Annotated in this window: 52 protein-coding genes, 1 pseudogene, 1 riboswitch and 1 other annotated feature (1 of these 55 only partly in view); of the genes and pseudogenes, 12 read left to right on the top strand and 41 right to left on the bottom strand. The window is 31.0% G+C overall.

What is annotated here, in order from left to right; genetic code table 11:
- Positions 1 to 86 carry the 5' portion of a hypothetical protein gene (locus V7Q02_RS02790; RefSeq protein WP_333859439.1) on the bottom strand. 43 nt of this gene lie to the left of the window's left edge, so 86 of the gene's 129 nt are visible here — the first part of the coding sequence; the start codon lies at positions 84 to 86; its stop codon lies off the left edge, out of view.
- A gap of 78 nt (positions 87 to 164) precedes the next feature.
- Here V7Q02_RS02790 and V7Q02_RS02785 point away from each other — a divergent pair, with 78 nt between their 5' ends.
- Positions 165 to 578 (top strand): transposase, encoded by a 414-nt coding sequence (locus tag V7Q02_RS02785; protein WP_333859438.1) that lies wholly within the window; start codon positions 165 to 167, stop codon positions 576 to 578.
- A 15-nt stretch (positions 579 to 593) separates the two neighbouring features.
- Here V7Q02_RS02785 and V7Q02_RS02780 read toward each other — a convergent pair.
- Together V7Q02_RS02780 and V7Q02_RS02775 are read right to left on the bottom strand one after the other, a co-directional pair.
- Positions 594 to 812: pseudogene (locus V7Q02_RS02780) on the bottom strand (transposase); the annotation flags it as partial.
- Between the two features lie 356 nt (positions 813 to 1,168).
- Entirely contained in the window at positions 1,169 to 2,113 is a 945-nt protein-coding gene (locus tag V7Q02_RS02775; RefSeq protein ID WP_333859437.1) for a sugar-binding transcriptional regulator, read from the bottom strand.
- A 114-nt stretch (positions 2,114 to 2,227) separates the two neighbouring features.
- Here V7Q02_RS02775 and trpB point away from each other — a divergent pair, with 114 nt between their 5' ends.
- Together trpB and trpA are read left to right on the top strand one after the other, a co-directional pair.
- Positions 2,228 to 3,409 carry a tryptophan synthase subunit beta gene (gene trpB / locus V7Q02_RS02770; protein WP_333859436.1) on the top strand — a complete coding sequence of 394 codons (1,182 nt, stop codon included), beginning with the start codon at positions 2,228 to 2,230 and terminating at the stop codon, positions 3,407 to 3,409.
- On the top strand, positions 3,410 to 4,201 hold the full coding sequence (gene trpA / locus V7Q02_RS02765; protein ID WP_333859435.1) for a tryptophan synthase subunit alpha: 792 nt from the start codon (positions 3,410 to 3,412) through the stop codon (positions 4,199 to 4,201). It begins immediately after the preceding gene.
- Between the two features lie 1,019 nt (positions 4,202 to 5,220).
- Here trpA and V7Q02_RS02760 read toward each other — a convergent pair.
- A complete protein-coding gene (locus V7Q02_RS02760) occupies positions 5,221 to 5,640 on the bottom strand; it encodes an ABC transporter transmembrane domain-containing protein (RefSeq protein ID WP_333859434.1) in 420 nt (139 codons plus the stop codon).
- 286 nt (positions 5,641 to 5,926) lie between these two features.
- Between V7Q02_RS02760 and V7Q02_RS02755 the strand changes: the two genes are divergently transcribed.
- Positions 5,927 to 6,544, top strand: a complete 618-nt coding sequence (locus V7Q02_RS02755) for an acetate uptake transporter (RefSeq protein ID WP_333859433.1) — start codon at positions 5,927 to 5,929, stop codon at positions 6,542 to 6,544.
- A gap of 49 nt (positions 6,545 to 6,593) precedes the next feature.
- On the opposite strand, the gene V7Q02_RS02750 is transcribed toward V7Q02_RS02755, so the two are convergent.
- Positions 6,594 to 7,754, bottom strand: coding sequence for a DUF4317 family protein (locus V7Q02_RS02750; protein ID WP_333859432.1), 1,161 nt, complete (start codon positions 7,752 to 7,754; stop codon positions 6,594 to 6,596).
- 277 nt (positions 7,755 to 8,031) lie between these two features.
- On the opposite strand from V7Q02_RS02750, the gene V7Q02_RS02745 reads away from it, so the two are divergent.
- Both V7Q02_RS02745 and V7Q02_RS02740 read left to right on the top strand, forming a co-directional pair.
- Positions 8,032 to 9,324: an FxLYD domain-containing protein gene (locus V7Q02_RS02745; protein WP_333859431.1), complete on the top strand. Its 1,293-nt coding sequence runs from the start codon at positions 8,032 to 8,034 to the stop codon at positions 9,322 to 9,324.
- Between the two features lie 9 nt (positions 9,325 to 9,333).
- Positions 9,334 to 10,482 (top strand): S1C family serine protease, encoded by a 1,149-nt coding sequence (locus V7Q02_RS02740; RefSeq protein ID WP_333859430.1) that lies wholly within the window; start codon positions 9,334 to 9,336, stop codon positions 10,480 to 10,482.
- Positions 10,483 to 10,519: 37 nt separating this feature from the next.
- Here V7Q02_RS02740 and thiI read toward each other — a convergent pair whose 3' ends face one another.
- Positions 10,520 to 11,665 (bottom strand): tRNA uracil 4-sulfurtransferase ThiI, encoded by a 1,146-nt coding sequence (thiI, locus tag V7Q02_RS02735; RefSeq protein ID WP_333859429.1) that lies wholly within the window; start codon positions 11,663 to 11,665, stop codon positions 10,520 to 10,522.
- Positions 11,662 to 12,798, bottom strand: a complete 1,137-nt coding sequence (locus V7Q02_RS02730) for a cysteine desulfurase family protein (protein ID WP_333859428.1) — start codon at positions 12,796 to 12,798, stop codon at positions 11,662 to 11,664. The genes thiI and V7Q02_RS02730 overlap by 4 nt, the downstream gene beginning before the upstream one ends.
- 176 nt (positions 12,799 to 12,974) lie before the next feature.
- Between V7Q02_RS02730 and V7Q02_RS02725 the strand changes: the two genes are divergently transcribed.
- Together V7Q02_RS02725 and V7Q02_RS02720 are read left to right on the top strand one after the other, a co-directional pair.
- Positions 12,975 to 13,715 (top strand): polysaccharide deacetylase family protein, encoded by a 741-nt coding sequence (locus V7Q02_RS02725; protein ID WP_333859427.1) that lies wholly within the window; start codon positions 12,975 to 12,977, stop codon positions 13,713 to 13,715.
- A gap of 248 nt (positions 13,716 to 13,963) precedes the next feature.
- On the top strand, positions 13,964 to 14,284 hold the full coding sequence (locus V7Q02_RS02720; RefSeq protein WP_333859426.1) for a hypothetical protein: 321 nt from the start codon (positions 13,964 to 13,966) through the stop codon (positions 14,282 to 14,284).
- A 117-nt stretch (positions 14,285 to 14,401) separates the two neighbouring features.
- On the opposite strand, the gene V7Q02_RS02715 is transcribed toward V7Q02_RS02720, so the two are convergent.
- The 9 genes from V7Q02_RS02715 to V7Q02_RS02675 form a co-directional block, all read right to left on the bottom strand.
- Complete coding sequence (locus tag V7Q02_RS02715) at positions 14,402 to 16,309, bottom strand: EAL domain-containing protein (protein WP_333859425.1); 1,908 nt, start codon at positions 16,307 to 16,309, stop codon at positions 14,402 to 14,404.
- 177 nt (positions 16,310 to 16,486) lie between these two features.
- Complete coding sequence (gene rpsA, locus V7Q02_RS02710; protein ID WP_333859424.1) at positions 16,487 to 17,422, bottom strand: 30S ribosomal protein S1; 936 nt, start codon at positions 17,420 to 17,422, stop codon at positions 16,487 to 16,489.
- 267 nt (positions 17,423 to 17,689) lie between these two features.
- On the bottom strand, positions 17,690 to 18,649 hold the full coding sequence (locus V7Q02_RS02705; protein ID WP_333859423.1) for a P1 family peptidase: 960 nt from the start codon (positions 18,647 to 18,649) through the stop codon (positions 17,690 to 17,692).
- A gap of 87 nt (positions 18,650 to 18,736) precedes the next feature.
- The gene (locus V7Q02_RS02700; RefSeq protein ID WP_333859422.1) at positions 18,737 to 19,330 is read right to left on the bottom strand and encodes an ECF transporter S component; all 594 of its coding nucleotides are present in this window, start codon (positions 19,328 to 19,330) and stop codon (positions 18,737 to 18,739) included.
- 304 nt (positions 19,331 to 19,634) lie between these two features.
- Positions 19,635 to 21,152 (bottom strand): hypothetical protein, encoded by a 1,518-nt coding sequence (locus V7Q02_RS02695; RefSeq protein WP_333859421.1) that lies wholly within the window; start codon positions 21,150 to 21,152, stop codon positions 19,635 to 19,637.
- A 258-nt stretch (positions 21,153 to 21,410) separates the two neighbouring features.
- On the bottom strand, positions 21,411 to 21,926 hold the full coding sequence (locus tag V7Q02_RS02690; RefSeq protein ID WP_333859420.1) for a tryptophan transporter: 516 nt from the start codon (positions 21,924 to 21,926) through the stop codon (positions 21,411 to 21,413).
- A gap of 147 nt (positions 21,927 to 22,073) precedes the next feature.
- Positions 22,074 to 22,320, bottom strand: a binding site (T-box leader).
- 75 nt (positions 22,321 to 22,395) lie between these two features.
- Complete coding sequence (locus tag V7Q02_RS02685; protein WP_333859419.1) at positions 22,396 to 22,830, bottom strand: CBS domain-containing protein; 435 nt, start codon at positions 22,828 to 22,830, stop codon at positions 22,396 to 22,398.
- 181 nt (positions 22,831 to 23,011) lie between these two features.
- On the bottom strand, positions 23,012 to 23,191 hold the full coding sequence (locus V7Q02_RS02680; protein ID WP_333859417.1) for a hypothetical protein: 180 nt from the start codon (positions 23,189 to 23,191) through the stop codon (positions 23,012 to 23,014).
- A gap of 435 nt (positions 23,192 to 23,626) precedes the next feature.
- On the bottom strand, positions 23,627 to 24,022 hold the full coding sequence (locus V7Q02_RS02675; protein WP_333859416.1) for an HNH endonuclease: 396 nt from the start codon (positions 24,020 to 24,022) through the stop codon (positions 23,627 to 23,629).
- A 352-nt stretch (positions 24,023 to 24,374) separates the two neighbouring features.
- Here V7Q02_RS02675 and cls point away from each other — a divergent pair, with 352 nt between their 5' ends.
- Positions 24,375 to 25,805 carry a cardiolipin synthase gene (cls, locus tag V7Q02_RS02670; RefSeq protein WP_333859415.1) on the top strand — a complete coding sequence of 477 codons (1,431 nt, stop codon included), beginning with the start codon at positions 24,375 to 24,377 and terminating at the stop codon, positions 25,803 to 25,805.
- Between the two features lie 76 nt (positions 25,806 to 25,881).
- Here the strand turns inward: cls and V7Q02_RS02665 are convergent, their stop codons facing one another.
- The 17 genes from V7Q02_RS02665 to V7Q02_RS02585 all read right to left on the bottom strand — a co-directional run bounded on the left by V7Q02_RS02665 (position 25,882) and on the right by V7Q02_RS02585 (position 43,035).
- The gene (locus V7Q02_RS02665) at positions 25,882 to 27,882 is read right to left on the bottom strand and encodes a fructose-1,6-bisphosphatase (protein WP_333859414.1); all 2,001 of its coding nucleotides are present in this window, start codon (positions 27,880 to 27,882) and stop codon (positions 25,882 to 25,884) included.
- Positions 27,883 to 28,023: 141 nt separating this feature from the next.
- Complete coding sequence (locus V7Q02_RS02660) at positions 28,024 to 29,550, bottom strand: phosphomannomutase/phosphoglucomutase (protein WP_333859413.1); 1,527 nt, start codon at positions 29,548 to 29,550, stop codon at positions 28,024 to 28,026.
- 103 nt (positions 29,551 to 29,653) lie between these two features.
- On the bottom strand, positions 29,654 to 29,887 hold the full coding sequence (locus V7Q02_RS02655; protein ID WP_333859412.1) for a heavy-metal-associated domain-containing protein: 234 nt from the start codon (positions 29,885 to 29,887) through the stop codon (positions 29,654 to 29,656).
- Between the two features lie 69 nt (positions 29,888 to 29,956).
- Positions 29,957 to 32,197, bottom strand: a complete 2,241-nt coding sequence (locus V7Q02_RS02650) for a heavy metal translocating P-type ATPase (protein ID WP_333859411.1) — start codon at positions 32,195 to 32,197, stop codon at positions 29,957 to 29,959.
- 12 nt (positions 32,198 to 32,209) lie between these two features.
- Positions 32,210 to 32,482, bottom strand: a complete 273-nt coding sequence (locus V7Q02_RS02645) for a metal-sensing transcriptional repressor (RefSeq protein WP_333859410.1) — start codon at positions 32,480 to 32,482, stop codon at positions 32,210 to 32,212.
- A 149-nt stretch (positions 32,483 to 32,631) separates the two neighbouring features.
- The gene (locus tag V7Q02_RS02640; protein ID WP_333859409.1) at positions 32,632 to 33,390 is read right to left on the bottom strand and encodes a YncE family protein; all 759 of its coding nucleotides are present in this window, start codon (positions 33,388 to 33,390) and stop codon (positions 32,632 to 32,634) included.
- Positions 33,391 to 33,478: 88 nt separating this feature from the next.
- The gene (locus V7Q02_RS02635; protein ID WP_333859408.1) at positions 33,479 to 34,141 is read right to left on the bottom strand and encodes a L,D-transpeptidase family protein; all 663 of its coding nucleotides are present in this window, start codon (positions 34,139 to 34,141) and stop codon (positions 33,479 to 33,481) included.
- A gap of 29 nt (positions 34,142 to 34,170) precedes the next feature.
- Positions 34,171 to 34,602, bottom strand: coding sequence for a hypothetical protein (locus tag V7Q02_RS02630; RefSeq protein WP_333859407.1), 432 nt, complete (start codon positions 34,600 to 34,602; stop codon positions 34,171 to 34,173).
- Between the two features lie 146 nt (positions 34,603 to 34,748).
- On the bottom strand, positions 34,749 to 35,258 hold the full coding sequence (locus V7Q02_RS02625; protein WP_333859453.1) for a shikimate kinase: 510 nt from the start codon (positions 35,256 to 35,258) through the stop codon (positions 34,749 to 34,751).
- 51 nt (positions 35,259 to 35,309) lie between these two features.
- Entirely contained in the window at positions 35,310 to 36,119 is an 810-nt protein-coding gene (aroE, locus tag V7Q02_RS02620; RefSeq protein ID WP_333859406.1) for a shikimate dehydrogenase, read from the bottom strand.
- A gap of 30 nt (positions 36,120 to 36,149) precedes the next feature.
- Complete coding sequence (locus V7Q02_RS02615; RefSeq protein WP_333859405.1) at positions 36,150 to 37,292, bottom strand: chorismate mutase; 1,143 nt, start codon at positions 37,290 to 37,292, stop codon at positions 36,150 to 36,152.
- A 24-nt stretch (positions 37,293 to 37,316) separates the two neighbouring features.
- Positions 37,317 to 38,399, bottom strand: coding sequence for a chorismate synthase (aroC, locus tag V7Q02_RS02610; protein ID WP_333859404.1), 1,083 nt, complete (start codon positions 38,397 to 38,399; stop codon positions 37,317 to 37,319).
- Positions 38,377 to 39,657 carry a 3-phosphoshikimate 1-carboxyvinyltransferase gene (gene aroA / locus V7Q02_RS02605; RefSeq protein ID WP_333859403.1) on the bottom strand — a complete coding sequence of 427 codons (1,281 nt, stop codon included), beginning with the start codon at positions 39,655 to 39,657 and terminating at the stop codon, positions 38,377 to 38,379. Before aroA ends, aroC begins: the two co-directional genes overlap by 23 nt.
- 40 nt (positions 39,658 to 39,697) lie before the next feature.
- A complete protein-coding gene (gene aroB / locus V7Q02_RS02600; RefSeq protein WP_333859402.1) occupies positions 39,698 to 40,777 on the bottom strand; it encodes a 3-dehydroquinate synthase in 1,080 nt (359 codons plus the stop codon).
- 8 nt (positions 40,778 to 40,785) lie between these two features.
- Positions 40,786 to 41,655, bottom strand: a complete 870-nt coding sequence (locus tag V7Q02_RS02595; protein ID WP_333859401.1) for a prephenate dehydrogenase — start codon at positions 41,653 to 41,655, stop codon at positions 40,786 to 40,788.
- Between the two features lie 27 nt (positions 41,656 to 41,682).
- Positions 41,683 to 42,717, bottom strand: coding sequence for a 3-deoxy-7-phosphoheptulonate synthase (gene aroF / locus V7Q02_RS02590; RefSeq protein ID WP_333859400.1), 1,035 nt, complete (start codon positions 42,715 to 42,717; stop codon positions 41,683 to 41,685).
- Between the two features lie 165 nt (positions 42,718 to 42,882).
- Entirely contained in the window at positions 42,883 to 43,035 is a 153-nt protein-coding gene (locus V7Q02_RS02585; RefSeq protein WP_333859399.1) for a hypothetical protein, read from the bottom strand.
- Between the two features lie 385 nt (positions 43,036 to 43,420).
- Between V7Q02_RS02585 and V7Q02_RS02580 the strand changes: the two genes are divergently transcribed.
- Positions 43,421 to 44,749, top strand: coding sequence for an SH3 domain-containing protein (locus V7Q02_RS02580; protein WP_333859398.1), 1,329 nt, complete (start codon positions 43,421 to 43,423; stop codon positions 44,747 to 44,749).
- 55 nt (positions 44,750 to 44,804) lie between these two features.
- On the opposite strand, the gene V7Q02_RS02575 is transcribed toward V7Q02_RS02580, so the two are convergent.
- The 5 genes from V7Q02_RS02575 to V7Q02_RS02555 all read right to left on the bottom strand — a co-directional run bounded on the left by V7Q02_RS02575 (position 44,805) and on the right by V7Q02_RS02555 (position 49,649).
- On the bottom strand, positions 44,805 to 45,641 hold the full coding sequence (locus V7Q02_RS02575) for a response regulator transcription factor (protein WP_333859397.1): 837 nt from the start codon (positions 45,639 to 45,641) through the stop codon (positions 44,805 to 44,807).
- Between the two features lie 104 nt (positions 45,642 to 45,745).
- On the bottom strand, positions 45,746 to 46,489 hold the full coding sequence (gene ymfI / locus V7Q02_RS02570; protein WP_333859396.1) for an elongation factor P 5-aminopentanone reductase: 744 nt from the start codon (positions 46,487 to 46,489) through the stop codon (positions 45,746 to 45,748).
- Positions 46,490 to 46,713: 224 nt separating this feature from the next.
- Positions 46,714 to 47,613, bottom strand: a complete 900-nt coding sequence (locus V7Q02_RS02565) for a glycine betaine ABC transporter substrate-binding protein (RefSeq protein WP_333859395.1) — start codon at positions 47,611 to 47,613, stop codon at positions 46,714 to 46,716.
- Between the two features lie 25 nt (positions 47,614 to 47,638).
- Positions 47,639 to 48,463, bottom strand: a complete 825-nt coding sequence (locus tag V7Q02_RS02560; RefSeq protein WP_333859394.1) for an ABC transporter permease — start codon at positions 48,461 to 48,463, stop codon at positions 47,639 to 47,641.
- Position 48,464: 1 nt separating this feature from the next.
- On the bottom strand, positions 48,465 to 49,649 hold the full coding sequence (locus tag V7Q02_RS02555) for a quaternary amine ABC transporter ATP-binding protein (RefSeq protein WP_333859393.1): 1,185 nt from the start codon (positions 49,647 to 49,649) through the stop codon (positions 48,465 to 48,467).
- Positions 49,650 to 49,880: 231 nt separating this feature from the next.
- Positions 49,881 to 49,972, top strand: a riboswitch (glycine riboswitch).
- A gap of 136 nt (positions 49,973 to 50,108) precedes the next feature.
- Here V7Q02_RS02555 and V7Q02_RS02550 point away from each other — a divergent pair.
- Positions 50,109 to 50,378: an ACT domain-containing protein gene (locus V7Q02_RS02550; RefSeq protein ID WP_333859392.1), complete on the top strand. Its 270-nt coding sequence runs from the start codon at positions 50,109 to 50,111 to the stop codon at positions 50,376 to 50,378.
- A gap of 23 nt (positions 50,379 to 50,401) precedes the next feature.
- Complete coding sequence (locus V7Q02_RS02545) at positions 50,402 to 51,760, top strand: PFL family protein (RefSeq protein ID WP_333859391.1); 1,359 nt, start codon at positions 50,402 to 50,404, stop codon at positions 51,758 to 51,760.
- 106 nt (positions 51,761 to 51,866) lie between these two features.
- Here the strand turns inward: V7Q02_RS02545 and V7Q02_RS02540 are convergent, their stop codons facing one another.
- The 3 genes from V7Q02_RS02540 to V7Q02_RS02530 all read right to left on the bottom strand — a co-directional run bounded on the left by V7Q02_RS02540 (position 51,867) and on the right by V7Q02_RS02530 (position 57,193).
- Positions 51,867 to 52,718 (bottom strand): dimethylarginine dimethylaminohydrolase family protein, encoded by an 852-nt coding sequence (locus V7Q02_RS02540; protein WP_333859390.1) that lies wholly within the window; start codon positions 52,716 to 52,718, stop codon positions 51,867 to 51,869.
- 389 nt (positions 52,719 to 53,107) lie between these two features.
- A complete protein-coding gene (locus V7Q02_RS02535; RefSeq protein ID WP_333859389.1) occupies positions 53,108 to 54,751 on the bottom strand; it encodes a glutamate synthase-related protein in 1,644 nt (547 codons plus the stop codon).
- Between the two features lie 459 nt (positions 54,752 to 55,210).
- Positions 55,211 to 57,193, bottom strand: coding sequence for a methyl-accepting chemotaxis protein (locus tag V7Q02_RS02530; protein ID WP_333859388.1), 1,983 nt, complete (start codon positions 57,191 to 57,193; stop codon positions 55,211 to 55,213).
- Between the last annotated feature and the right edge of the window lie 478 nt (positions 57,194 to 57,671).

Genomic DNA, 57,671 nt, shown 5'->3' with positions numbered 1-57,671 from the left:
GTATCCTCATCATATGAAAATGTAGCTTGCCTGGATGCTTTTACAACAGCACTCCCTCGTATATATTCTACTGATGCATTACTCATATCTTCTAAGAGCTTATCCCTAAATAGTTTCTGGTATGATATGATAATAAAGAAAAAGGGATAGGGAGAATTATGCAAATGATACAAAAGCAATCATGGGAGATAACAGATGAGTTTTGGGAAGAAGTAAAAAATCTAATACCAGAGAAACAAAGAGATCCGAATAAAGAATATAAACGAGCTGCTGGTGCTGGAAGAAAGCCAATGGAATCAAGAAAAATATTAGAAGCAATTTTTTATGTACTTCGAACAGGTATACAGTGGAAAGCACTACCAAAAGAAAAGTTTGGAGCATCCAGTTCAATTCACAGATATTTTATGGCATGGTGCAAAGCTGGAGTATTCGAAAACATGTGGAAATTAGGACTTGAGAGATATAATGAAATCCAGGGAATTGATTGGGAATGGCTTAGTATAGACAGGAGTACGAATAAAGGTCCCCTTGCAAAAGAATCTGTTGGAGCAAATCCAACGGATCGGGGAAAAAAATAGGAGCAAAAAGCATATCCTTGTGACGGTAGAGGAGTACCCATTTCTACTATTAGTTGTTTGTTTTTCAGTTACATCATATTTGTCATATCCAAGCTGGGTATCCATTTCTGCTTCCAGTGCTTCTTGAAGAACATTTTTAAACATTTCCTTCATAGCAGCTAGAACTTCATCAGGACTTTTAAACTTTTGTTCATTAACATAATTTCTTAAAATTTCTTTAGAAATATTCGACATAAAAACCACTCCTTCGTGTAAATAATTGTAAATTTATTATCTAAAATTATTGCCTTGAAAGGATGTAACTCTTCTTACTTTATAGACATCGAAATAGAATTATCAATTTCGTTTGATATATTATTTTGGTCAATCATATAAACTCCAAAATCTTTTATATATAGTAGGATATGACCTAAGAACTGTTACATTTGACTTTGAAAATTCTACACTATTAGCAAACATTTTTTTAATATATGAGTTATGTCCATAACGTTCTTCAGTATTATTGCATTGGATATAAGAGCATTATAATTAGTTCTTTAAAGGAAAATTGTTTAAATTATTAGTCCTAATTTCCTAAATAGGAGATACTATTAATTTGATTCAAGTAATTTGTCAGCTATATCTTGGGAAGTCATAAAAATATCAATATAGCCACTTTTTAAAGCTGCTTTTGTTGCTCCAATTTTTTCCTTACCAGTAGAAACCGCAATAGTTGTACTTTTAGTAAGTTCCTTAAGTGATACTCCAATAGAACGTGAATTCAATTCAGTATCTAGAATTTTGCCATCTTTGGAAATGTAAGAAGTGCATACTGATGCAACAACATTTTTAGCATTCAGTCTAGCAATATCATTTTCTGAAAATGCACCACAAAGATAAGAAGTAGAAGATACATTTATTTCACCAATACCGATAAGTGCAACATTACATGCTCTTCCCTTTGTAAGTATTTGCGAAATAGAAGGTTCTTTTTTTATGAGATTACATGTTTCTTTGCTTTGGAAAACAATAGGTGCATTAAGGAGGCTATAGTTTCCTCCTGTCTTGTACGCAAAATTTTCAGCAATTACATTTGCATGCCACTTATGACCCTTTGAACCTATATTTCCTACTAAAGGAACAAAATCTAAACCTTCTCTTGTGAGTTTATGTGCAAAATTTGAAACAGCTGCAATGGTGCGCCCACTCATAACACCTATAGTAGAATTATCAGTAAAATATTTATCAAGTTGTTCAGCACAGCATTCACCTAATTTTTCAATTGCTTCATTTGGATTTTGATATTGAAAATTAAATACGAAACATTCTTTTAATAAATATTTTTTCATAAGGTTCTCTTCTAATTGGAATTCTTGTGAGTAAGGATTATTTATTGTAAATTGAACAATATGATTCTCTTTAGCAAAATTAAGCATTCTACATACCTGAGGTTTAGATATACCAAGTAATAAAGAAATATCTTTCTGTGACATATTATCTTCATAAAATAATTTACATGCTTTTATAACAAGACGTTTATTATCATATATTGCCATGTTTATTCCCCTTTATGTTTTTATAAATGAAATATATTTCAGTGATTGAAATATATTATAGTTCTATATTACTATAAAAGTAAAGACATTTGTAAAAGAAAGGAATGAAAACTTATGCAAAATAAAAAATATGGAGAATTTGGTGGACAATATGTTTCTGAATCTCTTATGAACACTTTAAAAGAGTTGGAGGATGCTTATAATGAAGCTATAGATGATCCTAAATTCTGGGAACAATATAATTATTATATGAAGGACTATGTAGGAAGGGAAAATCCTTTATATTTTGCTTCGAAGCTTAGTTCAAAATATGGCCCTAAAATATATCTTAAAAGAGAAGATTTAAACCATACAGGTGCTCATAAAATTAACAATGTTATTGGACAAATTCTTTTGGCAAAACGTATGGGAAAGAAGAAAGTTATAGCAGAAACGGGTGCGGGACAGCATGGTGTTGCTACTGCAACAGGTGCTGCACTATTTGATATGGAATGTAAGGTATATATGGGAACAGAGGATATTAAGAGACAAAAGCTCAATGTTCTAAGAATGGAAATGCTTGGTTCAAAGGTTATCCCAGTAACATCTGGAAGTAACACATTAAAAGATGCTACAAATGAGGCTATTAGAACTTGGTCAAAGGAAGCAGAGGATACATTTTATGTTTTGGGTTCTGCACTTGGACCACATCCATATCCTGAAATGGTTAAGAAGTTCCAAAGCATTATTAGTAAAGAAGCTAAAAAGCAGGTTTTAGAAAAGGAAGGGAGACTACCTTCAGCCGTTGTAGCATGCTGTGGAGGAGGATCTAATTCAATTGGAATGTTTGCTGAATTTATTGATGAATCAGATGTAAAATTATATGGTATTGAAGCAGCAGGAAAGGGAATCGAAACAGGACATCATGCAGCAGCAATGTCAGAAAAAAAGGTTGGAGTATTACATGGCATGAGATCATATCTTTTACAAGATGAAAATGGAAATATTAATTTAGCATATTCTATTTCAGCAGGTCTTGATTATCCAGGAATAGGACCGGAACATGCTTATCTTGACAGTATAGGACGTGTTATATATGATAATGTGACAGATACACAGGCAATGGAAGCACTTTTAGAATTATGCAAAATGGAAGGAATTATACCAGCCATTGAAAGTGCCCATGCCTTAGCATATCTTCCTAAACTTTGTAAGACACTTACAAGTGATGATATTGTAGTAGTTTGTTTGTCAGGACGTGGTGATAAGGATGTTAATACAATTGCAAAATACATTCAAGATGGAGGTGTGATTTAGATGAATAGGATTGAAAAACGACTTAAAGAATTAGAAAAAGAAAATAAAAAAGCTTTTATTACCTATATGACAGCTGGGCTTCCGAATATGAAAAAAACAAGAGAAATTATAAAAATTCAGGCAGAAGCAGGCATTGATATTATTGAGCTCGGTATTCCATTTTCAGATCCAACAGCTGATGGTCCTATTATTCAAGATGCTTCTTATAGATCTATTCAGAAGGGAACAAACCTTAGAGGAGCATTTAAGCTTGTTAAGGACGTTCGAAAAGAATGTGAAGTTCCTATAGTTTTTATGTTATATTACAATACAATTTTATATTACGGTGCTGAAAACTTCGTAAATAAATGTATAGAATGCGGTGTCGACGGAATGATTGTTCCAGATCTTCCATTTGAAGAGACATTTGAAATAAAAGAATTCACAGAAAAAAAAGAAAATTCGCCATATTTAATTCCGTTAGTGTCACCTATTTCAAAGGAAAGAATTCCAATGATTGTTAAGAATGCAAAGGGATTTGTATATTGTGTTTCTTCTATGGGAGTAACAGGACAAGATGCAGACTTCCATAAGGAGGTTAAAAATTATCTTAAAAAGGTTAAAGGCATATCAAAAGTACCAATTATGATGGGCTTTGGTATTCGTACAGCAAAAGATGTGGAGACATATACGGAAATTATTGATGGATGCATTGTTGGTTCACACTTTATAAATATTATGGAAAAAAGCAACTATGATATTGATACAATAAAAAAATATATAACTACATTTAAGGGAGAATTGAATAAGTAATTATTATAATAGCACTAACATTTTAGATCTTCTTGGCTACACTTCATCCATCAAGCTAAGATAATTGTATAAGAATAAAGCTCATATTTGCAAAAATGTTATCACTTTTAAGAGATAATAAAAATACACTGATAGGATCAACTTATAACTAATATAACAAAAAAGAAAACAGAAGTAGTTATAAGACTTAATAATATATAAATAATACCACAAATAAATTATCATTGAGACAGATAATTATATGTTTATAGAAATAATTTGACTTTATAGTTATTATGGTGTATCCTTCAACGGCAAGATGATAACAAACTTTTTGCATAGAGTACAGCAATTTCTATGTAAGTCACCGAATAGGCGAAGTGATAAGAGAAGCTATAGCTGGGATGGATATATAGAAATGCTGAAATATTATCCACTAGCTAAACCAAAGATATATTTTAAGTTGTTTTAGCTCTGTGAACGTTATTATGAGGAGGTATGCGGGAAAGCCGCACGTACGGATTCTGTGAGGGGCTTATATTGTGAGGTGTAAGTCTACTCGACTATATTCCAGAAAAGATATGTTATATTTTTCAACATTCCCCGAACAATGTAAAGACAATTATAGAAAGTGGAATTTCTTTAATTACTTTTATTTACATTGACACAAAACACTGTCATAAGTATAAATCCTTATTTACATTTTAATTAATTTATTCAATAATAATGAACTTAAAACACAGTTAAATTATAGAATACACAAATTAATACCAACTATTGTATCCACTGGAATTTCATATAAATTTACTGTCCGTAGGTCAGACCTATTTGGGGCTTATTAAGCTTGCCTGTGCTTTTATCGCTTTCAGAAAGATTAAAATAATTTAGGGATAAATTCTAATGCAGTTTGATATTCATTCATGATTTTTTTGTTTTATGCCCACTAGAAGTTATATTATAAACTATAAATGAAAAAATAATCCCTACAAATGTTGCCGACCCAAATCTCCAGTCAAAAACAAAAATCAATCCCAACATAACTAAAGGTGCAACAATGCCGAAAGCATATTGGAAAAATCATGGGCAATAAAACCTTCAAGACTTTCTATATTATCATCCATAATTTTTCGAATCTTTCCACTTCCAATATTTAGATCAAATCCCAAAGGCAGTTTAGTTATGTGAGATAGAAATTTAAATTTGAGTTCATATAAAGTTCCATATGTAGCTATATGAGAAAATATACTTGCAACAACAGATAAGATAATATTAGCTAATACACCAGCTATAGCCAGTACACCATAACTTATCGTCTTATTTGTTTCTAAATCACCAAAGTCAGGATAAACCTTTATTATTTCGCTGATAACAAAATAAATAGTCAAATATGGTACAAAGGATACAATGGTTGCCAATACAGTAAATACTATAGTAGCAACCATTGGAGCTTTTTTAATCATGACTAATTCCAAAAGACGTGGTATTCCTTTTTTGGATTTGTTTTCTTTTTTTCTGCTACTCTGTAAAAACAGAACCACTCCAAACAGTAATTTATTTCATTTAAAATTAATAATATTTAAAAATTCAACAACTTTGAATTTACTGAAAACCGAATAATTTAATTTATTTTTTGACAAAAAAAATTAAATTCATAAAATTTCAAAATTTACTTTACAAATGGAGTTTTTTTTGATAAATTAAATATGTGAAATAATTCACAAATATAACTTATAAGGGGGACTTATCATGAATTCAAATGAAATTCAACACGTAAAAATCGCTAACTGCGATCCATCTGCATTAGGATTATTTGGACTTGCTGTTGTAACTCTAGTAGCTTCTTTTCAAAAGCTTGGCATTACAGAAGGCACCTCTTTTATAATTCCTTGGGCAATATTTCTAGGTGGTTTTGGTCAACTTTTCGCTTGTATCAATGATACTAAAAGACAAAATACATTTGGTGCCACAGCCTTTGGAGCTTTTTCATTATTTTGGTTTGGTGTAGCTATGTCATGGATGATTAGTGCAGGTACATTCGGAAAAGGTCTTGCAGGAGCAGTAGATCCAAAACAGCTGGGTTTTGCATTTATCGCCTATTTAATATTCACTATATTCATGACCATAGGGGCAGCTGAGACTAACAAGGCATTATTTTTAGTTTTTTTCTTTATAATCTTCTTATTTATTGGGCTGTCACTTAACTCCTTTGGTATTTTACCAGAGTTTTCTCACAAATTAGCAGGAATTGCAGAACTATTGGCATCCATTACAGCTTTTTATGGATCCGCCGCTGCTGTATTAAACCCTCACTTTGAAAGAGAATTTCTACCTATAGGAAAACCTTTTGGTATATTTAAAAAATAACATTATAACTAAATTTATAAGAGGATGTATTTTTTAAAATACATTCTCTTTAAATATATTCTTCTATTTTCTCTGTTTCCAAATTAAATCCATCTATAACCATATCTTCCTTCAGTTCTATAAGTAAACACTTCTTTCCTAATTTATTCACTACCTGTTTTACAGCATTTAAATCTCTGGGACTTATAGTTATATTTGTATTCTCATTTTCTATTTTTATAGATTTACTTTTAAAATCCGGCACTACATTTCTAACCTTAAATTCATAATCTCCTCCACATACTTCTTGGAAAGCACTTTTGACTACTTCTGTATTTTCAATTCCACTTTCCCTTAATACTTTGGTTACTTCATTTATATCCAAAATAGGATCTTCTTCTTCCTCATCTTGAAATTTTTCATTTATCCTTTCGTATATATCCTGAACCACATCAGGCTTTATTTTTCCTCCTAAAGAGGTTCCTAAGATGGCATTAAAATTCTCCTTTTCTTCCAGAGCTGTGGGTTTAACATTGCATTCCAATATTTTTTCCACAAAAACACTATTCATCTTCTTTGACTTTGAAGAATAATAAATTATTTTATTTACATCTACATATCCAGATGTAAAGCTTGGAAACATAAATCCTTCCATAGGAGAGTTCAAATTTATAATCATATCTAATGCAGAATTGGGTTTAAACTTCATTTCCGTATAATCAAACTTCATCATCTTTTTAGGTATTTCCACCTTATTTATACTACACAATATCACTTCTATAGCTTGTACACATTCCTCTAAAGACTCCTTTTTTTTCTTGTCATCACTATAATACTCTGCCTTTGTGAAAGTTATAACTATATCAGTATCATAATTATAATTTTGAGAAATTCTATTCACTATTTTATCTGCATATTCATTTATTCTTTCCTTCGAACTCAACGCAGCATATAATATATTCTGAGTATTCTCTTCTGACTCTTTCTCATTTATATTTTTAAAATCCAGCTCAAATATTTTAGAATCAAAAGTTCCCGTAAGCACTTTTTTAAAATTATTTAAATAAAGTTCTCTCTTTTCTACTTCCATCATTTCAAAGTACTCTAACTCTCCTGTTATCACTTCCCCATTATCTTTTTTCAAATATACACTGTAAATTTCTTTAATTTTAAGCATATAACTTCCTAATTTAAATTCTTTTCTTATGTCCGATAAATCTTTTTTATTCATAAATTCTCTCTCCACTCTATCTAAATCAAATAATACTTAAGTTTATACATTACTTGCACTCGATATATTTATACATATTTTACCATGTCGTAATTTATTTTACCAGTATATTTTATCATAATATTACATCAGAAAAATAATTTTAACATTTAAAATATAATTTAATAAGCACCTATTGTAAAGAATTACTATAGTGCAAACATAGAATCTTTGGTACAATATACATACGTTAGATAAAATTTTATATATCAATACAAAATTTAAGGAGAATAATACTATGTTTTGTTACAAATGCAAAATGAAGGTATCTGATAATGCCGTTTTTTGCCAAAAATGTGGTGCCAGACTAAAAAAAGACCACACAGAAATGAATTCAAATAGCGATACCATTCAAGTTCATAAGATTAACGAATTTTTAAAAAATACTGTAGAAAATAGCCAGGTGAAAACCTTATCTCCCCTTAAAACTACTTCTAAAAAAGCTGATTTTGATAAAGCTGATGATAAAACATATTCTAAAATTTCTTTTTACAAAAATAAAAATATAATGGTTCCCCTGGTATCAACAATACTTATGACATTTATAACTATAGGTTATTATATATATGAAATAACTGTTTCAAAAAATGTAGAGGAAAACAGAATAAATGCTGAATCTATGGCCCTTAAAGGTAATATATCAGAAGCCTATGCCAAAGTGGACAAAGCCTTGAGTTTACGTCCAAATAATAAAACCCTACAAGCAGATAAAAAAATTTTACAGGATGGTGAAACCATAAATTCATATATAAGTATAGTGGACAACTATATTAAAAATAAAAATTACATAGAAGCTTTTAATAAATTAGATAAAGCCAATGATTTAATATATAATAAACAAGGAACTTTTTACTCTTTATTAAACAAAATTATAGAAAATAAACGAATGGCTGTAACTGTAATACAAATAAAAAATGAAATGAACAATGAAAGCAGCATAGATGATCTTTCATATCTTCTTGCCAAAATATCAAATTATACTATAGAAGAGGCAAAAGATACCGCAAAAGAACTGAGAAATAGAATAAGCAGTGTAGCTTATGATACTGCAAATGAATATTTAAAAAATAATAATTTCACTTTAGCTCTTGAAACCATAAATAAAGGAATAACCTATAATCCAAAAGATGAAAAACTGCTTAATTTTAAAGAAATTATATTAACTGAAAAAAGTTCCTTTGAAAAAGCGGAAAAAAACAGAATTCAACAAGCACTTACTTCCGCTGCCACAGAGGATAAAAATAATAAAACTAATGCTGTGGAGGTAGCTTCTACCTCCACAGATATAAATAAATACGGTGATTTTGTTATTAAAGGAACCATTAAAAATATAGCCACCAAACCTATAAATTCTATTCAGATATATTACAATATATTTGATTCAAATAACAAAAATATCGGAAGTGGCTCTACCTATGTATATCCTAATTATTTAGATGTGGGTGCCACAGGAAAATTTGAAAATACAGAATATAATATGTTAAAGGGACATCATATTAAAATTACAAATATAACCTGGTTTTTACAATAGGAGGATAACATGATAAAAAATAAAAACTTTGTAATTTCCCTAACTATATTAGTTGTTGTTATAGGCCTGGGAATAACATTATGTTTTTTAATACATAGAAATATAAGTCTCAAGACATTCCAAAACTCTTCTAAATTAGCGAATATAGAAGAGTTTACAAGTACCCCTAAATCTAAGGATTTAAAAACAATAATACATGAAAATCAAAAATTAGTTGTATCTCTTGATGTGGAAAAAAACGCCGAAAAAGTTACAGGTTCTGGCTTTCTGTATAATAATAAAGGAGATATAATAACTAATGCCCATGTAATAGACGGTGCTTCCTCTATCACTGTAAAGATGTATGATACCACTACTTACAAAGGTACACTTATAGGTAAAAGTGATGTGACAGACGTGGCTCTGGTTAGGGTTGACAAATTAAAAGGAAAAACTCCCATGAAAATATCAAAATCCGGCAGTGTAGATGTAGGTGATGAAATAATAGCATTAGGTAGTCCATTGGGGCTTCAAAATACAGCTACCATAGGTATAATAAGCGGCCTTGATAGAGATTTCAACATAGAAAATTATAAATACAAAGGAACATACCAAATTTCTGCTCCTATATCTTCTGGCAACAGCGGAGGCCCTCTCCTAAATAAAACTACAGGTGCGGTTATTGGTATAAATTCTGCCAAATCCGGCAGTGAATCTATAGGCTTTAGTATACCAATAACCCAAGTTCTGCCTCTTGTAAATATCTGGGCCAACAACCCTATAAAATATACATCTTCCTCAGAGAATGCGGATAAATCCTATACTGAAGACCATTTGAACTTATCTACAGAGGATGCAGCTTATTTGGTTTCCTATTTTTATAACAACATAAATTCCCAAGACTATGTAACTGCTTACTCATTACTGGGTTCCAGTTGGCAGGAAAGCATAACTTATGATAATTTTAGAAAAGACTATATAGAAACTCTATCTGTAAAAATAGACACTATGACCTGTGGTAAACTTGATAATAGTAATGTACAAGTATCTGCTACCATTAAGGCTATCCAGGGAACCAAATCAAATTCAACTGTAAATACATATAGCGTAGTTTATACTGTAGGCTATGAAAATAACGTACTCAAAATTTTAAACGGAAAAACCAATAGCATTAAATAAGATGCAGTTCTAGACGAGCTGCATCTTTTTATTAAAATTATATGGATAAAACTTCAGTACCTGCTATAGCCTCTTCTACCAAAGCATCTATATCCAAATTCTCTTCAGATTTTATTATTTCTTGAAGTCTTGGTTTAGTCTTAGGATGTTTGGGAACAAATATGGTACAACAATCCTCATAAGGCAGTATGGAAGTTTCATAAGTACCTATTTCTCTTGCCACTTCCATTATATCTACTTTATCCATGGCAATCAAAGGCCTGAACACCGGTCTGTCTGCTACCTGATTACTTACAACCAACCCCTCCATGGTCTGGCTTGCAACCTGCCCTATGCTTTCACCTGTAGTTACAGAATTTATATTGTAATTATCAGCTATACTACAGGCTATTCTCATCATGAATCTTCTCATGATTATAGTTAATTCGTCCTTTCTGCACTTTTCAATTATTTGCATCTGTATTTCTGTAAAAGGGGTTATATAAAGATTTATATTTCCCGTATATCCCTTTAATATCCTTGCAAGTTCCTTGACTTTTTCCTTTGCCCTCTCACTAGTATAGGGATGACTGTGAAAATATATGCAATTTAATTGAACTCCTCTCCTCGCCATCATATACCCTGCCACCGGAGAATCTATTCCTCCAGAGAGCATAAGCATGGTATTTCCATTAGTGCCATAGGGCATTCCCCCCACTGCTTTTATTTTCTCTGAGTATATATAAGCTTTACTTCTTATTTCTATATTGATAAAAAAATCTGGACTTTTTATATCTACATTTAAATTTTTAGTATTTTGTAGAATATAAGCTCCAATTTCTCTACTTACCTCCATAGATGTTCCCGGAAAGCTTTTATTTGCCCTTTTAGTAAATACCTTAAAGGTACTTCCTTCATTTTCAAGAGCATTTTTAAGTGCCTGCTCCTTTATTTCTTCCATATCAGCTTCCACTTCATCTACTACACAAACTTCCCATACTCCAAACACTGATTTTAATTTTTCTATGCCTTTTTCAATATCACTGCATTCTATAAACCATCTTCCTTGATCCATTACAAAACTATATTGAATATCTTTTAGAATGTTTTTTATATTATCCTTTAGTTTTTTTTCAAACTTACCTTTATTTAGTCCTTTTAAAAATATTTCTGATGCATATTTTATCAGCAATAACCTTCTCATCTACCAACTCTCCTTAAAAATTTTAAAGATTTCACTAATACATCCAAAGTATAGTCTATTTCCTCCAGGGAATTATCTTCTGTAAAGCTAAACCTTATAGTTCCATCCAATTCTTCTTTTCCAAGGCCTATGGCCTTTAATACATGACTTTCTTCATTATTCCTGGCAGAACATGCAGACCCCGTGGATACATATATGTGTTTTTCTTCTAAGAGATGAAGCAGTACTTCTCCCTTAATCCCAACAAAAGATACACTAAGCACATAAGGAGAATAGTTGTCTCCTTCACTATTTATCTTAACTTTTGGAATATCCCTTAATTTACCTATAAAATAATTTTTTAATTTGTTTACCCTATTAAAACTTTCCTCTCTATTTTCATATACTTTTTCAGCTGCCTTTGCAAATGCTACAATAGCAGGCAAATTTTCAGTACCCGATCTAAAACCCTTTTCCTGTCCTCCCCCACATATTAAAGGTAAGGGAATAAACCCTTTTCTAATATAGGCAATGCCAATTCCTCTGGGACCATGAATCTTATGTGCACTTGCAGATAATAAATCTATATTACTCTTTTTTACATCTATTTCATACTTCCCATAGCCCTGAACCGCATCTACATGAAATTTTATTCTGCTATTTTTCTCTTTTATGTATTTACCTATATATTCAATATTTTGAAGGCTTCCAATTTCATTATTGGTATGCATTATACTTACTATGTGAGTTTCTTTGGTAATACTTGCATCCAATTCTTCCAAATCTATTTCTCCCCTGTTATCTACATTTAAGTAAGTAACTTTTATCCCTTGTTTTTCTAACTGTTTACAAGTATTCAATATACTAGGGTGTTCTATTTTAGTGGTTATAATATGTTTCCCTGGCTCAATAAAACCTTTTATTAAAAAATTATTACTTTCACTTCCTCCAGAAGTAAATATTATTTCATCTCTACTACAATTTATAGTATTAGCTATTATTTTTCTACTCTCTTTTATCTTTAATTCTGCCTTTAACCCTAAAGAATATGCAGAAGAAGGATTTCCATAATATTCTCTCATAGAATCTGCCATAGACTCTATAACTTCATCATAGGGCTTAGTGGTAGCACTGTTGTCAAAATAAACTTCCACTTTTTTCACTCCTTTTTACATGCCAAAATAACTAAACAATATAACATATATTATCACACTTATATAAAACATAGCAAAACCTATTTTTCAATGTTTTTACTTAAATACTTATAAATTAAATATAAAAGCAAATACTAATAGGGACGAAATCCTAAAAGCAAAGGAGATATGTTTAAATGAAAATTAAACATTTTTTATTAACTACAATATTTATTTTATACATGGTAATGTATTATACTTCTCCTGTAGGAGCTGTTTCAAAAGGTTTATTATCTTCAGAAGATATAAACACTACCCCCCAAGGTAAAGTAATATATCTCACTTTTGATGACGGCCCCAGCAGTACAGTTACAGGTGAAATATTGGATATTTTAAAAGAACAAAATGTAAAAGCTTCTTTTTTTATAATAGGCTATAAAATTGAAGGCCGAGAAGATTTGTTAAAAAGGATGCACAATGAAGGCCACAGTGTAGGTCTGCATACATACACTCATAAATGTAATGTGATATATTCCAGTGAAAATTCTTTTTTAGAGGAAATGACAAAAACTGAAAATGAGGTAAAAAAATTTTTAGGATTTTCTCCTAAAATAATACGTTTTCCTACAGGAAGCAAAAATCATCTTACTACTTCTCTTCTAGAAAAACTGCACACTAATGAATATAAGATATATGATTGGAATCTTTCCTTGTCAGACGGTATAAACTACAGAACACCCGTTGATAAATTATATAATGAGGCCACAAAAAAATGCGTAAATCCAAACAAAATATTTCTACTGGCACATTGCGACGGTACCAATGAGAATACCTGCAAAGTACTTCCTAAAATCATAAAATACTACAAAGATTGTGGTTATGAATTTAAAGCAATTACGGAAAATACTCCAGAATACTATTTTAGAATATCAAAGTAAACAATATATTTCTGAAATCCAGATGGAATTTATCATAGATAAATTCCATCTGGCTATTTTATACCCTTTAATTAACAATAACTATCTGCCAATCTCCAATTTCCACTGCTGCTCTGTTCTTCTATAACAGTACATACTTCTACTTAACAAAATCTTTGAAAACTTAAAAATCATTTAAAGTTATACTTAGAGTGTATTGGATGCACCCATAAAAATGTTATAATAATGTGGTGAAAGGAGATGATAATATGACTTATGGAATTATTAAAGTAGAATATGAAAATTATAACTGTACTAAGGGTGATGCACATATTACAAAGGTTAGAGTATGTGAGGTACTGGGAGAAGAAGAATTCGGTACCAATTTCCAAGATCAACAGATAGATAAAGTCATAGAAAATATTAAAAAAGGTGATAAATACATAACATTGATAAGCACCGGCTATAAAACCTGGAAAAGTGGAGCAGAGATTATATTAAAAGAATTTATAACTACAAGTCCTAATGTTGATCGTGGAAGTGATTTGGGAAGTTTACCACTAATCCCCTATGACATATGGGAATTATAATAAATTTACATTCAAACTTTTTCACTCGTAATAAAGCCCCTCTATGTACTAAAAATAGAGGGGCTTTATACTTTTTAAAATCATTTGTAATATGAATACTTCTTTTCATTTTGAAAATCATATTGCAGATTGTTTTTTGAATAAGGTTTCTACATGTTCTGATGGCATAGGCTTTCCAAAGTAATATCCCTGAATCTTATTACAGTTTTTCCCCTGTAAAGATTGTATCTGCTCCTCTCCCTCCACACCTTCTGCTACTACTTCTAATTCCATCCTATGGGCAAGCTTTATTATTTCTTCTGTTATGATATCTTTATAAGAATCTTTACATATTCCATCTATAAAGGTTTTATCTATTTTAAGAGTATTTATTGGAATACTCTTTAAATAATTTAAGGAAGAATATCCACTTCCGAAATCATCTAACGCCACCCTTATACCCATACTTTTTAATTCATTTATCACTTTTAAATTTCCCTCAAGAGATTCCATCATAACACTTTCAGTTATCTCTATTTCTAGGTACCGTGATTCCAATTCAGTTTCTCCCAAAATTTTTTTTACCATATCTAAAAAGTTTTTATCCTTTAATTGTATAGGCGACACATTTATGGATATAAAATCGTAGGAATATCCCTTGCTTTTCCACATTTTATTTTGTATGCAAGCAGTTTTAAGAACCCATTCTCCTATAGGCACTATAAGCCCTGTTTCTTCAGCCAAACTTATAAAATCTAGTGGCATAACCCATCCAAACCTTGAATTTTTCCATCTGATTAACGCCTCAAAACTCACGGCTTTTCTGGTTTTTAAATCTACCTGTGGCTGATAGTACAAAATAAATTCATCATTTTGTATTGCCCTTCTTAATTCCTTTTCCATTTCAGCTTTCTTTAAGATTTCATCATACATAGACTTTTGAAATAATTTATAGGAATTCTTTCCTGATAATTTTGTTTTATTTAAAGCTATATCTGTATTTCTAATCAAAGTAGTAAATTTATCTCCATCTCTAGGATAAACTGTTATACCAATACTGACTGATATCAATATTTCATTTCCATCCAGGTTCCAAAGTCCACTTATGGTATTTAAAATATACTGGGCAGTATCATTTAAACTGTCTATATTTTCACATCTGTCCTTCAAAATCAAAAACTCATTTCCAGAAGATCTTGAAACTATTCCCATATCCAATGAATTTAAAGCATTACCTATTTCCCTTAGCAATTTATCCCCAAATTCGTATCCAAATATATCATTTACATTTTTAAAATTATCCAAATCTATTTGAAATATAGAAAACCCTTCATCAGGATTTTTTTTAATTCTATTTTCCACTTCCATACCAAAAAGATTCCAATTTGGTAATCCTGTCAGCTCATCATAATAAGCTATTTTTTCAATTTTGTCATACTGAAACTTCAATTCATTTTGAGCTATACTCAAACGTTTATATACATCTGAAAGTGTTCTATAACTTTGGTTTAACATTTTATTTTTGTCCAGATCCCTTATAAGTCTATCACCTATTTTACCTAATATCAGAGAAGAATTGTAAAAAAATTTAATAATTTTTTTTAATTTTTTCCATTCCATAATGGGTATTCCTTCTACATTTGTCACATATCTTTGTTTATACCCGTAACAATTCTCCTTGTTGGACCACATTCTAAAAGTTCTTCTATTACTTTTTTTTAAAAATACAGGACTTAACAATATAGTCCCAACATGTTTTTTTATCATAAATATAGGTATGCCTACATAAATTAATCCATTATTGCATTTATGGATTGCCACCTTTTTTCCCCTGTTAATTTGATTAAATATATTAAAATGGCAATCATCATCTTCTAAGCTATCAAACACATCATACTCTGAAACCATATTTATTGTTTCCCCTTTAGTATCTAAAATAACACAGGCTATTCCTGTCATATTATAGATACTTTCCATAAACTCCTTAAGTTCAGATACATTTAACATGTCTAAAACTCTATAATCCATATTAACACCAGCTTTCATCTATTACTACACTTTTTCCCTATTCAATAATACATATAAAACCATATATTTTACAACATTTTATTACATAATTATTCACTTATTATTTATCCATTCTAAATTTTTTATTCTAATATTTAAGCATTAATATTTATCATAGATTATATAATTAATTTGAAAAAGAAATTAAATTTCTTTTTAATTAAATTTTATATCTTTTAATTTATCTTTAAATAAATCTCCTAATGTAATTTTATCACTATCTTCATCTAAATATTCTTTAAAATTTGAAGAGAATTTATCCTCAGCTTCTTTTATACTCAATGATATTCTACTTGCTTTTTCATCTACATTTAGTATTTTTACTTTTACTTTATCTCCTACTTTTAAAATTTCTTCTGGTGCAGTAACATGTTCCTGTGATATCTGGGATATGTGCACCAGACCCTCAAGACCCGGTTCAATTTCTACAAAAGCACCTATACCTATAACTTTACTTACTACTCCCTCCACTATGTCATTTACTTTATATCTTTCACCTATATTCTCCCAAGGACTATTTAATACTCTCTTTACAGAAAGAGAAATTCTATTTCTATCTCTATCTAAATTTAATACATAAACATTCAATTTATCTCCTACAGATACTACTTCTGAAGGATTTTTTACTTTTTTCCATGATAATTCAGATATATGGGCAAGTCCTTCTACTCCCCCTAAATCTATAAAAACCCCAAAGTTTGTTATTCTGCTTACTCTTCCTTCTACCTTGTCTCCTTTTGATAGGGTATTCCATAATTCTTTTGACTTTTCTTCAAGTTCCAGTTTTTCTACTTCTTTACCTGATAATACAACTTTATTTTTAATTCTATCTAGCTGTATCAATTTCACCTTTAAAGTTTTACCAATAAATTCTTTAAGATCCTCCGTATACCTTATAGAAATATGAGAGGCAGGTATAAAAGCCCTAAGTCCATATAAATATGCTATAATTCCCCCTTTAACTACCTCTTTTACAACTACTTCTAAAACCTCTCCATTGTTAAACTTATTTTCAAGTTTACTCCATACAGACTCCATACCAGTTTCACTTACTATTTCATCTACTGAATTTGTCTGATCATTATTTGTCATAAAATCCCACTCCCTTTATATCTATATTAATGCACTTACAAGTTATATTTTATCATAAATATAGGGTTTCCTGTTTAAAACTTAACTTATATACACTTTTTATTCTTCATTAGAAATATTCGGTTATATAAACTCCTTTTTATCCGAAGGCTATCATTGCTAACACCCACATCTTCTTGAAAGTGGGGGATAAGCACTGCTACGCTGGATAAGTTCTTCTCCTAAAGGATAACGTATTCTAAATGCTAAATACACTAAGAACACTCATTAAATATCCTTGTAACTTTTATATCCCAATATGGATTCAGAATTTTTTACAGCATTTATAATGGCCATTTCCATAACTTGTGCAGATAAAAAACCTACTACACTTAGATCTGCTTCTACTTTTCCCGTAGCCATGGAAAAAATAGTATCTCCATCAAAGATAGAATGGGCAGGTCTCATAGTTCTAGCATATCCATTATGGGCCATAGAGGCAACTTTATTCATTTCTGATTTTGTAAATTTCCCGTTATTCACCACTACTCCAATAGTTGTATTTCTATTAAATAAATTTTTCTTTTCATAATAAGTTTCAAGCATTATACTTTCTGTATTTGCAAAGGATTTTTTATCCTCATTTAATGCTCCTGCTATTATCCGTCCAGTCTTACTATCTACCACATCTCCAAGACAGTTTACAGCTACCAAAGCTCCCACCTTTAAATCTCCTACTTGAACTGCAAAGGAACCAAGTCCCCCCTTCATGGAATATTCACCTCCTTTTATTTTACCCACAGTTGCTCCAGCTCCAGCTCCCACATTGCCATTTTCACATAAATTCAACTCAGAATTTACGCAAGCTTCATATCCCATAAGCTTATTGGGCCTTATAGTAAAATCTCCTACGGCAAGATCAAATAAGACAGCTCCGCAAACTATGGGTACTTTTGTAACTGTTACATCAAACCCTATATTTTTTTCCTCCAAATACTGCATCACGCCACCTGATGCATCTAATCCAAAAGCACTTCCACCGGATAGAATCACCGCATGAATTTTATCTACCAAGTTTACTGGATTCAAAAGATCTGTTTCTCTGGTGCCTGGAGAACCTCCCCTTACATCCACCCCTGCTGATGCTCCTTCTTCACATATAACCACAGTGCAGCCTGTAGGTCCATTTAAGTTTTGTGCATTTCCCACTTTAATTCCTTCTATGGTATTGAATAAAATATTTTTCATTTTTCCCTCCCAATATTAAAACCCTAAGCCTATCAGACTTAGGGGAACTTTTTAACCTTATTTTTTATTTAATCATAAACTATTTTACTAATTATGTCTAATCTTATTTACTGCAGTGATAACAGATATTGTAATAATCACAGATAGAATCATCTCTGGTATACCATTAGTAAAAGCTACTGCCAATATGCCATTTTTTGCAGCCCCTAAACTTATATGCAAAGCTTTTGCATAAGGCTCTAAATATATAAGGTATATCATTCCTAAAACTCCTACAGTGTTTACTAGGGAGCCAACTGCTGCAGCTATTCCCATAGGTATGATCTTTCTATTTTTGCTACTGATAGCCCTATATAAATAATAAGATACTAGTCCTATTAATATCCTTGGTAAAACTGATACCAATGGATTTATAAAAGCAAAAGAAACCGGTGTAGGTGCAGTTATAGATTGAATTATACTAAACACTCCAAAAATAAGGCCAACCATAGCTCCTACCAGAGGACCTTCTAAAATAGCTCCTATTATTACAGGAACATGCATTATAGTAGCTTTAACTGGTGGAATAGGTATAAATCCCAATCCAGTTAATCCAAGCATAATAGAAATTCCAGATAGCATACCAATTGTTGTAATCTGCTTAATATTAAACTTTAATCTTGTTCTTATTTGTCTCTCCATTAGTTTTCTCCGTTGTTATTCTATTTCAAGATACAACACGGAACCTCCTTTATAAATTTAGTTCAGTTTTTCTAGAAATACTGACAATTTTATTTTATCATGTAAAAAAAAAAGTTCAATATGTTAGTTAAAAAAAACACAATTTTTTTATATATAAATTCATAATTATCTATATCAACATTTCTACAGAGAAATGAAATCGTTATTATATCTAGATTAAAGCTTTATAAATCATTAGTACAATTAATATACTTGTATATTAATTAACAATTTTCCTTAATTACTTTAAATAATTCTATATTAGTCAATCTCTTTTTATAGGGAATCCTTCTCTGAAATAATCCCTAGGATACAATATTTCTATTACCTTCTTTTTACTTATTTTTCCATCTTTCATGAATACCTCTGGTATTCCTTTAAGACATACTCTTACATTTTTTTCCAAAAATATATCAAGTACATTTTTTATACATTCCACTACAGAATGATTTTTAGATCTTCTCATATATTTGTATATGTTTTGACCTGTTAACCAATCTTCCCCTCTATATTTTTCATCATAATTTATAACAGTACACTTTAATTTATTTTTGTCATTTCCAGATATGGAAGACATAAAAAATGTTTTAACCATTATATCATCAAGAGGCAAGCTATATCCTGCAAATATTATATGTTTTGCATTCTTCATAAGTAGCCCCATTTCCGTTTTCAGTTCCTCTAAAGCTGGCACATTTTTTTGCTTTGAAAGACTCTGTATTATAAGCGTCATATCATAAGGATAGGTTATCTGTCCACAATAAGGACATTCTATAGCACCTTTTTTATATTTATTTTCTTTATAGGTTCTATATCTCCAATTTTTTTGTAAATCCTGTAAAATAGAAGGTCCAAAAATTTCTGTGGATAACCTATCCCATCTCTCTTCAAAGGTGATTATAGATTTACCACATTCTGGGCAAATTCTAGAACCAAACATGCCATGTGGAAATAACACTTTACCTATCCTGGCTATTCTAGATGGATAACTATAGTTATTAATACTTCTACACTGAGACTCATCTGAAGTATACCATATTTCAGATTCATCTCCATCTAAATAATTTGAAGCTACTTTCGTACCAAAATCATCATATAATTGTAATTCCAAACCATCCCTAAGACATATAGGCTTTTTATTTTCTTCCTTATGTACATTAAATATATTCCAGAGTATTAAAGGGTCCCAATTAAATGATATTATGGCATAGGAGTAAAGATAAAATCTTCTAGTATCCCTTTTATATCCCCTGCTTTCAAAAGCTCTTGCTTCTTCAATCATAAGTTCTGTGAGAATTTTAGCAAATTCATAATAAGGTTCTATTTTTTCTCTGTCTACATATCCCGGAGTTTTTTGTACACTTAATCTTTCTAATTCTTCAATAAGCAAAATGAGGCATCGTTTTGCAGCCTTTACCCTTTCCACCCTTAAAAATTGTGTTCTGCCATTACAAAATGCGTTAAATCCCATATCATTTTCAATAAGTTGATCCAACATAGTAAAAAGATCATGCATATTAAATTTATTATTGGTACTTATTATGATATTGAGTGCCTTTAAATCATATATTCTAGAAAGCATTGAATCCTTTATTAGATCCTCTGTTACTAATTTTTTAAAAGCATCAGCCAATTTTTTATCTTTATCCTTTAAAAAAGAAAAATCATTGTTGTTGATATCTAAAATTAATTTTATCAACTCCTTTGTTGCATGAAGTCCCAAGTTCTGGGTAGCACCAGCTCCCCAAAGTATAACTGTTTCAGGCCAATATTTCTCAGGCATAATTGTATTCTCCTTCCATAGTAAAATCATTCTAAGGTTCAGTAAATTTTATACCTACTTTAATATATAATAGATATATTTTATATACATGTAAATATATAAATGAATAAATTAAGGCCGGGTGTTAAAATCTCACCCGACCATTAAGTCACAGTTACAAGCTATATTCCTCTAACTAAAGTTTATACAATTTTCAAATTAATACTCTATAAAATTAATACCAAAAAAGTTAACATCATCAGTAATATACTTTCATATCTATGCTTGTTTAATAGAACCTCTCTTTAAAGCTACATTTATAATATTAAATAAAATTGCACCTACTATAGTATTTACCACTGCTGCAGGTAAAACCACCGAGAAAAACATCACACTAAATCCAGCATCAAGTCCCATGGTAATTAAAATTACTGCCAAAAATGTAGATCCACTGACTATAGTTCCAAGAGCAGTAATTATTATAATATTTATTTGATTGTTCAATTTATCTCTAAATGGTTTGAAAAGTAAAAACATTACATTTATAGTTATTATTTTGTCTATTACATTTGCATATTGTCCACCTGGAAAAGTTGTAGTTGCTGCAGCCAAAATACCTGCTACAATACCTGCAGCAAGACAGGTTTTATACTCTCTATTAAATATGAGTATTACAAAAAGCATTGCCAGCGAAACATCTGGTTTCATTCCAAGTATAAGAGGCGGTGCGATCTGATGCAATACAGCACCTATAGCAAGCAATATAGAATTTATAATCATCCTTTTCAAATTCATAAATAACACTCCCTTAAATTATATTAAATACAATCTTCCTCAAATCAATATGATTATTTATATTATAACTACCACTATACTTTCATAACATGATGGCCACCTCCTATACAGTCCTTTCCAAACAAAATAAAAAATCCCCATCCTAAAAACTAGGACGGAGATATTACCCGCGGTACCACCTAAATTGTGTTTTTTAAAACACCTCTCTTTCAGGCACCAACATGCCCTATCCGTTGTAACGTACGGCTAACGTTAACCACTACTCTCTATAAATCATAGATTTCAATTCACTCCTCTTAGGCCCATTCACTACAAGTTGTAATATTGAGATCCCACCCTTCTCAACTCTCTAGAATCCAACAGCATAGCTACTATTCCTCGTCAAAGGATTTACTAATTAAATTATTAATATAGTATCACTTAAATAATATACTGTCAATAATTATTAATGACTAAATTCAAAAAATATTTATCTCATATTTAAAGTAAAATTACAATTTTTATCAAACAATTCCCTGTAACAATAGTTTATTATATCACTTCGTTTAATAATTCCTATAAAAACATCATTATCATCTATCACTGGTACAAAATTTTGATTAACAGCTAAAGATACCAAATCTTCCATATTAGAATTGATTCTAACAGGTTTATTATTCATATGTCTTGGAATTTCCTTTAATAATATTTTGCTTGTATTTTTAAAGTTAAACTCCTGGGTATCTTTTAATTTCCACAATAAATCCCCTTCTGTAAGAGTCCCTACATACTTTCCCTTATTATCAATAAGGGGAATGGCTGTATATCTGTATTTTTCCATCCTCTCAAGTGCTTGTCTCATAGATGAATTAGGAGTTTCACAGACTACATCCTCTTTAGGTGTGAGAAAAAATGCTATATTCATATATTTTCTACTCCTTAATATTACATAATTTATATATTTAAGGCTAAATGTTTTATTTAACCTGCCTCAACAAATAAAATATGTCCTCATGATTAAAAAATTATCCACTAAGTAAGCTTTAATTTCATAAACCAGACCAATTATTTACTTTAAACTGAAAATTTTAATTGATCCAGTCTTATTATCTGGAACATTCAGCCTCTACTTGAAGTAATTTTTTAAGTACATCTTCTATATTATCTTCCAACTCTTCATCAATGTTTAAACCATCTTCATTGACCGCCTCTATTGCAAGTTTTAAACCTTTCGTTATATTACTTATTTCCTCTAGTGTTAACAACATAAGTATATTCTCTTTCATGTTAATAACCCCCTTATCTAACTTAATCTTTTAGAAAGTAACCTGTATCTATTATCCCTTTTATAACATTTCGTAAAATTTAAGTTAATATAAAGTGCCTATTTAAGAGATAATTTTACCCAAAAGTTATAATTAGTTAATACCCATCTTCTTCAAAATGGAAGATACGCACTGTTACACCCCCCTGGATAAGTTTTTCCCCTAAAGGATAACATATTCTAAGTACTAAAAGTACCGAGAATACTGCTACTAAGACTCAGATGGAGAAAGTATTCCTCATAATAACTCACCTGGACTTAAGAATCACTTGATTAACAGTACTGATAATTATAGATTTTATAATAAATACTCCCTTTAAAAAGCATTATTTGCTATCTACATTTAATCATAACTTAATAATATAACAATTTATAAAATAAATTTTCAAAGAACTGTTTAAAAATTAGCTGTAAAATCATAATATTCTTCTATCATATATTCTGTGTATATTTTGTTACCCATAAGCCTATATACCACATCAATACTTTTATATCCTTCTTTATACAACTTATAGTCCTTAAAAAGTTTTTTTAATATTCTTTTGTTAATTTGGAGAAGGGTACTTAATTCATCCAACCTATAAAATTTCTTATACAGTAATTTTTCAAGTTGCTTTTGCATTTCTAGTTTATATTCCAGGTCTATTTTCTTATTTTTATGAGGTCCGTTCTTTCCTCTATGATGTTCTGAACAAAGATATTTAAAATTCAAAGGAAAATCTAATCCTCCTTGACTCCTATAAACTATATGATGTTTGTCTGCCGGTTTTCCACATATTTGGCATCTTAACAATTTTTCCCCTCCCAATTTATATTGGATTTTCATTATAATTTATATTATTATTATATCACAGCTTTTGCTCTATTACACTTATAAAAAATCATGAATTTTGTTTAAATTTTTATAAAAATTTATGTTTCTTTTACATTTTACGGTAATAGTTTTGCATTCATATTATATTACGAAGTTTATAATTATATTTTATTGGAACTACTATCAATTTTACATCAATAGTGTATATTATTAATTAGATGATACTACATTGAGTTTTTTAATACTATAAATACATAAAAAACAATTACATATTTTTTATTACAATATTTAAATTAAAATATCTTATTTTATAGAAAGAGGTGATAATAATATGAAGGATATCCTCTATTTCCTAATTGTAATAAATGCCATATTATCTGTAACAGTTATAATTTTAGAAAGAAAAAATCCAGAAAAAACAATTGCATGGTTATCAGTTTTCATAGTACTTCCTGTTGTGGGATTGATAGTGTATACATTTTTAGGACGCAATTGGAAAAAACATAAGCTCCATGAAGAAACAAATATAAATATAGAAGAATTAATATATGAAGTTATAAAAGATATAAAAGACAATACCTATACCCCTTTAATTGAACTTCTTTCTAAAAATAGTGAATCCCCGTTATTTGCAAATAATTCCATAAAAATATTTAAAAATGGAATAGAAAAATTTAAATGCCTGAAAGAAGAACTTTTAAAAGCACAACACCACATTCATATAGAATATTATATAATTAAAAATGATAACATAGGAAATGAAATAAAAGATATCCTAATAGAAAAATCTTTAAGTGGTGTAAGTGTAAGGCTCATTTTAGACAGAGTAGGATGTATACGATTAGGTAGAAAATATATAAACGACTTAAAAAATTCAGGAGTGGATGTAGTTCAATATTCCTATTTTTTAGCTCCAATTTTAAGGCATATAAACACACAGATAAATTATAGAAATCATAGAAAGACAGTAGTAATTGATGGTAAAGTAGGCTTTGTAGGAGGAATAAATATAGGTGATGAATATCTAGGTCACAGCAAATATGGTTATTGGCGTGATACACATATAATGGTAGAAGGCGATTTTGTATTTGGGCTGCAGGCAGTTTTTATAGATGATTTCGCCACCATAAAATCGGCCAATAAAGACTATTTTTTCTATGATGGAAACTTTGAGGAATTTTTTCCTGAAGTCTCCAGCAACACTACAGGCAATAAATTAATGCAACTTGTAAAAAGCGGACCTGACTCCCAATTTCCTGCTATCGAACAGGCAGTTTTAAAAATGATAAGTATGGCAAAAGATCATATTTACATAACTACACCTTATTTTGTGCCTACGGAAAGTATATTAAATGCACTAAAAGTTTCCTCCTTAAGCGGCGTGGATGTTCGCATTATATTCCCTGGCAGATTCGATCACATACTAGTATATTATGCTTCCCGAACTTATTTAGAAGATGTTCTTAAAAATGGAGTAAAAGTTTACTTTTATAATAAAGATAGTTTTATACATTCAAAAACTACCTCTATAGACGGTAAGGTATGTACCATCGGTACTGCCAATATGGACATAAGAAGCTATGAATTAAATTATGAAATAAATGCTATGATTTATGATGAAGAAACTACAGAAGAACTTGAAAATTTATTTTTTGAAGACATTCAAAACAGCAAAAGAATTACTCAGGAGTATTTTGATAACTTATCCCCTTTTATTAAATTTTTTGAGGCTTTTTGCAGAATATTCTCTTCACTATTATAATGAAAAAGTGGTAAAATTATTCTTTTCAGAAATAATGATTTTACCACTAAAATGTTAAATTATATTAATCACATCTTCATTCCAACTCATTGTTATCTTCTTTTATCAATCCTTTTCTATAGGCAATCAAAAGCTTTTCAAGATCTGCTACCTGTGCCCTGATTTTTGTACCTACATCTGTGTCCATCACCCGTTTTCTTCTAGCGGCATGTTCTAAAATTATAGTAGAAGATAATATATCCTTGTCCTCTTCTATGGCATTCTTTATGGCAGAAAAAGGTTCATGGGAAGTAAGCAGCAAACCATAGGAATTATATATTAGGGTATATCCCGCAATACCTGTTTCAGGCTGATATGCCTTACAAAATCCTCCATCTATTACAAGCAATCTTCCATTTGCCTTTATAGGACTTTCTCCTTCTTTTGTCTTTACAGGAATATGCCCATTTATAATATGTGAACTATCTGGAGATAGATTAAATTCTTTTAATATATTTCTACATACTTCTTCATTATCCCTATACTTATAGTAATAATTTTTTTGTTCATAATGTGAATCCTTTTCATTAATAAAATATCTTTCAAAAGTTGTCATTCTTATTTTTCCAAACACAGGAGAATCTTCTCCACACCACATATACCACATCATATCCATGCCATACTTTTTATTATAAGTATTATGTTTAAAGAAAAATGCATCTCTTGCTACACGATCATATCTATCAAGAAGCTCTTTCCCGCTGTAATTTATCTTTCCTATCTTAACTTCTTTAAGGCTTCCATCTTCATTTAATGGTATACATCCATGGTATAAAAGATTAGAATTGTAGACCAAATACATACTTCCCTTACTGTATAAAAATCTGATATGTCTTTGGAGCTTTTCACTATTTACAAAAGAATTAGTCAGTTTATCAATAATCTCTTCTTCCCTGGCAGTGAGTTTATAGGGATCATTCCAGTCTACTGTAGGAAAATTTATATCATTTAATTTGTAGGTATTCCCATATACATTTATTTCCCAATTTTCCACATCTATTTTATCCAGTAAAAGCCTGTCTTCCATTTTAAATTCAGGTCGTCTTTTTATTATTTGCCCCTCCAGCTTAAATTGCATTATAGCTATAGCTTTATGCATTTTTGCCAAAAGATACAGTTCATTTTTACTTATCTCTTTATCCAAGGTTTTAGGAATAAACCTTTCACAAGGATCATCCTGATAAAATTCTAAAGCAAAGGTTGCAAGAGGAAGTAAATTTATTCCATAACCATCCTCTATGGTTTTTAAATTAGCATATCTTAATGATATTCTCAATACATTAGCCATACAAGCTTCACATCCTGAAGCTGCTCCCATCCAAAGTACATCGTGATTTCCCCATTGTATATCTACAGAATGATGTTTCATAAGGGCATCCATTATAATTTCTGCTCCCGGTCCCCTGTCATATATATCTCCTATAATATGAAGCCTGTCTACAACAAGTCTTCTTATCACATTTGAAATAGCTATTATGATTTCAGGAGCCCTATCTATCTCTATTATTGTCTTTATTATTCCACTATAATAGGCTTGTTTATCTGATCTATCATCCTGCTTATTTAAAAGTTCTTCTATTATATACGAAAAATCTTTTGGAAAAGCCTTCCTGACTTTGGATCTGGTATATTTAGATGCCACATCCCTACATACTTCAATCAATTGATATAAAGTTATCCTGTACCAGTCTTCTAAATTTTCTTCTTTTTCTTTAATAATCTCTAGTTTTTTCTCTGGATAATATATAAGAGTGGCCAAGGCAGCCTTTTGTTCTTCTCTCAGAGAATCTCCAAATACATCATCTATCTTTCTTTTTATAACTCCTGATGCGTTCCTCAACATATGGGTAAAAGATTCATATTCCCCGTGAACATCACTTATAAAATGTTCTGTAGCCTTGGGTAGGTTTAATATAGCCTGAAGATTTATAATTTCCGTACTTGCACTAGATATTGTAGAGTATTCTTTAGATAATAGTCTGAGATATCTTAAATCCTTTTCTATTACATCTAAATTATTCTCATCATAGAAAATCATTCTTATTTTCTCCTTTTTATTTTTTATAAATAAGTGATATACTATAATATATTATAGTATATCACTATTAAGCTGTATAGTATACTATGTATAAATTAATATATCATATATTTACATAATAAAACATTTCCTTTGTTCAACTTAAAATTGCCCTGCTTCATCAATGCATTCTAAGCTCTTTATATCAAGCTGTTTATATTTTATTAAAAATGATTTTAATTTATCTATAACTATATTTGAAAAACCCGGTAAATCACCTTCAACATTTAAACACAGCACAGGTTCATGGAGAGATAACCTAAGTAAAAACCATCCATTACCACAATTTACCCTGACCCCCTCATAGTTTGGAAAAGCAATAGACCACCCTTTTACATTTCTTATATGTAATTTTAATTCCTCCAACATTTTATTTCCATAATCCCTAAAATTTTCATCTAAAATATCAAATCTGAATTCCAAACTTTCAAAAGGTATTTTCATATACTGTATTAAATCCTCTACACTTTTACCCTCTAAATTCAGTGTGGCCATTTTTATCAACACTTTTGCTATGAGATAAGCACCATCATCTAAAAAATAATTCTCTTTAAAGGCTGCATGACCTGATGTTTCTATTGCCAGATGACATTCTTCTTTTTCATTATTGAGCCTTATTCCCTCATTTATTACATTTCTATATCCTCTTTTAAATCTATGATGCTTTCCTCCAAGTTTATTGATAAATTCACTTAGTCCATCTGAAGTTAAAGAATCTGTTACTATAGTGGTGCATGGATACTTTTCTAGAACTATTGCAGAAGTTAATGCTACCAGTGAATTCCTGTTTATTTCTCTTCCCTTTTCATCCACAATAGCTGCCCTATCTACATCTGCATCAAATATTATACCAAGAACAGCTTTATTTTTTATAACCGCCTCTTTAATAGACTGCATAGCTTCTTTATTTTCTGGATTTGGAAGGTGATTTGGAAATCTGCCATCAGGAATAATAAATTGACTTCCCTGAATGTTTGCTCCTAAAGGTTCTAAAACTTTAGAAGCAAAAAATCCTCCTGTGCCATTTCCTGCATCTACAATAATTTTAAATCCTAAAAGAGGACTATTGTAATTCACTTTTGAATTTATACCTTTTCTGATTTCTTCAACCAATATACTGGAGTACTCATCAATAAAATTCCTCTTATAAATACTCCCTTTAGCATATATGCTATTATCATACTTATCTAAAGCCTTATCCAATATATATTTTATATCTTCTTTTTCACACCCTCCATCTTCAGTGAAAAACTTTAATCCATTATAATAATAAGGCAAATGGCTGCCTGTTATCATAACCGCACCATGACACTTAATACTTCCACTAACTGTAGTCATAAACATAGCAGGAGTTGTACAAAGCCCACAATCATATACCTCACATCCTAAATTTAAAATTTCCTCACAGATGCACTTTTTAAATTCAGGCCCGGATAATCTAGAATCCATTCCTATAGCAATTTTTACATTATTATTTTCCAAACCTTTTTTATTTTTAATCCACTTTATAAATCCTCTAGCTATAAGTCTCACTCTTTCCACAGTTAAACTGACTTCTTTCTCAGGATTTTCAATTGCAATTCCCCTTATATCAGTACCATTTTGTAATGTATATAATTTTTCCAACATATTCTCCCTCCCATATTTTAATTTCTTATATATTATATACCTAAAAAACATCTAAAAAAGTGAAGAAAAAATTTTCTCCACTTTATATAAGTTAAAATATAGTTTAGCTCTTTTCTATACTTTTCACTTCATAGCCTGCATCTTTCACAACTTTTTCTATATTGGAATCAGAAATTTCAGTAGAAGATTTTATTACAGCAGTATTGCTTTCTAAATTCACTTTAACATTTGAAACCCCCTCTATAGACTCCAAAGCTGACTTAACACGATTAACACAATGCTGACAACTCATTCCCTCTACATGTATTGTTTTTTTTATTTTTCCTTTAAACAACATAATTAACACACTCCTTTTATTTTAAATTGGCTTAAAACAATCTAGCAATCACTGATAAAATTCAATCCATCATACACTGGGTCTGAACCTTTTTAACCTAAGTGCATTTAAAAGAACTGATACTGAACTGAAACTCATTGCAAGAGCTGCCAGCATGGGATTTAAAAGGGGTCCTCCAAATATAAAAAGCACTCCCATAGCCACTGGTATACCAAGTGAATTATATCCAAAAGCCCAAAAAAGATTTTCTTTTATATTTTTTATTGTCTTCCTGCTCAAATCTATTGCAGTAACCACATCCATAAGATCACTTTTCATAAGTACGATATCTGCAGACTCCATAGCAACATCTGTTCCAGAGCCTATTGCAATTCCCACATCTGCCTGTGCCAAAGCTGGTGCATCGTTTATTCCATCTCCCACCATGGCAACCTTTTTATTTTCCCCTTGAAGCTTTTTTATTTCATCTGCTTTATCCTGTGGAAGGACTTCTGCAAGCACTCTATGAATCCCCACTTGAGATGCTATAGCCCCAGCTGTATTTTTATTATCCCCTGTTATCATAGCCACTTCTATTCCCAGCGAATTTAGTCTTTCTATAGCTTTTTTACTGCTTTCCTTAACCGTATCTGCCACAGCTATTATGCCTGTCAATTTATCCTGAATTGCTATATACATAGGGGTTTTACCTTCGTTGGAAAGTGTATGTGATATACCCTTCATATTTTGCATGGAAACATTTTTTTCAGTCATCAATTTTTCATTTCCTAAAAGTACTTTATTGTCTTTTATGAAAACTTCAATACCCTGTCCCGGTATAGCTATAAAGGAATCTATTTTTAAAAACTGAATATCCCTGTTTTGGGCTTCCCGTACAATAGCCTCTCCCAGGGGATGTTCTGAAGATTTCTCTGCAGATGCAGCTATTTGAAGCAAATAATTTTCTTCTATTTCCCCAAATGTTACCATATCCGTAACTTTGGGTTTTCCTTCAGTTATAGTACCTGTTTTATCAAAAACTATAGTTTGTATCTTATGGGAAATCTCCAGAGCCGCTCCACTTTTTATAAGCACGCCATACTCTGCCCCCTTCCCCGTGCCTACCATTATAGCCGTAGGTGTAGCCAAACCCAATGCACAAGGACAAGCTATTACAAGTACAGATATAAATATGGTTACTGAAAATACCATGGATTCACCAGATATATACCATGCCACCGAAGCTATTAGAGCAAGCACTATAACTACAGGTACAAAATACCCAGCTATTATATCTGCCATTTTTGCTATAGGAGCTTTTGACCCCTGAGCTTCTTCAACTAATTTTATTATACGTGAAAGTACAGTATCTTTCCCCACCTTAGTAGCTTTATATCTTATAGAACCATTTTTATTTATGGTAGCACCTATAATTCTGCTGCCAACAGTCTTTTCAACAGGTATACTTTCTCCTGTAATCATAGATTCATCCACAGAAGTAAGACCTTCTACAACTTCTCCGTCTACTGGAATTTTTTCCCCAGGTTTTACTATAACTACATCTCCTACTTCCACTTCATCAATTGCAATTTCAATTTGTTTGCCATTTTTTATTATATTGGCAGTTTTAGGAGTAAGACTCATAAGTTTTTTTATAGCCTCAGACGTCTTTCCCTTAGCTATACTTTCAAAATATTTGCCTAGAGTTATAAGGGTAAGTATTACTCCTGCAGATTCAAAATATAAATGATAATGATTATCATTCAAAAACATACCTACTACAGAAGATAAACTATACAAAAATGCAGCAGAGGTTCCTATGGCTATAAGAGAATCCATATTAGGATTCCTTCTAAATAAGGATTTAAAACCTATTATAAAATAACTTCTCCCTATTATTATTACAGGAAGTACCAAAAACAGTTGAACCATTGCAAATATTTTTTGATGCACCATAGGATTCTTAATAGATGGAAGCATTATATTTAGCTGCTGGGCTATCATAGGTCCCATAGCCACAATAAGCAATGGAACTGTAAATATAGCAGATACTATAAATCGCTGTTTTAATTTCCGAATTTCTTTTTGTTTGCTCTCATCTTGGATATCCAAAGCTTCAATTTCACCTAATGCTTTATAACCAGCCTTTTCTACGGCAGTTTTTATTTCTGAAAGTGTAGTTTTGGATTGATCAAAACTTACAGTTAACTTTTCAGTAGCAAAATTAACCCCTGCACTTTCAACTCCATCCACTTTTTTTACTGCCTTTTCTACTGTCCTTACACAAGCAGCACAACTCATTCCCTCTATCTTTAATATTTCATCCTTCAATTATTCCCTCTCCTATCCATTTTTATCCAATATTTTTCCTAATAGACTTACCACTTCTTCTACTTTTTCTTCTCCTGCATTTTGTAGAAAAGCTTCTTTTACACAGTGGTTTAAGTGCTGTTTTAATATAAGTAAATTAGCTTTCTTTAAAAGTGCCTGAGCTGCTATTATTTGATTGGATATATCAATACAATACCTTCCATTTTCTATCATTTTCATTATGCCTTCAATCTGGCCTTTTGAAGTCTTTAATGCTTGAAATGCTTTCTTTTTTTCTTCATTCATATTTACCTCCCCCCACCCTCGTGGGGTGATATTTTTTAAAAATATAAAATTTAAACATTTAATACCATGTTTAAATTTTATTATATGTTCATTATAAACCCTACAAAAAATTTTTCATAGCATATTTTAAAAATTATTCAGAAAAATAACTAATTACAAATACCTGTAGGATTGTTATTCAGACTTACCTTCTGAATATCTTCCGTACGGGGATTTACAAGTGCCACAGCTTTTTCCTTATTTAAAGTTACCATCACATTTCCATTCTCTTTATTTATTGAAATATCTGTAGGATATCTTCCTACTCTTATTTTTTTTATACTTTTAAAAATTGTCATATCCAATATGCTTATAGTATCTTCTCCTGTATTTGCCACATAACAGTAGTTACCATCTTTTGAAATACAAATTCCCCGTGGTTCCCTTCCTACTGATATAGACTGAAGTACTGTATAATTTTTACCATCAATTAAAGACAAGTCATTACTTTCAGTATTGCTTACCATTATATATTTTTTGTCAGAAGTAAACACAATTCTGTATGGATGCTTTCCAACCTGCACTTTTCTTATAAGTTTATTATCTTTAATATTATAGAATAGAACATAGCCTTTATCATCTTCATCTTTAGAATTTAGTACAACTACCAGCAGTGTATTTCCATCTGCTGAAAGCTTTATATCCTGCGGAAAACCTTCTACTTTAATTTCATTGGCAATTTCATTGGTAACAGAATCCATCTTGTAAATAGTATCCTTCCCTCCTATTACAAAATAATAACTTCTAGAATCATTCGCATCTTTGGCCAGTGATCTGGTTCTATACTCCATAGCTATAAATGCCCCGCTGAAAAATAGTATAAATAAAACCAATATAAATAAGACTCTATGTAATTTACGCTTTGGCATAGGCACCATCCTTTTTAAATATTCTTATTTTTTATTTTGTGCCTTTTTTACCATATATATTCTTATTTTTTACCTATAAACAAAAAATTTACTGATATATTTCAACAGGAGTTTTGATAAATAGATACTTCTTTAATACATCTATAGTCTCATCCGATACAGCAATACATCCATAAGTCCAATCACTTCCTGTACCTCCGCCATGTATTCCTACAGCTCCACCAAGAGGAGTATTCCAGGGGGGCTGCTCCCTATTTTCTATTGCTTTTTCAATTTTTTGAAATGTATTTTTGTCTATGACACCTTCATCCAGGGCCAGCTTTGCATCTTCAGAATTAGGGTAACTTATCCCTAAAAAATGCCTATACTTAGTTTCAGAATTTATATAACATATGTAATAATTCCCTTCAGGAGTTTTATTATCTCCCTCCCTTTGTTTCTTTCCCTTCGGAACTCTTCCAAGCGCTATTTTAAATCTGCCTATTAACTCATTATCCCCGTAAACTTCCATCATTCTTCTTTCTTTATATATTTTCACAAAAGTTTCAGAGGGTAATTTTTCAGGTTCTTTAAAGAACTCTTCTTCTTTTTCATTTTTTACTACTTTTTCTTTTAAACCAATGTTTTTTATATTATCTTTATTATTGCTTTGTTTAATGTATCCTTTTACAGATACTAGGGCTGTGATTAATATTAAAATTATACCTAAAGTCAAAAATATAAGAGGAAAAAATTTGTTTTTACTTTTCATAGAATCACTTCACTTTTATTTATATTTTATCATTCTGTTCCAATTAATGTTTTAAACCATTTTATTACACTTTCATTTTTTTGTTTTGCTTTCTCATACTGCTCATATTTCTTATCATAACTCTTCACTCTTTCATTATATTCTTTTGTCTTTTTATTGTACTCATTTAGTTTACTGTTATATTCCACAACTAAATTATTCCATTCATCTCCTCCCTCCAATTTTATACTATTCATTTTATCCTTTAAATTCCTCAATTCTTCACCTTCCTTTTTAATAGTATCCCCCAAATAAGTTATTTCCTTTTTTTCCTGTTCAAGGCTCATTTGCATATCCCCTATTGTGTCTGATGTTAAATTTGAATCTTTCAGCCTGAGATCCACAAGAGCCGCTATAGATGTAATAAATAATATGACAATTATAACTACTATCTCAGTTAATATAGCCTTTAATCTTTCCATAAATATCCTCTCCTAGCTTAAACCCTTAATTGACGAAATATTTTATACTCTCTATAAGAATATTATATATTATCATATTACTCTTTTTATAAAAATTATGATAAAAAGCCAACAACAAAATTTATCGTCATTAGCTTTCTACCTATTTAAATACAATTTTTATAAATTTCTACTATATCATCTACAACTTTTTCAATGGTGTATATATTATCTACTGAAAAATCACAAGAATTATTATATATTGCATATCTCTCTTTAAAAAGTTTTTCTATTTCCCCAGTACCATTTTTTAAGAGAGGTCTGGTAGATATATCTACATCACTTACTATATTCTCCAAAGGTCTATCTATAAAAAATACAATTCCATTTTTCTTAAGATTTACAATATTTATCTGTTTCTTTATCACTCCCCCTCCTGTAGATATTACCACGGATTCCCTGGCACTTACTTCTTTTACCGCTTCTGATTCTATACTCCTAAAATGTTCTTCTCCTCTTTGAAAAATTTCTGGAATAGTACATCCTACCTTATCTACTATATAATCATCCAAATCCACAAATTCTTTGTTTAACTTAACTGATATCATCTTTCCAATTGTAGTTTTTCCACAACCTGGCATACCTATAACAACTATATTTTTAACCTGCCTTTTCACCATAAGCTCCTCCTCAATTTAAAATCATAATAATATTTTCAATTTTCTGACTTATTGTTGCATATTTAATAATTTATAATATATTTCATCTAAAGTTTTCAAAGATATCTCTCTACGCTGCCAAATCTGTTGGGCAGCCACTGCCTGAGCTACTAACATATATAATCCATTGGCTGTCTTCAAGCCTAATTTTTTTCCTATTTTTAAAAACATAGTTTCCTGAGGATTGTAAACTAAATCCACAGCCGTATCAAATTTACCTAATACTTTACTATCTATAGCACAAGTATCTATTTGGGGATACATTCCACAGGGAGTGGAATTTATTATAATATTTCCACCCTTCATATGGTACAGCTTTTCATAGGAAATAACTTCAACTTCTTCTTTAGGCACATTTTCAGGTTTTCTGCTCACATATATGACAGATTTTGCACCCTCATCAATACTGTATTTCAGTACGGCCTTGGAGGCTCCTCCTGTTCCAAGTATTATTACATTTTTATTAAGCATATCTATTCCATATCTTTTTAAGGTCATTCCAAATCCATAATAATCTGTATTGTACGCTTTTAACTTATTATCTGAAAAATGTATAGTATTTATGGATCCTATATTTAGTGCTTCTTCAGATACATAGTCCATATATTGCATAATCTTGATTTTGTAAGGTATAGTCACATTTACACCTCTACATCCCAAGATTTTTAGTGCACCAATTGCTTTTTCTAAATTCTGTGATTCAATTTCAAATAAATTATATTTTCCCTGTAAGTTCATCTTACTTAAAATCATGTCATGTATCACTGGAGAAAAGCTGTGCCCTAACTTGGCACCTATAAGCCCATAAAAATTACTCATATTATATACCCCCTGATTTAAAATACAATATTAAATTATACAATCTCCTCTATATTTACCTAATAATTTAAAATAAACACTCTCATTTTTTATTCCTTCTAAAGCCTTTTTAGTGTTTTCTTCTAAAATATTTCCATAAAAATCGATATAAAAAAAGTATTGCCAAGATTTATCCACCATAGGCCTAGACTCAATTTTAGTCATGTTCAAACTATTCTTTTCAAAATATTTAAGCACAGTATACAAACTTCCCGGCTCATGAGGCAAAGTAATTAGTATACTTATTTTATCATTATCTTTACTACATTCTTCATCTCTGCCTATTATTATAAACCTTGTATAATTGTTGGTATTATAATTGATATTTTCACTTAATATCTCTAATCCATAGAGTTCAGCTGCCTTCTTGCTAGCTATAGATGCTTTGGTTCTGTCATTTTCTTCACTTATATATCTAGCACTTCTAGCTGTATTAAAATAAGGTATAAGACGCCAATTTTCATATTTATCTAAAAATTTGCTGCTTTGCATAAAAGCCTGACTATGAGAATAAACTTCTTTCACATCATTAATGGAAGCACCTTTTATTCCTAATAAATTATGATTAACTTTGACACATTTTTCTCCAACTATATAAAATCCATAATCCCGAAGTAAGTCATATACTTCTAAAATTCCTCCCGTAGAAGAATTCTCAATAGGCAATACAGCATAATTTATCTTTCTATCCTTCAGCCCTTGAAATACATCTTTAAATGTTTCAAAATTTAAGGTTTCAACCTCATAACCAAAATAATCCACCAGCGCCTCATAGCTAAAGGAGGCCATTATCCCTTGAAATCCTACTTTACATGATTTATCATATATCTTCTTCGTATTTAAACATCCCTTATTACAATGTGAATTCTGTAAACTCTTTCTTTGAAAATTTCTACTTATTCTCATGATTTCTTTTAAAAAAATTTCCGTTTCTTTTTCTATAGATTTATTTTTAAGCTTTTTCAATCGAGTTTCTATAACATTTTCCTCACGACTTCTATCCAGTATATCCATACTATTTCTCTTTTTATACTCCGCTATTTTATATACCACCTCCATTCTTTTTTCAAAAAGTTTAATCATTTCACTATCAACTTTATCTATCTCATCTCTTAAATAATCCAAGTTATCCAAAATACTACCTCCATAAATAATATTTCAATATTCCATTAAATTTAATAGTCCTATAGCTGCCACTGCTTCTACCACCGGTACAGCTCTGGGTACAATACATGGATCATGCCTTCCTTCTATTTTTAGAAATGTATTTTGTTGATTTTTTATATCTACAGTTTTTTGGGTTTTTGCTATAGAAGGCGTTGGTTTTATAGCTGTTCTGAATATAATAGGCATTCCACTTGTAATTCCCCCTAAAATCCCCCCATTATTATTAGTGTAAGTCTTCATTTCACCCTCTTCTGAAATATAATATTCATCATTAGCCTCAGAGCCTTTCATTGAAGTTATGTTAAAACCCTCTCCAAATTCCACTCCCTTAACTGCCGGAATAGAAAACAATAAATGTGAAATACTGCTCTCCACAGAGTCGAAAAAAGGTTCTCCTATTCCCTGGGGCAAATTTACTACTGCAGTTTCTATAACTCCTCCTACAGAATCTCCTTCCTGTTTTACTTTTAAAATGTACTCTTCCATTTTTTTGCCTTTCGTCTCATCCATCACAGGAAATTTACTTTTTGAAAGTTTAATAATGCTTTCTTCACTTATAGAAACAGCATCAAAACAACTTCCATCTTTAATTGTACCTATGCTTTTTATATGACTTCCTATTAATATTTTCTTATCCTCCAGTATTTTCTTACATATAGCACCTGCAAAAACCAAAGGTGCTGTTATTCTTCCTGAAAAATGTCCTCCACCTCTATAGTCATTAAACCCTCTATACTTCACATTACCAGTAAAATCTGCATGGCCGGGTCTTAAAAGGCTGGCGGTTTTTTCATAATCATGAGAACGAGTATTATTATTTAATATAATTGCCGAAAGTGGTGTACCTGTGGTTCTTCCATTAAAATAACCACTTAGGATATCAAATTTATCCGCTTCTTTCCTGGAGGTAGAAAGAGGACTAGTTCCCGGAGCCCTCCTTTTCATTTCATTTTTTATATACTCTATATCAATTTCAATTCCTGGTTTTAGTCCATCTATAACTATTCCTATGGCTTTTCCATGTGATTCTCCAAAAATAGATAATTTTATTTTATTTCCCCACACTCCACTCATCTATTTCCCCTCCTAAACTTCTAAAGTCTTTCCAAAAACCCGGATAAGACTTTTTCACACATTCAGCGCCCTCTATTACTAAAGGTTCTGTGCACTTTGATGACACTGCTGCCAATGCCATAGCTATTCTATGATCCTTCCAGCTACTAACATTTCCTCCTCTAAGTCTTTCTTTTCCATGTATTATAAGGCAATCCTCTTTCTCTACTACCTCTGCCCCAATTTTATTCAATTCAGAAGTTATTGCCTTTAATCTATCTGATTCTTTAATCCTAAGTCTTGCTGCATTTATAATTTCAGTAGTTCCATGACTTACAGAAGCCAATGCTGTAAGAACGGGCACAAGATCCGGACACTGGGAAACATCAATAACTGCACCTGAAGTCTCAGAAGGCTTAACCTGTATATAATTTTCCTTTTCTTCAATTTCCACTCCCATATTCTTTAGTATATGTATTATAATTCTATCTCCTTGAAGAGAATCCATGTCAAGCCCCATACAGGTAATTCCATTTCCCAGTGCACCCATAACAAGCCAAAATGCTGCCTGGGAAAAATCTCCTTCTATATTGCAATCTACTTTTTTATAAGTTTGCTCACCTTTAATTATAAATTCTCTATAGCTACTGCCATCTATATAAACTCCAAACCTTTCAAGCATATCAATAGTGATATCCACATAGGATTTAGATTCCAATTCTGTAGTTATTTCTATTTTTGAATCTCCCGATAAAAGAGGAAGTGTAAAGAGAAGACCTGTTACAAATTGAGAACTTATATCTCCGCTGATTTTATAATCTCCTGGTTTTAACTTTCCTTTTATAGTTAAAGGTAATTTTCCTTCCTCTGTTTTATAATAAATTTTTTGTTTTTTAAATATATCGTAGTATACATTTAAAGGTCTTTCTACTAATTTTCCATCTCCTGTAAAGGTTATTTCCTCATCTAATGTTGCAGCTAAAGGTATTAGAAATCTTAATGTAGATCCAGATTGAAAGCAATGTACCTTAGCTTTTTTTGCGTACAGATTTAAATTCCCTGTTACAGATAGCGAATTACTACCCTTTTCTATAATTACCCCTAAACTTTTTAAAGCTTCACAGGTAGCTTCTATATCTTCTGAGAAATCCACATTAGTTATATTGCTTATACCACTGCTCAAAGAAGCACATATCAATGCCCTATGACATACACTTTTTGAAGGAGGAACCTTTACCTGCCCCTCTAATTTAGTCGGATTTATTGATACATATTTCATAGATTGTCCCCTTTTTATCTAATTTTAACTAATACTCAACTTATGTAATATCTTCTGGAAATAGGAACCCATATACTTCCTGTAATTTTATTTTTATTATCCTACACACTCCCGCTTCTTCTATAATTATAATATTTATTCTATCTCCTGAAGACTTTTTATCCAAAGCTATGGAATTAACAAGAGCTTGTTTATCTATATCCGGTATATTTACTGGAAGCCCATATTTTGTCAATATACTTTTCATATAATCATAGGTTCCTTTCTTAGTTATATCCATTCTTTCAGTTATATTTGTCATATGTGCCATACCTATAGCAACAGCTTCTCCATGGCTATACTTATCATAATTATAATATTTCTCTATACCGTGTGCCAGCGTATGACCAAAGTTCAGCATCATCCTTTCTCCCAAGTCCCTTTCATCTTTTTCCACTAGTTCTTTCTTTATGCTGCAGCATTTATATATTATATCCTCAATATATTTTAGAACTTCCTCCTTGTTTTTACAGGAATCTAAAAGTTCTAAAATACTCTTATCTTTTATAAACCCGTATTTTATAACTTCTCCCATTCCATCACTGAAAAATTTACCATTCAAAGATAGAAGTACATCTGGATCTATAAATACAGCATCCGGGTGATAAAAACTTCCTACAAGATTCTTACCCCAGGGCAAATCCACGGCTACTTTTCCCCCTATACTACTGTCCACCTGAGCCAAAAGAGAAGTAGGAACTTGAATATAATTTATCCCTCTCAAGTAAGTGGAGGCTGCAAAACCTGAAAGATCTCCAACTACTCCTCCTCCTAAAGATACTATTATATCTTTTCTTCTTATCTGAAAGTCACATAGTTTTCCATATACTTTCTCCAGTGTAGTTAAACTTTTACTCTTTTCTCCCGGTTCTATAGATATAATTTTCACTGTAAATCCACTTTCTAAAAGAGAATTTTTTAATGTTTCCATATAGAGTTTTTCCACATTCTTATCAGTAATTATCACTGCTTTTCTACTTTTATAAATAACTTTTAATTTTTCTCCTATGGAACCTAATATGCCTTTTTCTATAAATATTTTATAACTTTTTTCTTTAACATTAATATCAATAATCTTCATACAAATCACTATCCTTTAACCAATTCTTTTCTTTTTAGCATGGACTTTTTAAAAATACACTTCATGCTCTTTGTATCTTTATTCATTATGGCTTTCTTCAACATCTCCATACTGTCTTGAAAATTTTCTATTTCCTCTATGAGATTATCTGAATTCATAATAAATAATTCAGTCCATAACTTAGAATTAATCTGTGCTACTCTGGTAGCATCTTTAAAGCTTCCCCCTGTAAATAATTCTATACTATCTTTATAGTCTTCTTCATGTAGATTCATAAGAGATACAGCTATGACATGGGGAAGTTGACTTGTAAAAGTAATTATTCTATCATGTTCCTTTGGACTTATATAGGTTACATTACCACAGCCTATAGCTTTTGCCATCTTATCTATTTTTTGAAGCCCCCGGGAAGTATTCTTTTCCCCGGGAGTTATTATATAATTGGCTCCTTTAAAAATATCCTTAGAAGCCCCTTTTATGCCGCTAGATTCTTTCCCTGCCATAGGATGTCCAGGAATAAATTCCAAATATTCAGGCAAAAATGAATTTATATTCTCTACTATATTTTGTTTTATGCCAGAAGTATCCGTTATAAGGGTACCCTTCTTAAAATACTGTAAATTATTTTTTATAAATGCAATTGTATCTTTAGGATAGAGGGCTATTATAACAAGATCTATTTCCTTTAGAAAATCTCCTGCACTTTCATAGGCCCCATCTATAATCCCATCATTTAAAGCACTTTTTAAAGTATCTTCATCCTTATCTATTCCAATAATACATTTAGGATTCAATTCCCTAAGAGCCATAGCATAAGAACCCCCTATAAGTCCCATGCCTACTATAGCTATGCTAATATTAAAGTCACAATCTTCCACTTATATTTCCTCCTTCAGCATGTACTTCTATAGTTTTATAACATCTTGTTGTTTATTCATTTTTACATTTTCCATTTTATTTATATCTCTCATAAGATTCTGAAAAACTTTTGGTTTTATAGATTGCTGTCCATCGCATTTTGCATTAGCAGGATCATTGTGAACCTCTATCATAAGTCCGTCTGCCCCTACTGCCACCGCTGCCTTTGCCAGAGGTTCTACCATCCACCAAAGTCCTGCAGCATGGCTAGGATCAACTATTACAGGAAGATGACTTAACTTCTTTATAGCGGGAATGGCACTTAAATCCAAAGTATTTCTAGTATAAGTTTCAAAAGTTCTTATTCCTCTCTCACAGAGTATTACATTCTCATTTCCCTCAGACATTATATATTCTGCAGACATTAAGAGTTCCTCGATAGTAGAGGACAACCCTCTTTTCAAAAGAATTGGTTTTCTAGTTTTACCTAATTGTTTTAAAAGCTGAAAGTTCTGCATATTTCTAGCTCCTACCTGTATTACATCCACATCTTCTACAAACTTATCTATCATATCCTCAGACATAATTTCTGTGACTATCGGAAGTCCTGTTTCCTGCCTTGCAACCTTTAAAAGTTCCAATCCTTCAGTTCCAAGCCCTTGAAAGCTGTAAGGTGATGTTCTTGGTTTAAAAGCACCTCCTCTTAAAAATTTAGCGCCGCTTTCTTTTACGCCTTTTGCGATTTCTACTATTTGTTCTTCACTTTCTACAGAACAAGGTCCTGCTATAACTGCCAGTTTTTTTCCGCCTATAGAAGCATCTTTTACATTAACTATAGTATCTTCTGGATGAAACAACCTATTAACCAATTTGTAGGGTTGCTGCACCTTTTCCACACTTTCTACAAATTCATTAGCCCTTATTTTACTTGCATCAACCTTTGTAGTATCTCCAATCAGTCCCAATATACAATATTCTTTTCCCTGTATTACATTTATAGAAACATTATTTTCTGATTCAATCTTTTGTTTTAATATCATTATTTCTTCTGTTGGTGTCTTTGGACTCATAATTACTATCATCTCAGTTCCTCCTTAAATTTTTTAACATTTTAAAATTATAGGATAACTTCTATGCTAGCCTTAGAAGTTATTTCCAAATAAAAAACAAGGCTCTAATGAGCCTTGTTTGAATTAACTAAATACACACTGTATACAAAAATTTCTTTAATCATGCATTTTTATAATTTATCCTAACTCATCAGAAGGAAACTTTATTTTTTTAGGGAAGCAAACATAACCAGCGCTAAAATAAAAATAGCCCCAGCTAAAAGTAAAGTTAAAATAATATGAATTATTATTTACTATTGCTTCTCTTTCCTTTCCGATGATATTTTCCATTACATCTAACCTCCATAAAAAGTTACTATTACAATAATTTTATAAACTACTTAAATAAAACATTCACAGGAGTTTTAATTTAATCCTGTAAAGTGATATATTCTATTTGTTCTTAATTATAACATTTTTTATCTCTATGTCAACATCAAATTTTATATTTTTCATCCATTTGTATGATTTAAAATTTTTATAAAATTACAATTTTTTATAGAATTACAAAAAAAATAAAAAAAGTTTTAACTATAAGATGAAATAATGTGAAAAAAATAGTATAATTATATTAAATATTCTATTAAATATTATTCATTAATCTACGATAATTAGTTAAAAGAGTCTGTTTATTTATTATTTAAATTTATATTATGTTTTCAGGGGGTACATAAGAATGAATAGATCTAAAAAATTAGTATTTGCTTTTTTTATTTCAACAGCCATTATGAGCAGTAAAAATATAGCAAATACCGTACATGCTTCAGGAGATTTGCCAAATATACAAAGCAGTGCCTATACTGCAGCTGGAAATATATTTGCAAAGTGCGGATACACAGGTCAATGCACCTGGTTTACCTATGGGCGTGTTCTTGAAAAATTGGGAATTGCACTTCCTTCAGAATTTTATGGTAACGCAGTAGATTGGTGGTATGCTAATGCCAAAGATAATGTATATTCCTATGGTGCAGAGCCAAAAGCAAATTCTGTAATTGTATGGGGCGGCGGCTCGGTAGGTTATGGACATGTAGGCTTTGTAGAAGCAGTAGATGAAGATACTATATATTTTAACGAAGGTAACTTTAGCGTACGCGGAAGTTATGACGGGAATGTAAAAACTATTTCAAAAGAAGCTATAAAAAACAGAGGGAATCTATATCTTAAGGGATATATATACGTAGGTGAAGGTGCCCAGACATCTTCTGCTTCCAGTTCCAATGAAATCAGTAGTTCTTCTACAGAAGATACTTACCAACCTGTAAGTGATGGTACTTATGAAACTGGAGTAGTAAATATATCAAATAGCAGTTCAGTTTTAAATATAAGAAATGGTGCAGGCACTTCTTTCTCAGTATTAGGTTACCTGAAAAAAGGCGAAACAGTTCAAATAGTTGGAACTGTTGGTGATTGGTATAAAATTAGATTAAATTCATCTTATGGATATGTTAGTTCAAATTATATAAGTTCAGGTACAAGTTCTACCAATAATGCAGTTCAACAGCTTTCTTCCAGTTCATCTTCACAGAATTCAGAAAGTAATACTTCCACAGGTTCAGGATATGTAAAATTAAGCACTGCCTCTTCTACATTAAACTTGAGAAGTGCACCACAGGGCAACATAATATCATCCCTTCCTAATGGAACCGCTGTAACTATTCTAGAATCTAATAACGGCTGGTATAAAGTATCCGTAAATGGTACTACAGGATATGTATATTCAAATTATATAAGTACTTCACAAACTGCACCTGAATCTAGTGTAGCAGTTGCAAATACTTCTTCAAACCAATCATCAACCAGCAGTGAAACAGGGAAAACCGGTACTGTAACTTTAAGTAATAGTTCTTCAGTGTTAAATTTAAGAAATAACCCTTGGACAGGCCGTATTCTTACTACACTGCAAAATGGAACCAACGTTACCATTTTAGGCACTGAAGGTCGATGGTATAAGATACAATGGGGTTCCACCGTTGGATATGTTCATTCAGACTATATAAAGATATAATGTTATTTTATTGAAAAAGAATCTCCTCCATTGATTGAAGGAATTCTTTTTTAATTTAATTCCTAAGCATTTCTAACTTCATTTTAACAGTCAGTTTGTCTAGTAACTGTTGTTTATCGTCACCATCCTGCGGATATACTACAAAACTAAACTGAAGGGCATATTCACTGTACCTTTTATCCACTAATTTCAACTTTGTATAAATTAATTTCATATTGTTTATAATTGAGATAACCTTTTCTTCATCACAATCAGGAAGTACCCCTATAAAAGTTGACAATCCATATTTCTCAAATAACTCTGATGTTTTAAAAATAACTTTTAACTTACTGTAAAGAAAATCTATTAAAATAAGATAACTATCTCTTACATCTATTTTTTCATCTAATTCTGTAAAATTTTCTTTTATAAGACTTACCATAATAATTGAAAATTTCTTACTTTCCGCTTTACATTTAATAATCTGTCTAACAATATACTGTTGAAAGTTTAAATATATTATCTCCTCTGATTTATTTGAATTTTCATGGCAGATTACAAGCTTAGATATTCTGTCAATTAACATTTTATTATTAAAAGGTTTTAATATATAATCCGAGGTACCTTCTTTTATACATTTTATAAAAGAATTCCTATCATTTAATTTTGTAAGTATCATTACAGGTATGTTTAAAGCCCTACCTTTTATCTTCCTAAGCACACTAAAACCGTCTTCACCGCTAAGACCTACTTCCAATATTATTAAATTCAATTCTTTCCTGATGTCATATAATTTATTAAAAAAATCAAAAGAAGTTCCTGCCTCACACAGTTCCATATCCATATTTTCCAAGATATCCTTTACCCTATATCTTACATAAGCCGTATCATCAAGCATTATAATCTTATACATAATTTTTTCATCCTATAACCTTTAAATTTTTAAATTAATCCCTATAACTCATTTTATTTATCGTTTAATATAAATATTACTTTATCAAATTCTAATTTCATATTTTAAATCATGCCGCCATCTACAGTTATTATCTGTCCTGTTATATACTGTGAAGAATCTCCTGCCAGAAAACATACAATTTTTCCTATATCATCACTTTTCCCAATTCTGCCTATAGGTATATCCTCCATTAACTCTTTCCTTTCTTCTTCTTGAAGCCATGAATTCATTTCTGTATCTATAACCCCGGGAGCCACAGCATTTATTCTTATATTAGAAGGTCCCATTTCCTTAGCCATAGATTTTGTAAAAAGATTCACAGCTCCCTTAGATGCAGAATAAATAGATTCACAAGATGCCCCCACCTTTCCCCACATAGAAGATATGTTTACTATGGAACCTGATTTTCTTGAAATCATATGTTCTAATACACAATGGGTACAATTAAGTACTCCCTTAAAATTAATATCTATTATCTTATCCCAGTCATTCTCTTTCATATCTATAAAAAGGCCCACTTTGGATATACCTGCATTATTTATCAATATATCTATCTTTCCCATACGATTTAAAGTATTTTCTATTATTTTTTTTGAGCTGTCATATAAACTCACATCTCCCTGTATTACTATTCCATTAGAACCTTCATTTCTTACCATATCTAAAGTCTTATAGGCCTCTTTTTCATTTTCAATATAATTTATTGCCACTGAAGCACCACATCTAGCTAAATTTACTGCAATACTTCTGCCTATGCCTCTTGATGCTCCCGTAATCACTGCTACTTTTCCAGACAAATTCTCCATATATATCACTCCCTTGTCAACATCTAGTATACACTATAGATTTGCAATTTCTATACTGGGTGAAAGAAATTAATTGAATATAAAAGATATTTGAAATCAAAAAAGAGCTTACACAAATATTTTGCAAACTCCTTTTTAATCTATATCTTTATTATTCAAGTGTTAAATTGGTATTAGTACTTCAAATAAAATACAGCTGAAAATAAGTAAAACTCTACATTTTTCTACTTATTTTTTGGTACCCAGCTATTAACCAGTTCTTCATTATTTTTTATCCATTCTCTTGCAACATCTATAGGTTTTTTACCGGTATTATCCTTAATATCTCCCATTAAGCTTCCTAACTGCTGATCATTCATTTTAAAATTCTTTAAAAATTGTGTAACTTCTGGCATATCCTTCTCAAATCCAGTTCTGGTTATGGTATAAATATTTTCTGCTTCACCAAACACCTTTTTAGGATCATCAAGAAATTTAAGATCCCATGTAGCAAATTTCCAGTGAGGTTTCCACCCTGTAACTACAATAGGTTCTTTTTTATCTTCTGCCTTTTTAAGCATAGCAGTCATAGTAGCCCCACTTCCTTCAAGAAGTTCATAGTTTAAGTTATATTCTTTAATAGCTTTGTTAGTGGCTTTCATTATACCTGCACCTGCATCTATTCCCACTATTTTTCCGCCTAATTCATCTTTAATGCCATTTAATTCTTCAATGCTACTTATATTCATATAACTTGGAACAACTAATCCAATTTTGGCATTTTCAAAATTAACACCTAACTTTTCCAATTTGCCTTGATACTTGTCCATATAATCCTTATGGGTAACTGGAAGCCATCCATCTAAAAATACATCCATATCGCCACTAGACAAAGAAGTAAATACCATTCCTACATCCCCTTGTTTCATATCCACTTTATACCCCATCTTATCCTGCAATATGGCACTTACCAGGTTTGTCATAGCAATTCCTTCAGCCCAATTTACATATACTAATTTAACTGTTCCTTTTGATTTCTTATCATTGTTACCACTACCTGTAGTACTGCTACAACCAGATAATACACCTATAGCTAATATAATTGAAAAAGCTAATGCAATAAGTTTCTTCACTTTCCTATTCATTATCTGTTATACCTCCCCAAATAATTTATTTATTTTTATGACCTAATGATTGAGTTATTCTATCCAATATCATAGCCAAAATTACAACAGCAATACCACTTTCAAAGCCACTGCCTATTTCCATTTGAGTTATACCATTGTAAACTTCTCTTCCAAGTCCGCCTGCCCCTATCATAGCTGAAATAACAACCATAGAAAGAGAAAGCATTATTGTTTGATTTACCCCCGCTAATATTGTAGGTAACGCTATGGGTATTTGCACTTTATAAAGCATCTGACTCTTAGTAGATCCAAAAGACCTAGCTGCTTCTATAACATCATCAGGTACTTGTCTAATTCCTAAATTGGTAAGTCTTACTGCAGGTGGCATAGAAAATATTACAGTTGAAATTGCCCCTGGTACTTTTCCCATTCCAAAAAATAAAACCGCCGGTATCAAATATACAAAAGCCGGCATTGTCTGCATGAAATCCAATATTGGCCTTATCACTCTATTAAAACCTTCACTCCTTGATGCCAGTATTCCGAGTGGTATACCAATTATTAAAGATATTAATGTTGAAACAATAACTAATGCCAGTGTTTCCATTGTCTGAGGCCATAATTCTATGCAGTCTATAAATAATAATCCAATGGCAGTAAATATAGCTACTTTCTTGCCTGATAATTTCAATGCCAACAAAGAAAATAATATTATAATAATTATACTCGGAACAGATAAAAGTATATTTTCCAATCCATCTATAAGTGTACTGTTAATTAACTTTATTATATGAAAAAACGGTTCCACATTATACGTCAGCCAGTTAACAATAAATTCAAAAAATGGTCCTACATGAAATGTAAACAAATTAGTCCTCCTCTCTAGCTATTCCAGCTATAATAGTAGACCTTTTTATAATTCCCAACAGGGTGTTATCTTCGTCTACCACAGCTATTGGATATATTGCATCTTTTGCAACAGACAACAAGTCCGATATGGATGTATCCAGTGATGTTGTAGGGATTTCAGTTATGAGTATACTTTCTATATTAGAAACTCCCTTCTCTACCAGTTCTATGGTATCGTCTATCCTCACTATTCCCTTTAATTTTCTATACTTATCTGTTATATAAATACTAGATATACCCTCGTCTTTCATGAGTCTTGCTGCTGATTTAGGTCCGTCTTTAGAAAGAATAATTGCCTTGGATTTTTCCATTATAGCCGATGCAGTGATTATCTTTGTCCTATCCACATCCTGTACAAACTTTTTTACGTACTTGCTGGCAGGATGGGTCAATATATCTTCTGATGTACCAATTTGTTCTATACTTCCATCCTTCATTATGGCAATTCTATCACCTAATCTCAGTGCTTCATCCAAATCATGAGTTATAAATATTACAGTCTTATGCATTTTTGATTGCAACTGAAGCATCTCTTCTTGCATTTCTTTGCGTATCAATGGATCTAATGCACTAAATGCTTCATCCATTAACAATATGCCTGCATCTGTTGCCAAAGCTCTAGCAAGTCCAACTCTCTGTTTCATGCCTCCACTTAATTCATCAGGCATACTTTCCTCATATCCTTTCAAGCCCACCAATTCTAGAGCCTTATATGCCTTTTCTTTTCTTACCTTTAAGTCAATTCCCTGTATTTCCAATCCATATTCTACATTACTACATATAGTTCTGTGGGGAAAAAGAGCAAAATTTTGAAATACCATAGCTATTTTTTTTCGCCTGATTTCACGAAGTTTATCTTCACTGCATTTTAATATATCCTCTCCATCAATTAATATTATGCCACTTGTTGCATCTATCAGTCTGTTTAAACATCTTATTAAAGTGGACTTGCCACTTCCTGATAGCCCCATAATTACAAAGAATTCACCTTTATTTACTTGAAAACTAACATTATTTACTCCTACCGCATTACCCGTCTTATTATGTATTTCACTTTTTGTCATTCCTTTTTCTAAAAGTAACATTACCTTTTTAGGATTTTTCCCAAAAATCTTATATACATTTTTTACTTCTATTTGTGCCATAACATTCTCCCTATCCAATTAGAGTTGTCCGAAACCTCCTTGACTAACAACTTTAAATATAATTTAAAGTTGTAACTATCAACTACTTCATTTTAACATATAACTTGTCTTTTTGTCAAGATTCTGTCAATTTATAATTAATTTGAATTGAATCTTTAAACATGTTATAATCATTTTATCAATTTAACAAGAATGGATGAAGGTAATGGGATAATTTTGTAAACCGTTATTGGACGAGCCTCTGGAGAGACCCTTTAAGGGCACCGAAGGGGAAAGCCAAAATTTTGGTGAAACTCTCAGGTAAAAAGGACAGAGGATTTCATATTTTAAGTTTTTGTCTATTTTTGTAGCTAAATACTTGAAATCTGTTTTCCAGAGACTAATTTTATTTTTAGTCTCATTTTGTTTTTTCTGGGTAAATTATTAATAGCAAAATAATTATAAAGGAGATGTAAACTAATGAAAGCATTTATAACTGTAATTGGTGAGGATAAAACAGGTATTATCTATAATGTAACTTCTGTTTTATATGAAAATAATATAAATATCTTAGACATAAATCAAACTCTTATAAAAGATTACTTCACCATGGTAATGTTTGTAGATTTATCACAAATGAATATAACTTTTAGTAATTTAAAAGCAATCTTAGAGGATAAAGCAAGAAAAATTGATGTGGTTATTAAAATCCAGCGAGAAGATATATTTACTTCCATGCATGAAATTTAAACTGAGGAGTTGAATAAACTAAAATGATTAATACCAAAAATATATTAGAAACAATTAACATGATCCATAGAGAAAATTTAGATATAAGAACTATAACCATGGGAATATCCCTACTAGATTGTATAGATAGTGATGGTAAAAAAGCACGTACAAAAATATATGATAAAATAACCACCTATGCTGAAAATCTAGTTAAAACTGCCCAAGAAATAGAAATGGAATATGGTATTCCCATAATAAATAAAAGAATATCTGTAACTCCTATTTCCCTTATTGCACAGGCAAGCTCCGATACAGATTATATAGAATATGCGAAAATTTTGGATAAGGCCACTGAAACCCTGGGAATTGACTTTATTGGAGGTTTTTCATGTCTTGTACATAAAGGCTACTCCAAAGGCGACAAAATATTAATTGACTCCCTTCCAGAAGCTCTTTCTGTTACTGAAAAAGTATGTTCTTCTGTAAATGTAGCTACCACAAAAGCTGGAATAAATATGGATGCCGTAAAGGATATGGGCCGTATAATAAAACAAACTGCCTATCTTACAAGGGAAAATGACAGTATAGGCTGTGCTAAACTAGTAGTATTTGCAAATGCTGTGGAGGATAATCCTTTCATGGCAGGAGCCTTTCATGGAGTGGGAGAGGCCGACTGCATAATCAATGTAGGCGTAAGCGGTCCTGGTGTTGTAAAATGTGCTCTAGAAGAAATAAAAGGAGAAAATTTCAATGTGGTAGCAGAAACAATAAAAAAGACTGCCTTTAAAATAACAAGAATGGGACAGTTAGTGGCTGCAGAAGCTTCAAAAAGACTTAAAGTTCCCTTTGGTATAGTAGACTTATCCCTGGCACCTACTCCTGCTGTAGGAGACAGTGTGGCTAGAGTACTGGAAGAAATGGGACTTGAAAGTTGCGGTTGTCCCGGAACTACTGCAGCTTTGGCACTTTTAAATGATGCCGTAAAAAAGGGAGGTATAATGGCAGCTTCCCAAGTAGGAGGATTAAGCGGTGCATTTATACCTGTAAGTGAGGATGAGGGAATGATAAACGCAGTAAATATAGGTTCCTTAAATCTGGAAAAATTAGAAGCTATGACCTGTGTATGCTCTGTAGGACTGGATATGATAGGAATACCTGGTGATACCCCTGAATCTACTCTATCTGCTATAATTGCAGATGAGGCTGCCATCGGAATGATAAACAATAAAACCACTGCAGTAAGAATAATCCCCGTATATGGTAAAAAAATCGGAGAAGAAGCTAATTTTGGGGGACTTTTAGGTAAAGCCCCTATAATGCCTATAAGTAAATTCTCCAGTGAAGCCTTTGTGGAAAGAGGCGGAAGAATTCCAGCCCCTGTTCACAGCTTTAAAAACTAATTTGCAGTTACTTTTAATTTAATAATAAGTCAGATATGCCAGCAATATAAATTGTTATGTAAAACATACTGGCATATTGACTGGTAATTTTCAGTCCAGTCGTGTATTACACTCTAAGAAGCGGAAAGGTCATACAATGGGGGCCTCCTCCGCTTTTAAGTATTTCACTTATATCCAAATCTATTACATTAATTCCATAGGATTTTAATTGTTCATTCACCTTTTTATTGGATTTAAGCGATATAACTTTTCCATTGCCTAAAGACTGGAGATTACCATAGTGTTTGAATACATCTTCCTGTGAAATATTAATTAGAGAAAATCCTCTTTGTTTCAAAATTTGAATAAAACTCTCAGGCAGAGCTTCTCTGCATATTACTGCCAGCTTTTCTGCTACAACATTAAAACACATATCCAAATGTAAATTCTCTTCCGGGCAATTCACAGAGATTATATTATAACCAAAGCTTTTTATCTGCCCTTCAATTTCCCCCACAGCAATTTCATCAGTTCTGGCAATAATACCTACAGCCAGTGTATTGTCATCAAGAAACCAAAAGTCTCCTCCTTCAAAAAAACCTTTTGAAACTTCTGCCACACAAGGTATATTAAGCTCTGCCATTTTATCTTTATATGCTTCCCTTTCAGCTTTTCTAATTGGTTCCTTGAAATTTCCCAAAATATATCCTTCCCTAATACAAGCCCCAAAATCTCTGGAAAATGCTTCATTACCTAATTTTACCTCTGGCTCCATAAGAACCACCTCTACATTATTTTCTCTATATGCCTGAGTTAATTCCTCATGTTCCTTAATACAACGACCTATATCAATTCCTTTTCCCTCCCTAATCCATCTTTCCGATATAACATTGATAGAATAAAGCTCCATATAATCAGGGGGGCAAAGTAATACTTTTTTTAAAACACCTGTTGAATTCTTTACAAAACATCTCCCCATAAAAGTACTCCTTTCAACATAATAATATCCATTTTATTAATATGTACTTTTAATATGTTTTTTATCCTGATGCTGTTATCTTTAGAATTTCATTTCTCACTGGAACTTAAACAACTGTAAAAAAGCCTTGAATTCTTACTGCTTAACAATTGTAAATAAAAGATATATTATAGGAATATTTGCTGTAATACTTTTAAATGAAATTTTAAGTTTTCAGCTGTTAATAGGATGTGTTCTTATTTTTACAGGGATTATAATACAAACTACTAGATTAACGTTCTTTAAAAAAATGAGAATCTTTTATAAAAACTAAAATTAATTTAGATTTCACCGTGCCTTAAGATATTTCTTCTCTTTGGCACGGATATTTATTTTAATTAGGAGGGTAATTATTCACTTAATATTTTCTTTGCCGCATCATCACCCACATCAGTCATAAACTCAATTCCTGTTTCTAATTCTGTTTCTCTATTTGCAGCAAATATGTCATTTCTTGATATTTCAGAAATATTAAATTTTCTAGCTCCCGCCATTAACTGTTGAAGCCCTGCTTTTAGCTTATCTGCAAAAGTCCAAACTGCTATTGCACCCAATGGTATGTTCTTCATATAATCTGCCCCAACTTTTTCTTTTACATTAAAGTATCCGGCAAATATTTCTTCTGGAGAAGAACCAAATTCATCAACAATATGTTTTGGAAGTACATTCCAGTTTCCATTTCTCAACTCTTTTCTCTCAGGATATAATACACCTTCAATATTAGCTCCCAAAAATGCAGGAATCATCAATGCCCTTCCCATACAAACAAGTTTTGTAAATGGTGCACCCAGAGCTAACGCCTTAAATATATGATCTTCTCTTGCAAGTCCCCCTGCAAATGCCATATCAACAACATCATATCCTTTATCCTTTAATATTTTTGCATACTCATAAGCTTTAGAATGTAGAAATATTGAAGGCACTCCCCAAGATTCCATCATATTCCAAGGACTCATACCTGTTCCGCCACCAGAGCCATCTATAGTTAATAAATCAAGTTTAGCTTCAGTAGCATATTTAATAGCCATAGCTAATGCTTCCATTCCATAAGAACCCGTCTTTAAAGTAATTCTCTTATATCCTAAATTCCTCAAATATTGGATGGATTTCATAAAATCTTCTTTTACATCTGAAACAGAATTTAAATTTGTGTATCCTAATCTACTATGTCTTGCAAAAGCTTTAATTGCACCAGCTTTATAAGCTTCTTGTACTCCTTCCTCTGTTGGATCCGGATCTACAATATACCCTCTGTTTTTTAGAAAAACAGCATAATCTAATGAATCCACCTGTATTTCTCCACCTATATTTTTAGCACCTTGTCCCCATTTTAATTCTATAATTACATCATCACCATATTTATTAATTACATATTCTGCTACACCATTTCTTGTATCTTCTACATTCATCTGGATAATTATAGCACCATAGCCGTCATAATGACTCAAATATTGATTTATTCTTTTATCCAATTCAGGTGCCTTTATGATTCTGCCTTTTTCAATAACAGCATCTTTATCTATACCAACAACATTTTCACCAACAACTATAGGAAAACCAACTAAAGCTGCTCCAACTGCAAAAGACTCCCAATATTTTTGTGCAATAAATGTTGAACCTAAAGCTCCTGTCATTATCGGCAACTTGGATTTTGTCTTAATAATTTTTCCAAACTGGACTTCAACGTTTACATTAGGGAAAATACAATCGTCAGCATCATTTGTTAAATTAGATGACATACCCTTTGCACCATAATTATACCCCTGTATTCTTAGATTATTATAGCACACACCCACATGGTTTATATTTGAACTTCCAGCGGTAACTGTACCAAAATCTCTTGGATATAGTAACTTTCTCCCCTTCATGCTTGACATCCATGTTTCACATTTCCCCTGGCAGTCCGCTCTACACAAGGTACAAAGACCTGATTCTGCAGGATTCCCCCTGTTTACAGTACTTAAAACATCATTATTTTTTAGATATTGAGACATTTCTATACCTCCTACTTAAATAATTTTAATATATCTCGAATAATTAAATATAAATATATAAAACAGTTTACATAACTGTTTTATGCTAATTTGATAAAGTGGCATAGAAAATTTAATGTACAGAGACAAGTTTAAATCAGAAAACCATACTCTTTGTATTTTGTCATTACTATTATATTTAATATGCCATCTTTTTAAATAATAACCAATACATATATACCTACTATATTTTTAATATAAATGTTAGTATAACATTAAAATATAAGTTATAAAAGTATTCTTAACAAAATTTTTATATGAAACAACTGGTTGATTTCAATTAATATTGAAAAGGAAGTATCAGAAAATACAATATAATCCAAGTTTGCACATATCAGGTCATAAATTGGCCATAACCCATACATATTTTATTATAGATAGCTTAATGAATTCAATAACATATCGGTTGTTATACTACTATTATATTTTAAACTTGGAAATCTCACTAAATAATGTTGCCGAGAGTTCTTCTAATTCCTCTGATATACTTTCAAGTTTTAAAAACATTTCCCTTTGTTCATTCACTGCTTCTTCAACGGATATGGTACTAGCGGCAGCTTCTTCACTTATTTCAGATGTATTTGAAATGGTTTTATAAAGATTTTTGTTTTCACCTAATAAATTTTTTGAAATTACAGATACCTTCGAACTAAATTCTTTGATTCTTTCTATTTCATTCTCTATTTGCATAAATATATTTGAAGTATCTTCTACTGAATCCGCACCTGATTCCATATATTTTATGCTTTCTTTCATAGTTGTTACAGCTTCTTGTACTTGCTCTTGTATTTGTAATATTTCTTTTGAAATTTCTTCAGTAGAACTAGAGGACTGTTCAGCTAATTTTCTTATTTCTTCTGCAACTACTGAAAAACCTTTACCCTGTTCCCCAGCTCGTGCAGCTTCAATACTTGCATTTAGAGCTAATAAGTTTGTTTGTTCAGATATTGAGGCTATTACAGAAATTATACTTTTAATATTCTTGGATTTTTCAGATAGTTTTGTTATAGATTTACCGGAAAGTACTATACTTTCTTTCATAGTATTTAATAAATCCACTGCAGAATTTATATTTTTTGAGCCTTTCAATGTACTATCTCTTGTATCCGATATCATATTATCAATAGTCGTACTTATTTCCGCTAGTTCATTTGATTGTTTTTCCATATCACTTATAAATTCGGTAATATTTAAAATTTCATCTGCATTTATTTTAGCTCCCTCCACTAAATTCATAATACTTTCCTGAATATTTTTACCGGCATCAACCACTTTAAAGCTAACTTCTCTATAATCCTTGGAGGACTTTGAAACCACACCAGAAACACTTCTTACTTTTAATATAATTTCTTTCAAATTTTTTATCATTTTATTAAATGTAACATTAAACTGGCCTAATTCGTCTGATGTTTCCGGCAAATAGTTAATTAAATTTCCCTCTGCTACTTTTTCAGCAATCATAGAAACCTTTAAAAGTCTGTTGAAAAAATACCTCATTAAAATAATTAATATTATGATTAATAAAATTATTGCGAAAATTGTGCAGGCTACTGATGAGTACAGCAATAAATTTATGCTTTCCATATATTCTCCAGTGGGAACTTCTAAAAATAAATGCCAATCAGTTCCTTCTACTTTGGATGAAAAAATCATTTTTGTTTCATTACCATCTTTAAACTTTCCAGAAAAATCATCTTTAGAAATAGCTTGCTTAATTAAACTGGAATATTCCCTATTAGAACTTTTTAAAAAATTACTATTGTTAATTAATTTATTATCAGGATGGAATAACACAGTACCATCTTTATTAAGTATATATACCTTATCTGTTTTTCCTAAATGAAAACTTGTAGTTTCCTTAAATACCGTAGAAACAAGACATGCACCACTTACAAGACCCACGACTTGGCCATTTTCCAAACTTCTTACAGGACATTCCATTGATATTATCCAATCAGAAGGATTTTGCTTGTCTTGAAATGGATTTGCTATAATATCTTTACCCTGCATAACTTTGGAAAATGTACTTTCAGAACTTATATCAAGTACTACATTATTTTGTAAAATCAACTTTCCTTCAGTATCACCTATTCCCAAACTATTAAAAATTCCATCATAGTTTTTTTGCTCACGCTGAAAATAAGGAAGGATCTCAGCATAATCCATACTGGATACTACTTCAGTATTTGCAATTACTTTTACTTGAGATAATCTGGAGTTTAACCATGAAGATAAATCTTTTGCATGAATAGTAACTGTTTGTTCCCCCGAATTTTGTAAAGAGGATAGCATTAATTTTTTTGAAGTAATATAACATATACTTGTAACCACACTTATCAATACTATAAAAATGAAGGATATTATAAGGATCCCTTTAAATTGTAATGAATTTTGTTTTTTCATAAATAATTCAAACCTCCCTTTTGCCTGTACATTACACATATTCAAAACCATATAAAAATTATAGCATTTCATACAAAAAAAACAAATGACTGATACAGTTGACTAATTCAACTAAATTGGCACTTGACAAACAGTTCTAAATATGATTAATAATCATAGCAAAATAAAAAAACATAAAATAATTATTACCCTTGTATACAACTGCAACACCACTGTCAAAGGAAGTAGCATAAATACAATTGGAAAAGCCAAATATGAATTTTTATTAATTTAATACACTATGAAGGATTTTAAAAAATTATGCAGAATATTAATTATTTAATGTTCTTTTACACTAAAAACACATAATCAACACATTTAATTTACTACAATTGATATAACTACAAATTTTTCTATAAAGGAAGATATATAGTATGGCTTATTATTTATTATTTTTGCAACGGCAATTATACTAGTTTACTTAATAGGTCTTTATTGT

Origin of the sequence: Clostridium sp., from assembly GCF_036781005.1 — a bacterium.
Classification (GTDB): domain Bacteria; phylum Bacillota; class Clostridia; order Clostridiales; family Clostridiaceae; genus Clostridium_B.
The sequence above is the reverse complement of the archived record's forward strand: the minus strand, read 5'-3'. Positions and strand labels throughout refer to the sequence as shown.

Excerpts from the sequence above, each read along its gene's own strand:
- V7Q02_RS02785 (WP_333859438.1), top strand. The coding sequence starts at position 165 with ATGATACAAAAGCAATCATGGGAGATAACAGATGAGTTTTGGGAAGAA.
- V7Q02_RS02775 (WP_333859437.1), bottom strand. The coding sequence starts at position 2,113 with ATGGCAATATATGATAATAAACGTCTTGTTATAAAAGCATGTAAATTA.
- trpB (WP_333859436.1), top strand. The coding sequence starts at position 2,228 with ATGCAAAATAAAAAATATGGAGAATTTGGTGGACAATATGTTTCTGAA.
- trpA (WP_333859435.1), top strand. The coding sequence starts at position 3,410 with ATGAATAGGATTGAAAAACGACTTAAAGAATTAGAAAAAGAAAATAAA.
- V7Q02_RS02760 (WP_333859434.1), bottom strand. The coding sequence starts at position 5,640 with ATGATTAAAAAAGCTCCAATGGTTGCTACTATAGTATTTACTGTATTG.
- V7Q02_RS02755 (WP_333859433.1), top strand. The coding sequence starts at position 5,927 with ATGAATTCAAATGAAATTCAACACGTAAAAATCGCTAACTGCGATCCA.
- V7Q02_RS02750 (WP_333859432.1), bottom strand. The coding sequence starts at position 7,754 with ATGAATAAAAAAGATTTATCGGACATAAGAAAAGAATTTAAATTAGGA.
- V7Q02_RS02745 (WP_333859431.1), top strand. The coding sequence starts at position 8,032 with ATGTTTTGTTACAAATGCAAAATGAAGGTATCTGATAATGCCGTTTTT.
- V7Q02_RS02740 (WP_333859430.1), top strand. The coding sequence starts at position 9,334 with ATGATAAAAAATAAAAACTTTGTAATTTCCCTAACTATATTAGTTGTT.
- thiI (WP_333859429.1), bottom strand. The coding sequence starts at position 11,665 with ATGAGAAGGTTATTGCTGATAAAATATGCATCAGAAATATTTTTAAAA.
- V7Q02_RS02725 (WP_333859427.1), top strand. The coding sequence starts at position 12,975 with ATGAAAATTAAACATTTTTTATTAACTACAATATTTATTTTATACATG.
- V7Q02_RS02720 (WP_333859426.1), top strand. The coding sequence starts at position 13,964 with ATGACTTATGGAATTATTAAAGTAGAATATGAAAATTATAACTGTACT.
- V7Q02_RS02715 (WP_333859425.1), bottom strand. The coding sequence starts at position 16,309 with ATGAAAGCTGGTGTTAATATGGATTATAGAGTTTTAGACATGTTAAAT.
- rpsA (WP_333859424.1), bottom strand. The coding sequence starts at position 17,422 with ATGACAAATAATGATCAGACAAATTCAGTAGATGAAATAGTAAGTGAA.
- V7Q02_RS02705 (WP_333859423.1), bottom strand. The coding sequence starts at position 18,649 with ATGAAAAATATTTTATTCAATACCATAGAAGGAATTAAAGTGGGAAAT.
- V7Q02_RS02700 (WP_333859422.1), bottom strand. The coding sequence starts at position 19,330 with ATGGAGAGACAAATAAGAACAAGATTAAAGTTTAATATTAAGCAGATT.
- V7Q02_RS02695 (WP_333859421.1), bottom strand. The coding sequence starts at position 21,152 with ATGCCTGAGAAATATTGGCCTGAAACAGTTATACTTTGGGGAGCTGGT.
- V7Q02_RS02690 (WP_333859420.1), bottom strand. The coding sequence starts at position 21,926 with ATGAATTTGAAAAGGATGATTATAAATTCTATATTGCTTGCTATAGGT.
- V7Q02_RS02685 (WP_333859419.1), bottom strand. The coding sequence starts at position 22,830 with ATGAATATAGCATTTTTTCTCACACCTAAAGAGGATGTAGTCTGTGAA.
- V7Q02_RS02680 (WP_333859417.1), bottom strand. The coding sequence starts at position 23,191 with ATGAAAGAGAATATACTTATGTTGTTAACACTAGAGGAAATAAGTAAT.
- cls (WP_333859415.1), top strand. The coding sequence starts at position 24,375 with ATGAAGGATATCCTCTATTTCCTAATTGTAATAAATGCCATATTATCT.
- V7Q02_RS02665 (WP_333859414.1), bottom strand. The coding sequence starts at position 27,882 with ATGATTTTCTATGATGAGAATAATTTAGATGTAATAGAAAAGGATTTA.
- V7Q02_RS02660 (WP_333859413.1), bottom strand. The coding sequence starts at position 29,550 with ATGTTGGAAAAATTATATACATTACAAAATGGTACTGATATAAGGGGA.
- V7Q02_RS02655 (WP_333859412.1), bottom strand. The coding sequence starts at position 29,887 with ATGTTGTTTAAAGGAAAAATAAAAAAAACAATACATGTAGAGGGAATG.
- V7Q02_RS02645 (WP_333859410.1), bottom strand. The coding sequence starts at position 32,482 with ATGAATGAAGAAAAAAAGAAAGCATTTCAAGCATTAAAGACTTCAAAA.
- V7Q02_RS02640 (WP_333859409.1), bottom strand. The coding sequence starts at position 33,390 with ATGCCAAAGCGTAAATTACATAGAGTCTTATTTATATTGGTTTTATTT.
- V7Q02_RS02635 (WP_333859408.1), bottom strand. The coding sequence starts at position 34,141 with ATGAAAAGTAAAAACAAATTTTTTCCTCTTATATTTTTGACTTTAGGT.
- V7Q02_RS02630 (WP_333859407.1), bottom strand. The coding sequence starts at position 34,602 with ATGGAAAGATTAAAGGCTATATTAACTGAGATAGTAGTTATAATTGTC.
- aroE (WP_333859406.1), bottom strand. The coding sequence starts at position 36,119 with ATGAGTAATTTTTATGGGCTTATAGGTGCCAAGTTAGGGCACAGCTTT.
- aroC (WP_333859404.1), bottom strand. The coding sequence starts at position 38,399 with ATGAGTGGAGTGTGGGGAAATAAAATAAAATTATCTATTTTTGGAGAA.
- aroA (WP_333859403.1), bottom strand. The coding sequence starts at position 39,657 with ATGAAATATGTATCAATAAATCCGACTAAATTAGAGGGGCAGGTAAAG.
- aroB (WP_333859402.1), bottom strand. The coding sequence starts at position 40,777 with ATGAAGATTATTGATATTAATGTTAAAGAAAAAAGTTATAAAATATTT.
- aroF (WP_333859400.1), bottom strand. The coding sequence starts at position 42,717 with ATGATAGTAATTATGAGTCCAAAGACACCAACAGAAGAAATAATGATA.
- V7Q02_RS02585 (WP_333859399.1), bottom strand. The coding sequence starts at position 43,035 with ATGGAAAATATCATCGGAAAGGAAAGAGAAGCAATAGTAAATAATAAT.
- V7Q02_RS02580 (WP_333859398.1), top strand. The coding sequence starts at position 43,421 with ATGAATAGATCTAAAAAATTAGTATTTGCTTTTTTTATTTCAACAGCC.
- V7Q02_RS02575 (WP_333859397.1), bottom strand. The coding sequence starts at position 45,641 with ATGTATAAGATTATAATGCTTGATGATACGGCTTATGTAAGATATAGG.
- ymfI (WP_333859396.1), bottom strand. The coding sequence starts at position 46,489 with ATGGAGAATTTGTCTGGAAAAGTAGCAGTGATTACGGGAGCATCAAGA.
- V7Q02_RS02565 (WP_333859395.1), bottom strand. The coding sequence starts at position 47,613 with ATGAATAGGAAAGTGAAGAAACTTATTGCATTAGCTTTTTCAATTATA.
- V7Q02_RS02555 (WP_333859393.1), bottom strand. The coding sequence starts at position 49,649 with ATGGCACAAATAGAAGTAAAAAATGTATATAAGATTTTTGGGAAAAAT.
- V7Q02_RS02550 (WP_333859392.1), top strand. The coding sequence starts at position 50,109 with ATGAAAGCATTTATAACTGTAATTGGTGAGGATAAAACAGGTATTATC.
- V7Q02_RS02545 (WP_333859391.1), top strand. The coding sequence starts at position 50,402 with ATGATTAATACCAAAAATATATTAGAAACAATTAACATGATCCATAGA.
- V7Q02_RS02540 (WP_333859390.1), bottom strand. The coding sequence starts at position 52,718 with ATGGGGAGATGTTTTGTAAAGAATTCAACAGGTGTTTTAAAAAAAGTA.
- V7Q02_RS02535 (WP_333859389.1), bottom strand. The coding sequence starts at position 54,751 with ATGTCTCAATATCTAAAAAATAATGATGTTTTAAGTACTGTAAACAGG.
- V7Q02_RS02530 (WP_333859388.1), bottom strand. The coding sequence starts at position 57,193 with ATGAAAAAACAAAATTCATTACAATTTAAAGGGATCCTTATAATATCC.